Annotated in this window: 54 protein-coding genes, 2 tRNA genes and 1 pseudogene (1 of these 57 running past the window's edge); 27 read left to right on the top strand and 30 right to left on the bottom strand. The window is 68.3% G+C overall.

The genetic code is table 11. The features are described 5' to 3' along the window. The 5 genes in view from CRT60_RS16140 to CRT60_RS16120 are tightly spaced (at most 40 nt apart) and all read right to left on the bottom strand, a layout consistent with a single transcriptional unit that may run on beyond the window. On the bottom strand, positions 1–1,095 hold the 5' portion of the coding sequence (locus CRT60_RS16140; protein WP_098737893.1) for an FAD/NAD(P)-dependent oxidoreductase. The gene continues 294 nt to the left of window position 1, outside the view; 1,095 of the gene's 1,389 nt are visible here — the first part of the coding sequence; the start codon lies at positions 1,093–1,095; the stop codon falls past the left edge of the window. Next, positions 1,092–1,382: a (2Fe-2S)-binding protein gene (locus tag CRT60_RS16135; RefSeq protein ID WP_098737542.1), complete on the bottom strand. Its 291-nt coding sequence runs from the start codon at positions 1,380–1,382 to the stop codon at positions 1,092–1,094. The genes CRT60_RS16140 and CRT60_RS16135 overlap by 4 nt, the downstream gene beginning before the upstream one ends. Positions 1,383–1,422: 40 nt before the next feature. Continuing rightward, positions 1,423–2,217 carry an ABC transporter permease gene (locus tag CRT60_RS16130; protein WP_098737541.1) on the bottom strand — a complete coding sequence of 265 codons (795 nt, stop codon included), beginning with the start codon at positions 2,215–2,217 and terminating at the stop codon, positions 1,423–1,425. 7 nt (positions 2,218–2,224) lie between these two features. Continuing rightward, complete coding sequence (locus tag CRT60_RS16125) at positions 2,225–3,130, bottom strand: ABC transporter permease (protein WP_098737540.1); 906 nt, start codon at positions 3,128–3,130, stop codon at positions 2,225–2,227. After that, a complete protein-coding gene (locus CRT60_RS16120; RefSeq protein ID WP_098737539.1) occupies positions 3,127–4,221 on the bottom strand; it encodes an ABC transporter ATP-binding protein in 1,095 nt (364 codons plus the stop codon). Before CRT60_RS16120 ends, CRT60_RS16125 begins: the two co-directional genes overlap by 4 nt. Before the next feature lie 189 nt (positions 4,222–4,410). On the opposite strand from CRT60_RS16120, the gene CRT60_RS16115 reads away from it, so the two are divergent. From CRT60_RS16115 to CRT60_RS16085, 7 genes are all read left to right on the top strand, one after another. Next, complete coding sequence (locus tag CRT60_RS16115) at positions 4,411–5,298, top strand: IclR family transcriptional regulator (protein WP_204561945.1); 888 nt, start codon at positions 4,411–4,413, stop codon at positions 5,296–5,298. Next, entirely contained in the window at positions 5,295–5,474 is a 180-nt protein-coding gene (locus CRT60_RS16110) for a DUF2256 domain-containing protein (RefSeq protein WP_098737538.1), read from the top strand. The genes CRT60_RS16115 and CRT60_RS16110 overlap by 4 nt, the downstream gene beginning before the upstream one ends. A 317-nt stretch (positions 5,475–5,791) precedes the next feature. Next, complete coding sequence (locus CRT60_RS16105) at positions 5,792–6,787, top strand: BMP family protein (protein ID WP_098737537.1); 996 nt, start codon at positions 5,792–5,794, stop codon at positions 6,785–6,787. Between the two features lie 29 nt (positions 6,788–6,816). Continuing rightward, entirely contained in the window at positions 6,817–8,373 is a 1,557-nt protein-coding gene (locus CRT60_RS16100; protein WP_244592529.1) for an ABC transporter ATP-binding protein, read from the top strand. After that, the gene (locus CRT60_RS16095; RefSeq protein ID WP_098737535.1) at positions 8,363–9,412 is read left to right on the top strand and encodes an ABC transporter permease; all 1,050 of its coding nucleotides are present in this window, start codon (positions 8,363–8,365) and stop codon (positions 9,410–9,412) included. Before CRT60_RS16100 ends, CRT60_RS16095 begins: the two co-directional genes overlap by 11 nt. Positions 9,413–9,418: 6 nt before the next feature. Continuing rightward, positions 9,419–10,342, top strand: coding sequence for an ABC transporter permease (locus tag CRT60_RS16090; protein ID WP_098737534.1), 924 nt, complete (start codon positions 9,419–9,421; stop codon positions 10,340–10,342). Further along, a complete protein-coding gene (locus CRT60_RS16085; RefSeq protein WP_098737533.1) occupies positions 10,342–11,622 on the top strand; it encodes an amidohydrolase family protein in 1,281 nt (426 codons plus the stop codon). The genes CRT60_RS16090 and CRT60_RS16085 overlap by 1 nt, the downstream gene beginning before the upstream one ends. 204 nt (positions 11,623–11,826) lie before the next feature. On the opposite strand, the gene hisC is transcribed toward CRT60_RS16085, so the two are convergent. Further along, positions 11,827–12,918, bottom strand: coding sequence for a histidinol-phosphate transaminase (gene hisC, locus CRT60_RS16080; RefSeq protein ID WP_098737532.1), 1,092 nt, complete (start codon positions 12,916–12,918; stop codon positions 11,827–11,829). A gap of 151 nt (positions 12,919–13,069) precedes the next feature. Then, positions 13,070–13,966: a chorismate mutase gene (pheA, locus tag CRT60_RS16075; protein ID WP_098737531.1), complete on the bottom strand. Its 897-nt coding sequence runs from the start codon at positions 13,964–13,966 to the stop codon at positions 13,070–13,072. 177 nt (positions 13,967–14,143) lie between these two features. On the opposite strand from pheA, the gene metX reads away from it, so the two are divergent. The 4 genes from metX to CRT60_RS16055 all read left to right on the top strand — a co-directional run bounded on the left by metX (position 14,144) and on the right by CRT60_RS16055 (position 17,160). Continuing rightward, positions 14,144–15,373, top strand: a complete 1,230-nt coding sequence (gene metX / locus CRT60_RS16070) for a homoserine O-acetyltransferase MetX (protein ID WP_204561942.1) — start codon at positions 14,144–14,146, stop codon at positions 15,371–15,373. A 21-nt stretch (positions 15,374–15,394) separates the two neighbouring features. Continuing rightward, the gene (gene metW / locus CRT60_RS16065) at positions 15,395–16,006 is read left to right on the top strand and encodes a methionine biosynthesis protein MetW (RefSeq protein WP_098737530.1); all 612 of its coding nucleotides are present in this window, start codon (positions 15,395–15,397) and stop codon (positions 16,004–16,006) included. Between the two features lie 76 nt (positions 16,007–16,082). After that, positions 16,083–16,337 (top strand): DUF3072 domain-containing protein, encoded by a 255-nt coding sequence (locus tag CRT60_RS16060; protein ID WP_098737529.1) that lies wholly within the window; start codon positions 16,083–16,085, stop codon positions 16,335–16,337. Between the two features lie 253 nt (positions 16,338–16,590). Beyond that, positions 16,591–17,160, top strand: a complete 570-nt coding sequence (locus CRT60_RS16055; RefSeq protein ID WP_098737528.1) for a PRC-barrel domain-containing protein — start codon at positions 16,591–16,593, stop codon at positions 17,158–17,160. A gap of 4 nt (positions 17,161–17,164) precedes the next feature. Here CRT60_RS16055 and CRT60_RS16050 read toward each other — a convergent pair whose 3' ends face one another. The 3 genes from CRT60_RS16050 to CRT60_RS16040 all read right to left on the bottom strand — a co-directional run bounded on the left by CRT60_RS16050 (position 17,165) and on the right by CRT60_RS16040 (position 21,553). After that, complete coding sequence (locus CRT60_RS16050) at positions 17,165–18,580, bottom strand: MFS transporter (protein ID WP_167421724.1); 1,416 nt, start codon at positions 18,578–18,580, stop codon at positions 17,165–17,167. A 136-nt stretch (positions 18,581–18,716) separates the two neighbouring features. Next, complete coding sequence (gene cueR / locus CRT60_RS16045; RefSeq protein ID WP_342210678.1) at positions 18,717–19,118, bottom strand: Cu(I)-responsive transcriptional regulator; 402 nt, start codon at positions 19,116–19,118, stop codon at positions 18,717–18,719. Next, complete coding sequence (locus CRT60_RS16040; RefSeq protein WP_098737526.1) at positions 19,115–21,553, bottom strand: heavy metal translocating P-type ATPase; 2,439 nt, start codon at positions 21,551–21,553, stop codon at positions 19,115–19,117. Before CRT60_RS16040 ends, cueR begins: the two co-directional genes overlap by 4 nt. A 178-nt stretch (positions 21,554–21,731) precedes the next feature. Between CRT60_RS16040 and CRT60_RS16035 the strand changes: the two genes are divergently transcribed. Together CRT60_RS16035 and CRT60_RS16030 are read left to right on the top strand one after the other, a co-directional pair. After that, positions 21,732–22,292: a hypothetical protein gene (locus tag CRT60_RS16035; RefSeq protein ID WP_098737525.1), complete on the top strand. Its 561-nt coding sequence runs from the start codon at positions 21,732–21,734 to the stop codon at positions 22,290–22,292. A gap of 100 nt (positions 22,293–22,392) precedes the next feature. Next, positions 22,393–23,037, top strand: a complete 645-nt coding sequence (locus tag CRT60_RS16030; protein ID WP_098737524.1) for a trimeric intracellular cation channel family protein — start codon at positions 22,393–22,395, stop codon at positions 23,035–23,037. 175 nt (positions 23,038–23,212) lie between these two features. On the opposite strand, the gene CRT60_RS16025 is transcribed toward CRT60_RS16030, so the two are convergent. Continuing rightward, complete coding sequence (locus CRT60_RS16025; protein WP_098737523.1) at positions 23,213–24,475, bottom strand: ABC transporter substrate-binding protein; 1,263 nt, start codon at positions 24,473–24,475, stop codon at positions 23,213–23,215. Between the two features lie 154 nt (positions 24,476–24,629). On the opposite strand from CRT60_RS16025, the gene CRT60_RS37080 reads away from it, so the two are divergent. Genes CRT60_RS37080 through CRT60_RS16015 form a run of 3 tightly spaced genes read left to right on the top strand, consistent with a single transcriptional unit; the run spans position 24,630 to position 26,950 of the window. Further along, positions 24,630–25,271 (top strand): tetratricopeptide repeat protein, encoded by a 642-nt coding sequence (locus CRT60_RS37080; protein WP_244592528.1) that lies wholly within the window; start codon positions 24,630–24,632, stop codon positions 25,269–25,271. Next, the gene (locus CRT60_RS37075) at positions 25,217–26,101 is read left to right on the top strand and encodes a galactosyltransferase-related protein (protein WP_244592527.1); all 885 of its coding nucleotides are present in this window, start codon (positions 25,217–25,219) and stop codon (positions 26,099–26,101) included. Before CRT60_RS37080 ends, CRT60_RS37075 begins: the two co-directional genes overlap by 55 nt. 60 nt (positions 26,102–26,161) lie before the next feature. Continuing rightward, positions 26,162–26,950, top strand: coding sequence for a metallophosphoesterase family protein (locus CRT60_RS16015; RefSeq protein ID WP_098737889.1), 789 nt, complete (start codon positions 26,162–26,164; stop codon positions 26,948–26,950). Positions 26,951–27,019: 69 nt separating this feature from the next. Here the strand turns inward: CRT60_RS16015 and CRT60_RS16010 are convergent. The 3 genes from CRT60_RS16010 to CRT60_RS16000 all read right to left on the bottom strand — a co-directional run bounded on the left by CRT60_RS16010 (position 27,020) and on the right by CRT60_RS16000 (position 28,585). Continuing rightward, a tRNA-Pro gene (locus CRT60_RS16010) sits at positions 27,020–27,096 on the bottom strand. Positions 27,097–27,345: 249 nt separating this feature from the next. Then, positions 27,346–27,422: transfer RNA gene (locus CRT60_RS16005), tRNA-Pro, on the bottom strand. A gap of 146 nt (positions 27,423–27,568) precedes the next feature. Further along, a complete protein-coding gene (locus CRT60_RS16000; protein ID WP_098737522.1) occupies positions 27,569–28,585 on the bottom strand; it encodes a polyprenyl synthetase family protein in 1,017 nt (338 codons plus the stop codon). Positions 28,586–28,702: 117 nt separating this feature from the next. Between CRT60_RS16000 and CRT60_RS15995 the strand changes: the two genes are divergently transcribed. Genes CRT60_RS15995 through CRT60_RS15985 form a run of 3 tightly spaced genes read left to right on the top strand, consistent with a single transcriptional unit; the run spans position 28,703 to position 30,627 of the window. Beyond that, the gene (locus tag CRT60_RS15995; RefSeq protein ID WP_098737521.1) at positions 28,703–28,909 is read left to right on the top strand and encodes a putative signal transducing protein; all 207 of its coding nucleotides are present in this window, start codon (positions 28,703–28,705) and stop codon (positions 28,907–28,909) included. Continuing rightward, positions 28,906–29,676, top strand: a complete 771-nt coding sequence (locus CRT60_RS15990; RefSeq protein ID WP_098737520.1) for a tRNA1(Val) (adenine(37)-N6)-methyltransferase — start codon at positions 28,906–28,908, stop codon at positions 29,674–29,676. Before CRT60_RS15995 ends, CRT60_RS15990 begins: the two co-directional genes overlap by 4 nt. A gap of 60 nt (positions 29,677–29,736) precedes the next feature. Further along, positions 29,737–30,627, top strand: a complete 891-nt coding sequence (locus CRT60_RS15985) for a S49 family peptidase (protein ID WP_098737519.1) — start codon at positions 29,737–29,739, stop codon at positions 30,625–30,627. A 13-nt stretch (positions 30,628–30,640) separates the two neighbouring features. On the opposite strand, the gene oxlT is transcribed toward CRT60_RS15985, so the two are convergent. Next, positions 30,641–31,936, bottom strand: coding sequence for an oxalate/formate MFS antiporter (gene oxlT, locus CRT60_RS15980; protein WP_098737518.1), 1,296 nt, complete (start codon positions 31,934–31,936; stop codon positions 30,641–30,643). A 386-nt stretch (positions 31,937–32,322) separates the two neighbouring features. Between oxlT and CRT60_RS15975 the strand changes: the two genes are divergently transcribed. After that, on the top strand, positions 32,323–32,538 hold the full coding sequence (locus CRT60_RS15975) for a hypothetical protein (protein ID WP_098737517.1): 216 nt from the start codon (positions 32,323–32,325) through the stop codon (positions 32,536–32,538). Positions 32,539–32,564: 26 nt separating this feature from the next. Here the strand turns inward: CRT60_RS15975 and CRT60_RS15970 are convergent, their stop codons facing one another. From CRT60_RS15970 to CRT60_RS15935, 8 genes are all read right to left on the bottom strand, one after another. Further along, a complete protein-coding gene (locus CRT60_RS15970; RefSeq protein ID WP_098737516.1) occupies positions 32,565–32,975 on the bottom strand; it encodes a hypothetical protein in 411 nt (136 codons plus the stop codon). A gap of 194 nt (positions 32,976–33,169) precedes the next feature. Beyond that, on the bottom strand, positions 33,170–33,658 hold the full coding sequence (locus tag CRT60_RS15965) for a YajQ family cyclic di-GMP-binding protein (protein ID WP_098737515.1): 489 nt from the start codon (positions 33,656–33,658) through the stop codon (positions 33,170–33,172). 123 nt (positions 33,659–33,781) lie between these two features. Beyond that, entirely contained in the window at positions 33,782–34,504 is a 723-nt protein-coding gene (locus CRT60_RS15960; RefSeq protein WP_098737514.1) for a hypothetical protein, read from the bottom strand. Positions 34,505–34,633: 129 nt separating this feature from the next. Then, complete coding sequence (locus CRT60_RS15955) at positions 34,634–35,647, bottom strand: peptide ABC transporter ATP-binding protein (RefSeq protein ID WP_098737513.1); 1,014 nt, start codon at positions 35,645–35,647, stop codon at positions 34,634–34,636. Further along, a complete protein-coding gene (locus tag CRT60_RS15950; protein ID WP_098737512.1) occupies positions 35,647–36,636 on the bottom strand; it encodes an ABC transporter ATP-binding protein in 990 nt (329 codons plus the stop codon). Before CRT60_RS15950 ends, CRT60_RS15955 begins: the two co-directional genes overlap by 1 nt. Before the next feature lie 4 nt (positions 36,637–36,640). Then, positions 36,641–37,564, bottom strand: coding sequence for an ABC transporter permease subunit (locus CRT60_RS15945; protein WP_098737511.1), 924 nt, complete (start codon positions 37,562–37,564; stop codon positions 36,641–36,643). Positions 37,565–37,573: 9 nt separating this feature from the next. Beyond that, positions 37,574–38,584 carry an ABC transporter permease subunit gene (locus CRT60_RS15940; RefSeq protein WP_098737510.1) on the bottom strand — a complete coding sequence of 337 codons (1,011 nt, stop codon included), beginning with the start codon at positions 38,582–38,584 and terminating at the stop codon, positions 37,574–37,576. 222 nt (positions 38,585–38,806) lie between these two features. Beyond that, positions 38,807–40,405, bottom strand: coding sequence for an ABC transporter substrate-binding protein (locus CRT60_RS15935; RefSeq protein WP_098737509.1), 1,599 nt, complete (start codon positions 40,403–40,405; stop codon positions 38,807–38,809). Between the two features lie 398 nt (positions 40,406–40,803). Between CRT60_RS15935 and CRT60_RS15930 the strand changes: the two genes are divergently transcribed. Continuing rightward, on the top strand, positions 40,804–41,754 hold the full coding sequence (locus CRT60_RS15930) for a DMT family transporter (RefSeq protein ID WP_244592526.1): 951 nt from the start codon (positions 40,804–40,806) through the stop codon (positions 41,752–41,754). A gap of 84 nt (positions 41,755–41,838) precedes the next feature. Then, positions 41,839–42,702, top strand: a complete 864-nt coding sequence (locus tag CRT60_RS15925; protein ID WP_098737507.1) for a ChbG/HpnK family deacetylase — start codon at positions 41,839–41,841, stop codon at positions 42,700–42,702. A gap of 5 nt (positions 42,703–42,707) precedes the next feature. Here CRT60_RS15925 and CRT60_RS15920 read toward each other — a convergent pair whose 3' ends face one another. After that, a complete protein-coding gene (locus CRT60_RS15920) occupies positions 42,708–44,342 on the bottom strand; it encodes an AMP-binding protein (protein ID WP_098737506.1) in 1,635 nt (544 codons plus the stop codon). 355 nt (positions 44,343–44,697) lie between these two features. Beyond that, entirely contained in the window at positions 44,698–45,201 is a 504-nt protein-coding gene (locus tag CRT60_RS15915) for a hypothetical protein (RefSeq protein ID WP_042704187.1), read from the bottom strand. Between the two features lie 949 nt (positions 45,202–46,150). Between CRT60_RS15915 and CRT60_RS15910 the strand changes: the two genes are divergently transcribed. Beyond that, positions 46,151–46,954 (top strand): response regulator, encoded by an 804-nt coding sequence (locus CRT60_RS15910; protein WP_098737505.1) that lies wholly within the window; start codon positions 46,151–46,153, stop codon positions 46,952–46,954. 58 nt (positions 46,955–47,012) lie between these two features. Here the strand turns inward: CRT60_RS15910 and purU are convergent, their stop codons facing one another. Then, positions 47,013–47,879, bottom strand: a complete 867-nt coding sequence (gene purU, locus CRT60_RS15905) for a formyltetrahydrofolate deformylase (protein WP_098737504.1) — start codon at positions 47,877–47,879, stop codon at positions 47,013–47,015. Between the two features lie 224 nt (positions 47,880–48,103). Here purU and CRT60_RS15900 point away from each other — a divergent pair, with 224 nt between their 5' ends. After that, positions 48,104–48,490, top strand: a complete 387-nt coding sequence (locus CRT60_RS15900; RefSeq protein WP_098737503.1) for a hypothetical protein — start codon at positions 48,104–48,106, stop codon at positions 48,488–48,490. 161 nt (positions 48,491–48,651) lie between these two features. Here CRT60_RS15900 and CRT60_RS36465 read toward each other — a convergent pair whose 3' ends face one another. After that, on the bottom strand, positions 48,652–48,819 hold the full coding sequence (locus tag CRT60_RS36465) for a hypothetical protein (RefSeq protein ID WP_167421722.1): 168 nt from the start codon (positions 48,817–48,819) through the stop codon (positions 48,652–48,654). A gap of 257 nt (positions 48,820–49,076) precedes the next feature. Here CRT60_RS36465 and CRT60_RS15895 point away from each other — a divergent pair, with 257 nt between their 5' ends. From CRT60_RS15895 to CRT60_RS15885, 3 genes are all read left to right on the top strand, one after another. Next, the gene (locus CRT60_RS15895; protein ID WP_098737501.1) at positions 49,077–49,919 is read left to right on the top strand and encodes an N-acetylmuramoyl-L-alanine amidase family protein; all 843 of its coding nucleotides are present in this window, start codon (positions 49,077–49,079) and stop codon (positions 49,917–49,919) included. Between the two features lie 108 nt (positions 49,920–50,027). Beyond that, complete coding sequence (locus CRT60_RS15890) at positions 50,028–50,747, top strand: BON domain-containing protein (RefSeq protein ID WP_244592525.1); 720 nt, start codon at positions 50,028–50,030, stop codon at positions 50,745–50,747. A 12-nt stretch (positions 50,748–50,759) separates the two neighbouring features. After that, complete coding sequence (locus CRT60_RS15885; RefSeq protein WP_098737497.1) at positions 50,760–52,217, top strand: hypothetical protein; 1,458 nt, start codon at positions 50,760–50,762, stop codon at positions 52,215–52,217. Positions 52,218–52,379: 162 nt separating this feature from the next. Here the strand turns inward: CRT60_RS15885 and CRT60_RS15880 are convergent, their stop codons facing one another. From CRT60_RS15880 to CRT60_RS15870, 3 genes and pseudogenes are all read right to left on the bottom strand, one after another. After that, positions 52,380–53,378, bottom strand: a complete 999-nt coding sequence (locus CRT60_RS15880; protein WP_098737495.1) for an NAD(P)H-quinone oxidoreductase — start codon at positions 53,376–53,378, stop codon at positions 52,380–52,382. A 426-nt stretch (positions 53,379–53,804) separates the two neighbouring features. Beyond that, positions 53,805–54,722: an IclR family transcriptional regulator gene (locus CRT60_RS15875; protein ID WP_098737493.1), complete on the bottom strand. Its 918-nt coding sequence runs from the start codon at positions 54,720–54,722 to the stop codon at positions 53,805–53,807. 125 nt (positions 54,723–54,847) lie between these two features. Beyond that, positions 54,848–55,072, bottom strand: a pseudogene (locus tag CRT60_RS15870) (succinate--CoA ligase subunit alpha); the annotation flags it as partial.

Here is a 55,072-nt window from a genome sequence, read left to right as displayed (position 1 = left end):
CGCCGGGAAGGGGAAGGCGGCCGACAGGCTGCGGCGGAAGGCGGCGATGCGGGCGAGCCGGCCGTCCAGTTCCTTCACCCGCGCAGCCTCGACCGGCCGTCCGAGATCCTCCAGCAGGGCCAGCGCCGCGCGCTCTCCCGCCAGTTCCGCCGCGTCGGCGCCGGAAATGCCGCTGCCGTCGCCGGCCAGATAGACGCCGGCAACCGAGCTGCGCCCTGCCCCGTCCCGCTCCGGCAGCCAGGCCCGGTCGGCCTCGTCGAAGCGGAAGCGGCAGCCGGCGAGGTCGGCCAGCTGGGTCTCCGACCGCAGGCCAAGCCCGAAGGCGACGGCGTCGCACCCGGTGCGCCGTTCGTGCCCGCGGGCATCGCGCCACACCAGCGCATCGACCCGCTCCGCGCCCTCGGCGCGCACCGGACGGACGCCGTTGTGGATCGGCACGCCATGGGCGCGCAGCCAGCCGACGAACAGCAGCCCCTTCGCCAGCGTCGCCGGATCGCGCAGCATGCCGGCGGTGGCGCGGGCCTGGGCGGCGAAGGGCGTGGTGTCGAACACCCCCGCCACCTCGACCCCGGCCTTCAGATACTGGTAGGCGACCAGATAGAGCAGCGGGCCGGTGCCGAGAAAGGCCACCCGCCGGCCGACGGCGCAGCCCTGGAACTTCAGCGCCACCTGCGACCCGCCGAGCGTGAAGATTCCGGGCAACGTCCAGCCGGGGAAGGGCAGCACGCGGTCGGTGGCGCCGGTCGCCAGGATCAGATTGCTGAAGGGCAAGGTCTCGCTCGCCCCGTCGCTCAACAGGTCGAGCGCCCCGGCCTCGCAGTTCCACACCAGCGTGCGCGGACGGTAGTCGACCCGGTCGCGGATCGCCGCCATGGCGCGGTGGACCGCATCGGCCTTGCCGGCCTCGAACCCATAGAGCGCCGTCTTCGGCCGGGTGAAGCCACCATCAGGCGGCTGGCGGTAGATCTGGCCGCCCCAGCGCGCCGCCTCGTCCACCACCACCGGCCGCAGGCCGGCGGCGACCAGCCGCTCCGCCGCGCGGATGCCGGCCGGGCCGGCACCGACGATCACGGGGGGGAAAAGAGGTTCGCTCACGATGTCCACTCCCCGCCGCTCAGCAGGCGCATGCCGTCGGCGATGAAGGTGCCGCAGGCACGCAGCCGCTCGCCCTCCTCCGTCCGCACCCAGCAATCCTGGCAGGCGCCCATCATGCAGAAGCCGGCGCGCGGGGTGTCGGCGAATTCCGTCCGGCGCAGCCGGTCGCCGTTGGTGAGCATGGCCGTCAGGATGGTGTCGCCCTCAAGCGCCTCCACCGGGCGTCCGTCGAGGGTGAAGCGGACCACGCGCCGGCCCTGTTCGGCCACACGCTGCAGCAAAGCCATGATGACTGGTCTCCGAAGAGAGGACGGCCGGAGCGGACGCTCAGTGCTGGCCGACCAGGATGCGGTCCAACCCATAGACACGGTCGAGCAGAAGCACGGCGACCGCGGTGATACCGATGATCAGCGCCGAAACCGCCGCCATCATCGGGTCGATGGATTCGGTGGCGTACATGTACATCCGCACCGGCAGCGTCACCGTGGACGGCGAGGTGATGAAGATGGACATGGTCAGCTCGTCGAAGCTGTTGATGAAGGCGATCAGCCAGCCGCCGGTGACGCCAGGCAGGATCATCGGCAGGGTGACGCGGCGGAACACGGTGGCCTCGCTGGCGCCCAGCGAGAAGGCCGCCTGTTCCACGCTGCGGTCGAAGCCGGAGATGGCGGCGATCAGCAGGCGCATCACATAGGGCGTGACGATCACCATGTGCGCCGCCACCAGCCAGCCGAAGCTGCCCGCGGCGCCGACGACGGCGAACAGCCGCAGCATGGCGACGCCCAGCACCAGATGCGGGATGATCAGCGGCGACAGGAACAGCGCATTGAGGAAGCCGCGGCCGGGAAATTCATAGCGGGTGATGGCGAGCGAGGCGGGAACCGCCAGCGCCACCGCCAGCGTCGCCGACAGCACGGCGAGCCAAAGGCTGTTCCAGAAGGACTGGACGAAGTCCGGGTGGTGGAACACCGCCTCGAACCAGCGCAGCGAAAAGCCCCTGGTCGGCAGCGACAGGGTGTTTTCCGGCGTGAAGGCGACGAGGCAGACGATCGCCAGCGGCGCCAGCATGAAGATGACGACCAATGCGTGGAAGAACAGGGCGACGGGTCCGTTGCGGGTCATGGCGTCTTCACCCCAGCCGGCGGCGGTAGTGGCCTTCCACCATGCGGTGGTAGGTCAGCATGATGATCAGGTTGGCGGCGAGCAGGATGACGGCGACCGCGGCCCCCATCGGCCAGTTGAGGTCGCTCAGATACTGGTCGTAGACCACGGTTGCGACCATCTTCAGCCGCCGCCCGCCGAGCAATCCTGGGATGGCGAACGCGCTGGCGCTGAGGCCGAAGACGATCAGGCTTCCCGACAGGATGCCGGGCAGGATCTGCGGCGCCACCACCCGGACGATGGCCGTGGCACGCGAGGCGCCGAAGGAGAGTGCCGCCTGCTCCACCGCCGGGTCCAGCTTCTGCAAGGAGGTCCAGACCGGGATGACCATGAAGGGCAGCATGACGTGGACCAGCGCCACGACCACCGTGCCCTCGCTGTAGAGCAGCTTCATCCGGCCGATGCCGAGCGCGATCAGCGCCCCGTTCACCGGCCCTTCCGGCCCCAGCAGCATGCTCCAGCCGAAGGCACGGACGACGACCGACACCAGCAGCGGCGCCAGGATCACCAGCAGGAAGATCGACCGCCAGGGGTTGCTCATCCGGCTGAGGATGTAGGCTTCCGGTACGCCGATCACCACGCAGATGGCGGTCGCCAGCGCCGAGATGCGGAAGGTGCGCAGAAAGATTTCCAGGTAATACTCGTCGGTCACCACCGCCAGATAATGCTCCAGCGTGAAGCCGCCGGTGCGCCCGGTCGCATAGTCGAACTGGTTGAAGGACAGGAGCGCCGTCAGGAACAGCGGGGTCAGCACCAGCGCCGCGAACAGCAGCGCGGCCGGCCCCGACAGGAACAGCGGAGCGGTTGGGAACCGGCGTACCGGCGTCTCGTCGCCCGGTGCGGCCGGGGCGGCGTCGGGAAGGGACGCGCTCATCCCGTCACCTCGAGGGCCACGTCCGGCGCCTCCGCCATGGCGCCGCGGTGGACGCGCACGACCGACGGCGACCAGTCCAGCCCGACCGGGGCGCCCTGCTCCGCCGGGGTGGAGCCGTCGTTCGGCGTCACCACCATCAGCGTGCCGAGCGGCCCGTCGATGTGATAGAGCCACTGGCTGCCCAGGAAGAAGCGGTCGGCGACGCGGCCGGTCAGCAGCCCGCCCGACGGCGCGGTCAGGTGCAGCTTCTCCGGACGGATGCACAGGGTCACCGTCTCGCCCACCGACAGGCCGGCGGTTTCCAACGGCACGGCGATGCCGGCCAGCGACACCGTGGCGCCGGCGCCGGTCGCGGTGACGACCTTGCCCGGCAGCAGGTTGGTCTTGCCGACGAAGCGGGAGATGAACTCCGTCTCCGGATGCTCGTAGATGCGGTAGGGCTGGTCGATCTGGGTGATGCGCCCGGCCTCCATCACCACGACGCGGTCGCTGATCGAGAAGGCTTCCGCCTGATCGTGGGTGACCATTACGGTGGTGGTGCCGACCTTGCGCTGAATCTCGCGCAGTTCGAACTGCATCGCCTCGCGCAGCTTGGCGTCCAGGTTCGACAGCGGCTCGTCCAGCAGCAGGACCGGCGGGCGGATCACCAGGGCGCGCGCCAGCGCCACGCGCTGCCGCTGGCCGCCCGACAGCTCGCGCGGGTAGCGCTTGGCATAGGGCGAAAGGTGGACCAGCGACAGCGCCTCTTCCACCCGCGGCTTGCGCTCGCCCTTGGGCACGCGCTGCATCTCCAGGCCGAAGCTGACATTGTCGAATACGGTCATGTGCGGGAACAGCGCGTAGCTCTGGAACACGATGCCCAGCCCGCGGCTGTTCGCCTTGGCCCGCGTGATGTCGCGTCCGTCCAGCCGGATGGTGCCGGCCGACGGTTCGACGAAACCGGCGATCATCTGAAGGGTCGTGGTCTTGCCGCAGCCCGAAGGGCCGAGCAGGGAGACGAACTCGCCCTTCTCCACCGACAGCGACACGTCGCCGACCGCGGTCATCGGGCCGTAACGCTTGGTGATGTTTTTCAATTCGAGGAACGACACGGGGGGAATTCTCCCTCTTGCGACAATTGGCCTCGGTCTCCGGGCCTCACCTGTTGCCCCGATGGTTCCGTCTACCGACCATTCGCGTCAATCCGCTTTTTCCGTAGAAAGAAAAGATTTTGCAAAAGCTTCCGATATACGGAATAGATGGGGCAACCAACATCACCGATTTTCAGAACGGAGCCCAACATGAGCGCCGACCTCCGCCGCAGGGCAAAAGACAGTGCGGGTGTCGAGAGCGCCGGCCCCGAAAATGCTGGCACCGACGAGGCGGGCAGCAAGTCCAGCCTGCAGCGCGGGCTGGCGATCCTGCGCCTGCTGGCCTCCTCCAACGAGGCGGGGGCCCGGCTGACCGACATCTCCCGCGCGCTCGACCTCACCCCGCCGACCGTCCACCGCTTGTTGAAGATCCTGGTCGAAGAGGGGATGGCCGAGGCGGACAAGGCGACCAAGCGCTACCGGCTGGGCATCGACCTGTTCGGGCTGGCGGCGCAGGCCGGCAATCCGAACAACCTGCGCGACATCTGCCGGCCGATCCTGCTGCGCCTGTCGGCGACGCTGCGCGACACCATCTTCCTGCTGGTGCGCAGCGGCTTCGATGCGGTGTGCCTGGACCGCAGCGAGGGGCCCTTCCCCATCCGCTCCTTCACCGGCGACATCGGCGGCCGGGTGACGCTGGGTGTCGGCCAGGGCAGCCTCGCCATCATGGCCTTCCTGCATGCCGAGGAGCGGGAGGAGGTCATCCGCTTCAACCTGCCGCGCATGCAGGGCGTCGGCATCATCGACGAGGTCTATCTGCGCACGGAAATCGCGCGGGTGCGCGACCTCGGCTATGCCAGCCGGTCCACCGGCCTCTTGCCGGGCATGTCCGGCGTGGCGGTTCCGGTGCTGGACCGCGACGGCTATGCCGTGGCGGCGCTCAGCGTCGGCACGATCAGCGAGCGGCTGAACGAGGAACGGCTGCCGGTGGTGGTCGACATCCTGAAACGCGAATCCACCGCGATCAGCCGCCAGTTGAACCCCTTCGACCCGGTCCTGCGCCGTCCCGCCGCGATTCTGGGCGGCGGCCCGGCATGAAGGGCGTGAAGAAGGCCGACCTGCCGACCAAGACCTGCCCGGTCTGCAACCGCCCTTTCACCTGGCGGAAGAAATGGGAGCGGGTGTGGGACGAGGTGAAATACTGCTCCGACCGCTGCCGCGGCGACGCCCGCAAGCGCGAGGGCGGACGGCAGGACGATGCGCCGCGATCCTGACCGGATCGTCAAGAAGATTTGCCCTTTATTCAATCACATGCCAGCATTCTGACCAACCGGGCGCGTTTGCCTGCGAGATGGGCAGCGCTCCCGGCGGATGGCATTTCCGTTGCATTCGAAATTGCGGCCGCACGGGTCCATGGATTTACGGGCACATTCCCGAGTATTCATGAGCTTGGCGGCTCGGCCATACTGCCGCCGGTGACGGCGGCCAACGATACGCGACCAACGATACTCAGCGACGAAGGGGACTCATGATGTCGGTTCGGGGGATGGGGGATCGGGCGATGAACGTCTTTGGGAAGGCGGCCGGGGGTATGACTCGCCGTGCGGTGCTGTGCGGCGTGGCCGCAGTTGCCTTCGCGGCGGCTGCCGGCAGCTCCCTGCCGGCATTCGCGGACGGCAAGGTGAAGGTCGCCGGCATCTACACCGTGCCGATCGAGCAGCAGTGGGTCAGCCGCATCCATGTCGCGCTGAAGGCCGCCGCCGACCGTGGCGACATCGTGTATGTCTGGGCCGAGTCGGTCGCCAACACCGATTATGAGCGCGTGATGCGCCAGTATGCCGAGGCCGGCCAGCAGCTGGTCTTCGGCGAGGTGTTCGGGGTGGAGCGCGCCGCCCGCGCCGTCGCCAAGGACTATCCGAAGACCGCCTTCGTCATGGGTTCCAGCTTCAAGCCGCAGGAGCCGAACTTCTCGGTCTTCGACAACTACATCCAGGAGCCGGCCTATCTCTCCGGCATGGTGGCAGGCGGCATGACCAAGTCGAACGTCATCGGCATGGTCGGCGGCTATCCGATCCCCGAGGTGAACCGCCTGATGAACGCCTTCATGGAAGGCGCCAAGGAGGTCAACCCGCAGGTCAAGTTCTCGGTCAGCTTCATCGGCTCGTGGTTCGACCCGCCCAAGGCCAAGGAAGCCGCCTTCGCCATGATCGACCGCGGCGCCGACGTGATGTACGCCGAGCGCTTCGGCGTGTCCGACGCGGCCAAGGAGCGCAAGGTGCTCGCCATCGGCAACGTCATCGACACCCAGCCGCAATATCCCGACACCGTCGTCGCCAGCGCCCTCTGGCACATGGAGCCGTCGGTCGAGCGCGCCATCGCCGCGGTGAAGGCCGGCAGCTACAAGGCCGAGGATTACGGCCCCTACAGCATGATGGCGCACAAGGGCTCCAGCCTCGCGCCGCTCGGCACCTTCGAGGCGAAGGTCCCCGACGCCGTCAAGGCGAAGGTGACGGAGCGCGAGCAGCAGATCCGCGACGGCAAGTTCACCGTGAAGGTCAACGACGCCGAGCCGAAGTCGACGATGTAGAGCCCGGCGTATCCGCAATGTCATCACCCGTGACAGTTGGGCCGGAGGTCGTCCTCCGGCTCGCCGGCATCTCCAAGCGGTTCGGCCCGCTGCTCGCCAACGACGGCATCTCGCTGACGCTCCGCGCCGGCGAGGTGCTGGCGCTGCTGGGCGAGAATGGCGCCGGCAAGACCACCCTGATGAACATCCTCTTCGGCCATTACGTCGCCGACGAGGGCACCATCGAGGCGTTCGGCCGCCCGCTGCCGCCGGGCTCTCCCCGCGCGGCGCTGGAGGCCGGCATCGGCATGGTCCACCAGCATTTCACGCTGGCGGACAACCTGTCGGTGCTGGATAACATCGCCGTCGGCACCGAATCGCTGTGGCGCTGGCGCTCCGACCGGGGTGCGGCCCGCCGCCGGCTGCTCGACCTGTCCCAGCGCTTCGGGCTGGAGGTGCGGCCGGACACGCTGGTCGGCGAGCTGTCGGTCGGCGAGCGTCAGCGGGCGGAGATCCTGAAGGCGCTCTACCGCGACGCCCGCATCCTGATCCTGGACGAGCCGACCGCGGTGCTGACGCCTCAGGAATCGGCCGGGCTGTTCGAGACGCTGCGCAAGCTGACCGCCGACGGCCTCGCCGTCGTCTTCATCAGCCACAAGATGAACGAGGTCTTCGCCGCCAGCGACACCGTCGCCGTTCTGCGCGCCGGCAAGCTGGTCGCCACCCACGCCACCGCCTCCACCGACCGCGCCAAGCTGGCCGAGCTGATGGTCGGCCGCAGCGTCAAGCCGCCGGCCCCCGCCCCGCTCAGCCCCGGCGAACCGGTGCTGGAGTTGTCGGGCGTCACGGTGGCCTCCGGCCATGGCCGTCCGCTGCTGGACGGGGTCGATCTGACGGTGCGCCGCCATCAGGTGGTCGGCATCGCCGGCGTGTCGGGCAACGGCCAGACGGCGCTGGCCGAGCTGGTCAGCGGCCTGATCCGCCCCGACTCCGGCCGGCTGTCCTTGAAGGGCAGCGTGGTCGAGCATGGCGACCCCGCCGACATGGTCCGGCGCGGCGTTGCCCGCATCCCGGAGGACCGGCACAGCGCTGGCCTCGTCGGCGCCATGGCGGTGTGGGAAAACCTGATCGCCGAACGCTATCACGACAGCGCCTTCTCGCGTTTCGGCGTGCTGCGGCGCGGAGCGGCACGGGCCTATGCCCGCGAGGTGATCGAGGAGTTCGACGTCCGCTGCCCCGGACCGGATGCCCGCACGCAGCTGCTGTCGGGCGGCAACATGCAGAAGCTGATCCTGGGCCGCACGCTGGCCCATGGGCCGGACCTGATCCTGGCGAGCCAGCCGACGCGCGGGCTCGACATCGGGGCGGTGTCCTACGTCCACAGCCGGCTGCTCGACGCCCGCGCCGCCGGGGCTGGGGTCCTGCTGATCTCCGAGGATCTGGACGAGATCCTGGCGCTGGCCGACTGCGTCACCGTCGCCTATCACGGCCGCCTCACCCCGCTGCTGCCGCATGACCGGGTGTCGGTCAGCCAGCTCGGCCTGCTGATGGCCGGGCATTGGGACGTTTTGCGCGACATCCTGCCGGAGACTGTTGATGCGGCTTGAACCGCGCACCGATACCCCGCTCGCCCTGCGGCTGCTGGCGCCGGTTGGCGCCGTCGTGGCGGCGCTGGCGCTCTGCGCCCTGCTGGTCGCCTGGACCGGCGCCCCGGTGCTGCGCGCCTACGGCCTGCTGTTCGAAGGCGCCGTCGGCTCCCGCTTCGCCCTGACCGAGACGCTGACCCGCGCCACCCCGCTGATCCTGACCGGCCTTGCCGCCGCCGTCGCCTTCCGCGCCAAGCTGTGGAACATCGGGGCGGAAGGGCAGCTCTACATGGGCGCGCTGGCCGCCGTGGTGGTCGGCGGCGGCATGCTCGACCTGCCGGCCTGGGCGCTGATCCCGCTGGTGATGATCGCCGGCATGGCGGCGGGCGGCGTCACCCTGCTCGGTCCCGCCGTGCTGAAGGTCCGCTTCGGCGTCGACGAGGTGGTGACCACCCTGCTGCTGAACTTCGTCGTCCTGCTGCTGGTGTCGCTGCTGCTGGAAGGGGCCCTGAAGGATCCGATGGGCATGGGCTGGCCGCAGTCGGCCCCGGTCGCCGAGGCGGCGGAGCTGCCCAAGCTGGTGGCGCGCACCCGCCTGCATGCCGGGCTCGCCATCGCGCTCGGCCTGTCGGTGCTGCTGTGGCTGATCGACACCCGCACCATCTGGGGCTACGAGAACCGGGCGGTCGGCGCCAACCCGCGCGCCGCCGCCTTCGCCGGCATGCCGGTGACGCGGGTGATGCTGCGCACCGCCCTGCTGTCGGGCGGGCTGGCCGGGCTGGCGGGTGCGGCGGAGGTGTGCGGGCTGAAAGGCTACCTGACGCTCGACCTGTCGCCGGGCTTCGGCTACAGCGGCATCGTCGTCGCCATGCTGGCCCAGCTGCACCCCATCGGGGTGGTCGGGGCCGCACTGTTCATCGCCGGCATCTTCGTCGGCGCCGACGCCATGAGCCGGGCCATGCCGGTTCCCAACTACATCGCCGACGTCCTGGTCGCCACCAGCCTGCTCTGCATGCTGGTCGCCGGGCTGCTGGCACGCTACCGGCTGCGGCGGGGGTAAGGGGTCATGGATTTCCTGTCGATCATCCTCGACATCCTGCTGTCGGCCGCCTTCTGGACCGCGGTGCTGCGCATCGCCACCCCCTATGTGCTGGGCACGCTGGGCGAGCTGGTGTGCGAGCGGGCCGGCGTGCTGAATCTCGGCATCGAAGGCATCATGACGCTGGGCGCCATGGCCGGCTGGATGGCGGTCTACCAGGGCGCCGACCTGTGGACCGGCGTGCTGGCGGCAGCATGCTGCGGCGCGCTGCTCGGCCTGCTGCATGCGGCGCTGACCGTGCCGCTCGGCCTGTCGCAGCATGTGACGGGCATCGGCGTCACCCTGCTCGGCACCAGCCTGTCCTATTTCGTCTACCGCCTCGTCCTGCCGCAGGCCAGCACCCCGCCGACCGTCGAGCCGTTCCAGCCGCTGGCCCTGCCGGGCGCCCTGGCCCAGACTCCGCTGACCTACCTTGCGTTCCTGCTGGTCGCGGTCGTCGCCTATGTCCTCTACCGCACGCCGGTCGGGCTGGCGGTGCGGATGGTCGGCGAGAATCCCGCCGCCGCCGAGGCGCAGGGGCTGAACGTCACCGCCATCCGCATCGGCGCGGTGGTGGCGGGCAGCGCGCTGATGGCGCTGGCCGGGGCCTTCCTGACCCTGTCGGCGTTCAACGCCTTCTTCTTCAACATGGTCAACGGGCGCGGCTGGATCTGCATCGCGCTGGTGGTCTTCGCCTCCTGGCGGCCGGGCAAGGCTCTGCTCGGCGCCCTGCTGTTCGCGGTGTTCGACGCGCTGCAACTGCGCTTGCAGCAGGCGAGCGGCGGCGTCCTGCCCTACCAGCTGTTCCTGATGATGCCCTATCTGCTGAGCATCCTGGCGCTGGTGCTGGTGGCCCGCCGGGCCTCCTACCCGCGCGCCCTGATGATCCCGTACCGCAAAGGAGAACGCTGATGTTCGACCTGATCCTGCGCCGCGCCACCCTGCCGGATGGCCGCACTGGTATCGACATCGGCATCAAGGACGGTCGCATTGCCGCAGTCGAAGCCAATCTGGCCGGCGAGGCCGCTTCCGAGATCGACGCCACCGGCCGGCTGGTCAGCCCGCCCTTCGTCGATGCCCATTTCCACATGGACAGCACGCTCAGCTACGGCCTGCCGCGGGTGAACCAGAGCGGCACCCTGCTGGAAGGCATCGCCCTGTGGGGCGAGCTGAAGCCGCAGCTGACCCAGGACGCCATCGTCGAGCGGGCGCTCGCCTACTGCGACTGGGCGGTGGGGCGCGGGCTGCTGGCGATCCGCAGCCATGTCGACATCTGCGATCCGCGCCTGCTGGCGACCGAGGCGCTGCTGGACGTCAAGAAGCGCGTCGCGCCCTATCTCGACCTTCAACTGGTCGCCTTCCCGCAGGACGGCGTCCTCCGCTCAGCCGATGCGAAGGGACTGCTGCTGCAGGCGCTCGACATGGGTGTCGATGTCGTCGGCGGTATCCCGCACTTCGAACGGACCATGGCCGACGGCGCGGCTTCGGTCCGGCTGCTCTGCGAGATCGCGGCGGAGCGCGGGCTGCTGGTCGACATGCATTGCGACGAGAGCGACGACCCGCTGTCCCGCCATGTCGAGACGCTGGCCTATGAGACGCAGCGGCTGGGTCTGCACGGCCGGGTGACGGGCTCGCACCTGACCTCCATGCATTCGATGGACAACTACTACGTCTCCAAGCTGATCCCGCTGATGGCGGAGGCGCGGTTGGGGGTGATCGCCAACCCGCTGATCAACATCGTCCTTCAGGGCCGCCACGACACTTATCCCAAGCGCCGCGGCATGACCCGCGTGCCGGAGCTGATGGCGGCAGGGCTGACGGTCGCCTTCGGCCACGACTGCGTGATGGACCCCTGGTACCCGCTGGGCTCCGGCGACATGCTGGAGGTGGCGCATATGGGCCTGCATGTCGGCCAGATGACCGGCCAGGACGGCATCAAGGCCGCCTTCGACGCGGTGACGGTCAATCCGGCCAAGCTGCTGCATCTGGACGGCTACGGGCTGGAGCCCGGCTGCAACGCCGATCTGGTGGTTCTCCAGGCCGGCAACCCGGTGGAGGCGATCCGCACCCGCGCCGCCCGCCTGTTCGTGCTGCGCCGCGGCCGGATCGTCAGCCGCTGCGAACCGGTGCAGGCCAGGCTCGACCTGCCGGGCCGGCCGGAAACGGTCGATTTCCTGCTGAAGCGGGGGTAAGGCAAAACGATAGGCCCTCTCCCGCCCCGGGAGAGGGAGGGGACCCGCGCCGTCAGGTGTGGGGAGGGTAAGGGGTGATCCAAGAATCCCGAAGCGCATGAGCTGGAAGCGCATGGCTTCGTGCCAACCCCCTCACCCTTCCCATGCTCCGCATGGGCCCCTTCCCTCTCCCGGGGCGGGAGAGGGAAACTCAAGCCACGCTCGTTACGCCTTCAAAAAGTCCCGCAGCGCGTCGGCCACCGCGTGCATCTCCTGCTCGGTGCCGATGGTGACGCGCAGGCAGCTCGGCAGGCCGTAGGACGGCATCTGGCGGACCAGGATGCCGCGGGCTTTCAGGAACTGGCGGGCGGCCTCGGCGTCGTCCTTGCCGGCGGGCTGGCCCTTGAAATCGACCAGCACGAAGTTGGTCACGCTGGGGTGCACCGTCAGGCCCAGCTCCCGCACTGTGGCGGAGAACCACTCGCGCCACTGCTCATTGTGGCGGCGGGAGCGGTCGAGGAACTCGGCATCCTCAACCGCGGCGACGCCGGCGACATGGGCGGCGTTCGACACGTTGAAGGGACCGCGCACCCGGTTCAGCACGTCGACGATCCCGGCCGGGCCATAGCACCAGCCGATGCGCAAGGAGCCCAGCGCGAAGATCTTCGAGAAGGTGCGGGTCATCACCACGTTGGGGAAACGCTCCACCAGCTCCTCGCCGGCGGTGTAGTCGTCCTTGTTCATGTACTCGGCATAGGCCGCGTCGATGACCAGGATGACGTCCGGCGGCAGGCCGGCATGCAGCCGCGCCACCTCCGACGCCGGCAGATAGGTGCCGGTCGGGTTGTTGGGGTTGGCGAGGAAGACCAGACGGGTGCGCGGGGTGACGCGGGCCAGCAGGTTGTCGACGCTGGCGGTCAGCCCGTCCTCGGGCGCCGTCACCGGGGTGGCGCCGACCGACTTGGCGCCGATCGGGTACATCAGGAAGCCGTACTGCGAATACAGCACCTCGTCGCCCGGCCCGGCATAGGAGCGGATCAGCAGGCTGATGATCTCGTCCGACCCGGCGCCGCAGACGATGCGGTCGGCATCCAGGTTGAAGCGCTTGGCGATGGCGCCGCGCAGTGCCGCCGAACCGCCATCCGGATAGCGGTGCAGGGTCCCGGCCGCCGCCCCATAGGCCTCCATCGCCTTCGGGCTCGGCCCCAGCGCCCCTTCGTTGGAGGCGAGGCGGATATGACCCTGATGCTCGCCGCCGACATAGGCGGCGATGTCGAGAATCCCCGGACGCGGCTGCGGGCCGTTCGGCTGGGTCATGGTCTGCTTACCTTCCGACGATGGTGGATGGGCGGTTCATGGATGGGGTGGAACAGGATGGAACAGGTCCGACGGCACTGTTCCAACGTTCCACGGAGGGCCGGCAGGATAAGGCAGGAGCCGCCCCGGCGGCTCGCCTCATTCGCGCACATCAGCCCAGAGCGAGCGGCACGGCATAGCCGCCGACGACGTTGACCCGCACCGGGATGTCGCCCGAGCGTTCCAGCAGCTTGGCGAGGCGGGGGTCGCCCTGGCCGACGAAGTCGGCGATCTCGACCAGATGGACCGACGGGCCGCCGCCGCTCATCCCGGTGGCGTGGCCGGCCGGATGCCAGGTGCAGAAGCCAACCGGCGGCAGGCCGCAGGCCTCCAGCGAATCCTTCAGACGGCCGCGGCTGAGATCGCCGCCGATCTCGATGCTCAGCAGGGTGCGGTCGTCGCCGGTCGGCTCATGCGGGACGGCGGCAATGGCGAGCGCGTCGCGGTTCTCGCCGCGGGCATTGCCGCGCCCGCCGAAGGGCAGACGCGCCACCACCTGCGGCCGGCCGGCATCGGCCGACACCAGGAAGCGCCACCAGGGATCCGAATCGTCCTCGGCCGGATAGGGCACCACGGCGACGGTCGCCGTCCCCTCCGACACGGCGCGGAGCGCTGCTGCGGGAGTGTTGACGGCGGTCATCGGCACGAAGCCGCCGAAATGGTCGCGGGCGACGTCCCAGAAGCCGCGGCGGTCCTCCGGCGCATAGACGGCGACGGCGAAGGGACCCTGCATGCGGGTGAAGGCGGTGATCATCTCGCGCCAGATGCGGACGACGACCTGGGCGGGGAAGGTGCCGGCATGGCGGGCCATCAGGCGGCGCAGGATCGTCGCCTCGCGCGCCGGGCGGAGGAAGACGGGCTGGGCGCCGGTTTCGGCCGCGCCATTGCCCTTGGCCGCCCCGATGCGTTCCACCACGGCGGCGCGGCGCATCAGCAGGTCATGGATCGCGTCGTCGATCTGGTCGATTTCGCGGCGCAAATCGTCGAGCGGGGTCCGGGCGGAAGCCATGGGTCAAAAAACCATCGAATGCAGAGCCGGTTAGTAGTAGTCCGCATGCGCCCTGAAATCAAAGAAAACATTGACACTCCGAAGGCCGGCTTCGTAGCTATACGCTCCCGTTCCGCCACAGCTCCCTGACGGTTTCCATCAAGGCGCCGTAAGGCTTCCGACAAGGCACGAAACGAGATGTCCGCGGCCCTCGACAGCTCCGCCCCCAATGCCTCCGCCCCCAACGCCCCCGCCCCCGCCTCCAGTGAACAGGTCATGCCGGGCAAGCGCGTGCGTCTGGCGGTCGACCGGCCGATGCGGCTGGACAGCGGGGTGGAGATCGGCGGCTTCCAGATCGCCTACCAGACCTACGGCACGCTGAACGCCGACAAGTCCAACGCGATCTTCATCTGCCATGCCCTGACCGGCGACCATTTCGTGGTGGAGAGGCATCCGGTCACCGGCAAGCCCGGCTGGTGGGAGATGCTGGTCGGCCCCGGCAAGCCGGTGGACACCGACCGCTATTTCGTCATCTGCTCCAACGTGCTGGGCGGCTGCCTGGGCAGCACCGGGCCGAAGGACGTCGATCCGGCCACCGGCCAGCCCTATGGCCTGTCCTTCCCGGTGGTGACCATCGGCGACATGGTGCGGGCGCAGAAGCTGCTGGTCGAACATCTCGGCATCGAAAAGCTGTTCTGCGTCATCGGCGGCTCGATGGGCGGCATGCAGGTGCTGCAATGGGCGGTCGCCTATCCCGAATCGGTGTTCGCCGCGGTGCCCATCGCCACCGCCGCCCGCCATTCGGCGCAGAACATCGCCTTCCATGAGGTCGGGCGCCAGGCGATCATGGCCGACCCGGAATGGCGCGGCGGCAACTATCTGCTGGAAGGCACCAAGCCGGAGGCCGGTCTGGCCGTCGCCCGCATGGCGGCGCACATCACCTACCTGTCCGAAACGGCCCTGCACCGCAAGTTCGGCCGCAATCTGCAGGACCGCAAGGCGATCACCTACGGCTTCGACGCCGATTTCCAGGTGGAAAGCTACCTGCGCTATCAGGGGGCGGCCTTCGTCGAGCGGTTCGACGCCAACTCCTACCTCTACATCACCCGCGCGATGGATTACTTCGACCTCGCCGCCGATGCCGGGGGCACGCTGGCCAACGCCTTCCGGCCGGGGGGCAAGACCACGCCGGTGCGCTTCTGCCTTGCCAGCTTCTCCAGCGACTGGCTGTTCCCGACCTCGGAATCGCGGGCCATCGTGCATGCGCTGAACGCCGTCGCCGGGAATGTCAGCTTCGTCGAGATCGAGACCGACAAGGGCCACGACGCCTTCCTGCTGGACGAGCCGGAGTTCCATCAGGTCATCCACGGCTTCCTGGAGGGCTGCGCCGAGCATCGCGGCCTGTCCGTCCGCCGCCGCGCGCGCTGATTTGGGACTGGACGACCGACCATGGTGGACATTCGCGACGACCTGAAGCTGATCGCCGAGATGGTGGAGCCGAACAGCCGCGTGCTGGACGTCGGCTGCGGCGACGGCGCCCTGCTGGATCATCTGGCCCATACCAAGAATGTCGACGGGCGCGGTATCGAACTCAGCATGGACGGCGTGCGCCAGTGCGTGGCGCACGGCCTGTCGGTGATCCAGGGCGATGCCGAGACCGACCTGAAGGATTATCCGGCGGAAGCCTTCGATTACGTCATCCTGGGCCAGACGCTTCAGGCGATGAAGCAGCCGCGCGACGTGCTGGAGATGCTGTGCCGCATCGGCCGGCGCGCCATCGTGTCGGTGCCGAATTTCGGCTATTGGCGCGTCCGCATGCAGCTGATGCTGACCGGCCGCATGCCGGTGACGGAAAAGCTGGGCTACCAGTGGTGGGAAACCCCCAACATCCATTTCTGCACGCTGCGCGACTTCGTCGTGCTGACGGAGGAGATGGGCATCACCATCGAACAGACGCGGATCATCAACCGCGCCGGCCGGGTGACCAGCCACGCCCATTCCGGCTTCGCCAACCTGCTGGGCGAACAGGGCGTGTTCCTGCTGCGACGGAACGGCAACTGAGGTTTTCGGGTTGGGAGCGGGAACTTTCGGCCTCCAGATTTGTTCATGATGCGTTCCCCTTCGAGAGGCACGCATCATGACGACCAAGCACACCGCCGATACCCATGACCATGCCGGCCACGAGAATCCGAAGACCGGCGACGACCATTCCAATCGCGACAAGAACCCCGACGACTGGACCACCGGCGACGAGCCGATGACCGGCGCTCAGGCTTCGTACCTGAAGACGCTGAGCGAGGAAGCCGGCGAGTCCTTCGATGACGGCCTGACCAAGGCGGACGCGTCCAAGCGCATCGACGCGCTTCAGGACAAGACAGGCCGCGGGAAGTGAGTGGGGCATAAATGCCCTCTCCCGCCCCGGGAGAGGGAGGGGACCCACGAAGTGGGGAGGGTGAGGGGCGACCCGAGAATCCCGAACCGCGTGGCTCCTTGCACTCCCCCTCACCCTTCCCAAGCTGCGCTTGGGCCCCTTCCCTCTCCCGGGACGGGAGAGGGAGCATATGCGACGCCGCTGTCGGCAACCCAAAGGCACTCTGCGCTGTTAACCAGGGCGATACCTGAATCCGAACGGAAGGGTCGCCCTCATGCTCCGCCCCCTCATGCTTGTTCCGGCCGCGGCGCTGCTGCTGACCGGCACCTCCTTCGCCCAGACCGCGCCGGGCGTCGCCACCTCGCCGCCGCTGATGACTGCGCCGCGGCCGGACGACCAGCCGGCAACCGGACAGATCGCCTCCCCGCCGGGGATCAGCGGCGAAGCGCCGTCGCAGGAGGTGCAGAATCCCGCAGCACCGGTTACGGGCGCGCAGGGCTCGTCGCCGCCGGTGGCGGCACTGCCCTCCGCCGCGCTCAATCCCGAGCAGGCGCGGGCGATGGTGGGGACGGAGTTGCGCACCCGCGACGGGCAGATGGCCGGCCGCATCCTCGACTTCACCATGGACCGGAGCGGCGACCGGGTCGACCGCATCGTGATGGCGCCGAACGAGGTGCTGGGGCTGGGCGAGAAGCTGGTGGCGCTGCCGGCCGGTACGCTCGCCAACGGTCCCGACGGGCCGATGCTGGACATCGGGCAGGCCGACCTCGACAAGGCGCCGACCTTCGCCTATGGCGACGAGCCGACGCTGACCCGGCCGGAAAGCCAGCAGCCCAAACCGTAACCGCTCAGGCGGCCGGGCGGCGGCGGAAGATGCCGGTCAGGCAGGCGAAGAGGCAAAGCCCGGCGCCCAGCCAAAGCACGACGACGCTGCCGTCCGCCTTGCCGATGGCGGTGAAGACCAGTCCGACCGTGGCGGCGCCCAGCGTCTGGCCGAGCAGCCGGCCGGTCGCCTGGATGCCGCTGGCGCCGCCGCTGCGCTCCTTCGGCGCGCTGCTGACCAGCACCTTGTTGTTGGGGGTCTGGAACAGGCCGAAACCGAAGCCGGCCAGCGCCATCCGCCAGACCACGTCCAGCGTCGACGGGTCGGACGGCAGCAGCGCCATCAGGGCAAGGCCGGCGGCGAAGGCCAGCAGGCCCGCCGCCGCCAGCCGCGTCGGCTCGTAGCGGTCGGCCAGCCGGCCGGAGATCGGGGCGACCAGCGCCACCACCAGCGGCCAGGGCGTCATCAGCAGGCCGGATTCGGTCAGCGACCTGCTCAGCACATCCTCGAAGAAGAAGGGCATCGCGACGAAGACGATGTTCTGCGCGGCGAAGGAGCAGACCGAGGTCACCACCGTCAGGGCGAAGACCGGGCGGCGCAGCAGATCCACCGGCAGCAGGGGGGCCGCCTGCGCCAGCTCGCGCCGCACCAGCGTCGCCCCGAGCGTCAGGGCCGCCAGCAGTTCCGCCGCCACCAGCCAGTAGGGCTGGCTGCCGTCCACCCCCTTGAATCCGACGATCAGCAGGCCGAGCATGCCGGCGTTCAGCGCGGCGCTCAGCCAGTCGAAGCGGTGACCGGCCGGGTTCGACGCCGGCATCGCCCGCGCCGCCACCGCCAGCGCCGCCAGCCCCAGCGGCACATTGACGGCGAACAGCCAGGGCCAGGAGGCCACCGACAGGATCAGCGCCGCGAGGCTTGGGCCCGCCGCGGAGGACACCGCGACGATCATCGCGTTGTAGCCGACGCCGCGGCCGAGATGGGTGGACGGGTAGATGTGGCGCACCAGCGCCAGATTGACGCTCATGATCCCGGCGCCGCCGATGCCCTGCACCACGCGGGCGGCGGTCAGCACCGGCAGGTTCGGCGACAGTGCGCAGGCCAGCGACGCCACGGTGAAAAGCGCAAGCCCGAACCAGTAGACCTTGCGGTAGCCGATGATGTCGCCCAGCGACGCGAACGGGAACAGCGAGACGGTGACCGCCAGCTGATAGGCGTTGACCACCCAGATCGCGCTGGCGGCATCGACCGCGAACTCGCGCTGGATGGTCGGCAGGGCGATGTTGGCGACCACCCCGTCGAGCACCGCCATGATCAGCGCGACGGTCATCGCCGTCATCGCCCAATAGCGCTGCGGGATCGGCAGCCCGTCGGACGCCGTCGCGGGCGGCTGGCGGGTTGCGGATTGGACGGGGGCGAGAGGCTGGACGGGGAGATCTGGCATGGTGGGGATCAGCATAGAGTCCGATCCACTCTGCGCGGTCGCAGCAATTTCGCATGAAAGCATTGCGGACGCCGAGCACAGGGCTGGGTCTATGCCCGGCCGGCCCCCTCCCCCGCCCCGGGAGAGGGCGCTTACCTCACGACGCCAGATCCTTCAAGATCGGGCAGTCCGGCCGCTCGTCGCCGTGGCAGGCATCGGCAAGCTCGTGCAGCGTGTCGCGCATCGCCTGCAACTCGGCGATCTTCGCCTCCAGCTCGTCGATGTGCTGGAGCGCGATCCGCTTGACCTCCGAGCTGCAGCGCGAGCGGTCCTGCCACAGCCCGACCAGCTTCTGGATGCGCTCGATCCCGAACCCCAGCGTGCGCGCCCGCTTGACGAAACGCAGCACATTCACGTCGCGGTCGTTGTAGACGCGATAGCCCGACGCCGTCCGCCCGGCCTCCGGGATCAGGCCGATGGATTCGTAATAGCGGATCAGTTTGGCGTTGACGCCCGACGCCTTGGCGGCGTCGCCGATGGTCATGCCGTCTTTCATCATGCGCCCTCGTTCTTCGGCGGCGTCCAGCCGCGCAGGGTGAGCGCGTTCACCACCACGCTGACCGAACTCAACGCCATCGCCGCTCCCGCCAGCACCGGGCTGAGATGGCCCGACGCCGCCAGGGGGATGCCGATCACATTGTAGGCGAAGGCCCAGAACAGCCCCTGGCGGATCTTCGCATAGGTCCGGCGCGACACGTCGATGGCGCCGGCGACCAGACGCGGGTCGCCGCGCATCAGGGTGACGCCGGCGCTGTGCATCGCCACGTCGGTGCCGGTCGCCATGGCAATGCCGACATCGGCGGCAGCCAGCGCCGGCGCGTCGTTGATGCCGTCGCCGACCATGCCGACGGTTTTGCCCTCCCCCTTCAAGGTCGCGACCACGGCGGCCTTGTCGCCCGGCAGCACCTCGGCGAACACCCGCTCGATGCCGAGCGCCGCGGCGACGGAGCGGGCGGCGCCCTGGCCGTCGCCGGTCACCATCACCGGCTCCACCCCCTGGGCCTTCAGCGAGGCGATGGCGGTGACGGCACTCTGCTTCACCGTGTCGCCGAAAGCGACGAGGCCGAGCAGACGCGGCGCCTCGCCGACCTCGATCAGCCAGGACAGTGTGCGTCCGCTCGCCGACAGCTCGTCCGCCTGCGCGGCGAGAGCGCCCGGCTGCAAGCCGGCTTCCGCCACCGCGCGGGCGTTGCCGAGTTGCAGGCGCCGTCCCGCCACCGTGCCGGCGACCCCGCGGCCGGCCAGCGCGCGGAAATCGCTTGCCGATCCCGGTGCCATGCCGGCGGCGGCGGCACGGTCGCGCAGCGCCTGGGCGAGCGGATGCTCGCTGCCGGCCTGGAGGGCGGCGGCAAGGCGCAGCAGGGTTTCGCCGTCGGTGCCGTCTGCCGGGATCAGGTCGGTGACGCGCGGCTTGCCTTCGGTCAGCGTGCCGGTCTTGTCGAAGGCGACGGCGGTCAGGGCATGGGCGCGCTCCAGCGCCTCGGCGTCCTTGATGAGGATGCCGTGGCGGGCGGCGACGCCGGTGCCGACCATGATTGCGGTGGGCGTCGCCAGACCGAGCGCGCAGGGGCAGGCGATGACCAGCACCGAGACGGCGGTGACGATGGCGGCCTCCAGATCGCCGCCGACGATCCACCAGCCTGCGAGCGTCAGCGCCGCCACCGCCAGAACCGCCGGGACGAACACCGCGCTGACCCGGTCGACCAGCCGCTGGATCGGCGCCTTCGACGCCTGGGCGCCCTCCACCATGCGGACGATCTGCGCCAGCATGGTCTCGGTGCCGACCGCCGTCGTTTCCACCACCAGCAGGCCGTCGCCGTTGATCGAGCCGCCGGTGACGCGCGCACCCGGCTCCTTGTCGACTGGCAGGCTCTCGCCGGTCAGCATCGATTCGTCGACGCCGCCGGAACCCTCGACCACCCGGCCGTCGACCGGAACCCGCTCGCCGGGGCGGACCACCACGGGATCGCCGACACGGACGCGCTCCACCGGCACCTCGGTCTCGCCGCCGTCGCGGCGCAGCCGGGCGGTCGCCGGGCGCAAATCCATCAAGGCGCGGATCGCCGCCGCGGTCTGGCCCTTGGCCCGCGCCTCCAGCCATTTGCCGAACAGCACGAAGGTGATCAGCACCGACGAGGCTTCGAAATAGAGGTGCGGCTGGTGTCCGGGGTGGGCCGTCAGCATCAGATAGAGGCTGAGCCCCCACGCCGCCGAGGTGCCGAGCGCCACCAGCAGATCCATGTTGCCGGCGCCCGCCCGCAGCGCGTTCCAGCCGGCGCGGTAGAAACGCGCGCCGAGCCAGAACTGCACGACGCTGGCAAGCACCAGTTGGACCGCACCCGGCAGCATCCAGTCGGCCCCGAGCAGGTCGCCGGCCATGCCGGCCAGCAGCGGCAGCGACAGTGCCGCGGCGATCAGCACATGGTGCAGCTCGCGCCGGCTGCGGTCGGCCCGCAGCTCCTCTTCCGCCCGCTCGCCGCCTTGTGCGACCGGGGCGGCGCCATAGCCGACCCTCTCCACCGCGGCGACCAGATCGGCGGTGTCCAGGCTGCCGGCGAAGGCGACGACATGGGCTCGCTCGGTCGCCAGATTGACCGCCGCCGAGTCGACGCCGGGCAGCCGGGTCAGCGCCTTCTCCACCCGGCCGGAGCACGACGCGCAGGTCATGCCGGTGACCGACAGATCGAACTCGCGCCGTTCGGCCTGGAAACCGGCGGCCTCGACGGCTTCCGCCGCGGCCCTGGCGTCGGGCGTTCCGGCGAAGCTCAGCCGCGCCCGCTCCGTTGCCAGATTGACCGACACGGCGGTGACGCCCGGCACCCGGCCCAGCGCCTTCTCCACCCGGCGGACGCAGGAGGCGCAGGTCATGCCCGACACGCCGATGTCGAGATCGGCGGTCGTCGCAGGGCTGCTGTCGTGCTGGGTCGTGGTCATGCCGGTTCTCCTTCGATTCCGCTCGGCATGACGGGATATGGGGCTTCCAGCGATTGGAAGGTCAAGGGGCGGATCGACGCAGATCGGCAAGGTCCCGAACAAATGGCTCCTGAACAAATCGCCGGAGAGGGCGTTCGTCTCCTGACCGCCGCGCAACTTGCCCGAAGGGACCAGCCCCTTGACCCGCCTGACCATCGCCGAGGCGCAGAGCCGCGTTACCCACATGCTGACCCATGAGGTGGTCGAGGATCTGCGGGCCGTCGAGTATGAGACGCCGCCGCTGGCCGATGCCCCGTCAGCCACGCCGCTGAGCGAGCTGCGGCGGGCCGAAGTGACCTTCAGCCATGCGCCGGGCTCGCCCGACTGCCTCTATCGCATCGGCGCCTTCGGCGATTCGCTGCTGATGCGGCTTCAGCTGAATGTCCGGCGCTTCGTCGCGCTCTATCAGGTGCCGGTGAAGGACCCCATCGACAGCAACACCATCGCCCCGCATTTCGAACGCTGGGCCATCGGCGCCGGCCATGCCGGCTGGACCATCGGCTGGCGCGACGGCGTCGATCCCTGGAATCCGGATCTGCGGGTGGTGGAGACCTATTGCTACGCCATGCTGCCGGAAGACTTCCTCGACGAGCCGCTGACCCAGCTCTACTGGCGCACCGACCTGTTGCAGATGACCCGCGCCTTCATGCTGGAGGCGCGGCGGATGGGCATCCGGCTGTCGGCGCCCGACACGGTGTAGCGGAGGTTCCGGGAGCGGAGGTTTTGCTTGGCGCGGCCGTGGCGGCTGTGCTCAATCGGTGGGCAAACACCCTCCGCAGAGCCCGACCAAGAGCCCGTCCATGCCGCCGCTTCCCATTCCGATGCCGACCGACCTCTCCGCCCTGCTGACGGTGATGGATTTCATCGGCGTGTTCGTCTTCGGCCTCAGCGGCGGCACGCTGGCGGTGCGCAAGCGGCTGGACCTGTTCGGGGTGATGGTGCTGTCGCTGGCGGCGGCGCTGGCCGGCGGCGTGGTGCGCGACCTGCTGATCGGCGCGCTGCCGCCGGCCAGCCTGCATGACGACCGCTATCTGATGGTGGCGCTGGCCGCCGGAGTGACCGCCTTCCTGTTCCACAAGCCGATCAACCGGCTGGGCAAGCCGGTGATGGTTCTGGATGCCGCCGGGCTGGCGCTTTTCACCGTCGCCGGCTGCGGCAAGGCGCTGTCTTATGGGCTGAGCCCGCTGCCGGCCGCCCTGCTGGGGGCGCTGACCGCCTGCGGCGGCGGTGCGGTGCGCGATCTGCTGGTGGCCGAGGTGCCGCGGGTGCTGCGCGAGGAGATCTACGCGATGGCCTCGCTGCTGGGGGCCGCGGTGGTGATCGCCGGCCAGCGGATGGAGTTGCCGCCGGTGCCGGTCGCGGTGGTCGGCGCGCTCGCCGTGTTCACGCTACGCGTGGTCAGCGTGCTGCGCAACTGGAGCGCGCCGCGGGCGCCGGGGAGCTGAGGTAGGCCCTCTCCCGCCCCGGGAGAGGGAGGGGACCCGCGCCGAAGGCGTGGGGAGGCTGAGGGGTGATCCGAACATGGATCCGATTCTTGGAATCCCCCTCACCCTTCCCATGCTCTGCATGGGCCCCTTCCCTCTCCCGGGACGGGAGAGGGAGCGTTGGGAACGCTTCACATCAAGCGCGCTTGCCCCAGCCCGGCATCGGGAACACCGGCTCGGCTTCGGCCGAGGCCTTGGGCAGCACCACGGTCGGGCGCAGCTTGTGGTTCTGGATGCAGGCGGAGATCAGGTTGGTGTTCTGGCCCTTGTCGTCGAAGGTGATCGCCGGGCCGACCATCAGCTTGTCCGACAGGTTGGTCTGGCGCAGGGCCGCCAGCATCGCCGACGCTTCCGCCGTGCCAGCGCGCTTGAAGGCGTCGGCGGCGATCAGGATCGCCTCGAAGGTGAAGGCGACGTTGAAGGCATAGCCCTCGAACCGGTCGTTCGGGAACTGCTTTTTGAAAGCCGCCTCGACCCGCTTGGTCATCGCCGCCTTGGGGTCGTACCAGGGCAGGTTGGTGATGGCGAAGTCGGCGTACTTGCCCAGCACCTTGTAGAACTGCTCGTCATAGAGGCCGGGCGAGCCGGGGGAGACGATGCCCTTGGGCTCCCAGCGCTGCTTCACCATCTCGCGCACCATCATGATGGCGTCGTTGGCGCGGGTGGTGACGATGGCAAGCTCGGCCCCGGTGCCCTTGGCCTTCGCCACCTCGACCGCCAGATCCTGCGCCTTGGGATCGTAGGAGATCGACTCCACGATCTGGAACGGCATGTCCAGCTTGGGGAACAGCGCGTCGATGGCGGCCTTGTTCGCCATGCCGAAGGTGTCGTTGGCGTGCAGGAACACGGCCGTCTTCGGGGTGGTGCCGGTGGCGGCGAACAGGTCCTTCATCAGCGACATCCCGTTCGTCACCAGCATGGTGGAGGTCGGGAAGTTGCGGAAGACGGTCTTGTAGCCCTGCTCGGTCAGCTTGTCGGCGGCGGCGATGTTCATCACCAGCGGCACGCCGCGCTGTTCGCAGACCTGGGCGGCGGCGGCGGTCTGGCCGCTGTCGAAGGCGCCGACGATGACATGGGCGCCGTCGTTGATCAGCTTTTCCGTGCGCGAACGGGCGACGTCGGCGTTCGATTCGGTGTCGGCCGACAGAACCTCGACCTTGTAGCCGAGTTCGGACAGCACCGCAGGCGCGATGTCGGCGCCGCGCTGGCAGGCCTGACCGGCCTGGGCCAGCAGACCGGACCGCGGCAGCAGCACGCCGACCTTCAGCGTGGTGTCCTGCGCGAAGACCGGCGCACGGCCGAAGCCGGCCAGCACGCCGCCGGCGATGGCGGCCTGCCCCAGCGTGCGGCGGGAAAGGGCGAGTCCTCCGGTGGAACGGTTCTTATGGTCGTTGGTCATGATGCTGCGGGGGCCTTTTTTGGCTGGACGCACTGCGGATCGGATCCGCTCTGATCGACCGAAGAGTTCACCGCGTCCCCCCTCCGTGTCAAAGTGGAATCGCCGGAGCCCTTCGTTTCGCAATGGCCTTCGTTTCGCAAGGGATTGAAACCACATGCCCGCCAGCGGCCGGACCGTCACCCTCGACGAAGCGCTCGCCATCGCGCTCGACCACCTCAAATCCGGCCGGCTTGCCGAGGGCGAGGACCTGTATGCCCTCATCCTCGATGCCGACCCCGGCAACGCCGAGGCGCTGCACCGGATGGGCTTCATCGCCGGCCGCCGCGGCGACATGGACCGCGCGCTGGACCTGCTGACCCGCTCGGTGGAGAAGACGCCGGATGCAGACGCGCTGTTCAACCTCGGCACCGTCCATCACCGCGCGCTGAGGACGGAGGAGGCCATCGTCACCTACCGCCGGTCCCTGGCGCTGCGCCCCGATTTTCCCGACTGCGAATATCATCTGAGCGAAGCCCTGCAAGGTGCCGGACGGCTGGAGGAGGCGCTGGCGGCGCTGGACATGCTGCTGGGCCGCCACCCCCATTTCCCCGCCGGCTGGCGCCAGCACGGCGACATCGCGGCCGATCTGGGCCGTCCCGGTGCCGCGGTGCATTTCTACGAGATGGCGCTCGCGCTGAACCCCGCCGACGAGCAGTCGCAGGAGCGGGTGGCGGTGCAGGAGGCCGCCTTCCGCAGACGGCGATGGCGGCGCGGCTGCCGGACGGGCGGCACGACCTGCGCGACACCACCATCCTGATCCCCTTCCGCGCCGACAGCGACGACCGCAAGCGCAACCTGCGCTGGATCGTCGGCTTCCTGCTGAAGCATGTCGACGCCACCCTGCTGATCGGCGAGGACCGGGACGGGCCGAGCGACGTGCCCGATGCGCTCGGCCCCGATCTCGCCGCCCGCTGCCGCCATCTGCACCTGTGCGGCAACGACACGCCCTTCACCCACAAGGCCCATCTGATCAACCGCATGGTCGAGGCGGCGCAAACCCCCATCGTCGCCCTGCACGACACCGACATCGTGGTGGACCCGGTTCAATATGTGTTGGCGCGCGACCGGGTGCGGCAGGGGGGCGGGCTGGTGTTTCCTTACAATGGGCTGTTCTTCCGGATCGTCGGGCAGGAGGTTCAGCGCTTCGGCTACACGCTGTCGGCCGCCCCGCTGAACGTCGTCTGTCCGCGTTTTTCGCTGATTCACCGCAATTCTCCCGGCGGCAGCGCCTTTTTCGACCGGGAGCGGCTGCTGGCCAACGGCGGCTACAACGAGGCCTTCCTGTCCTGGGGATACGAGGATGACGAGATCGTCGAACGGTTCGTCCGGCTGGGCCTGAGCGTGGAGCGGGTGCCCGGTCCGCTCTATCACCTGGAACATGCGCGGCCGGCGAATTCGTCGGAACAGAATCCGTTCTTCGCGGCCAACCGGGCGGAGCTGGACCGCGTGTGTGCCGCCGACGGTGGTGCTCTGCGCGCCGACATCGCCGCCGGGCGGCTGCGCCGGCCGCTGCTGTCGTCGCGCGACCTTGCCCCCCCGAATGGCGTGAATGCGGTGCAACAGAAGAAGCCCCCTTCGCCCCCTTGAAGAGCCGGCGGCCCGGACACAGCTGAGTGGGTGCATTGTGACGAAATCGAGAACTGCCGCGTGTTGAGCTTGGCACGGAAACTGTGGGCTGATGCCACGTCGGGCGCGTCCTCGGCCGGGCGGACGGGACCGGCAACGGTGCCGCGCGGCATGCGCGTCTATGCGGTGGGCGACATCCATGGCCGGCTCGACCTCTTGGACCAGATGCTGGGCCAGATCGCCCGCGATGCCGACCAGGCGCCGAACCTGCTGAAATACCTCGTCTTCCTCGGCGATTACGTCGACCGCGGCCCGGATTCGCGGCTGGTGATCGAACGGCTGGCCTGCGGGCTGCCGCCGGCCTTCGGCGCCGTGTTCCTGCGCGGCAACCACGAGGACACGATGCTGGGCTTCCTGTCCGACCTGCGCGTCGCTCCCGGCTGGCTGACCTATGGCGGCGACGCGACCCTGGAGAGCTACGGCATCCCGGCCCCCGACCCCGATGCGCCGGCGGAGCATCTGCACCAGGCGCAGCTGATGCTGAACAGCCTGCTGCCCGCCCATCACCGCGCCTTCCTGACGGGCCTGCGCAACCACCTGACCATCGGCGACTACCACTTCGTCCATGCCGGCGTCCGCCCCGGCGTCCCGCTCGACCGGCAGGAGGACCAGGACCGGCTGTGGATCCGCGAGACCTTCCTGGCGTCGCGCGCCGACCATGGCAAGATTGTCGTGCATGGCCACACCATCGCGCCGGAACCGGAACTGCTGCCCAACCGCATCGGCATCGACACCGGCGCCTACGCCACCAACCGCCTGACCGCCCTGGTGCTGGAAGGGACGGAGCGGCGGTTCCTGTGCACGGTGTGACACAGCCCTGAAACGACGGCCCCGAAACGACGAAAGGCTCCCGGATTTCTCCGGAAGCCCTTGTCTTTATGGTCGGAGAGAGAGGATTCGAACCTCCGGCCCCTGCCTCCCGAAAGCAGTGCTCTACCAGGCTGAGCTACTCTCCGGTCCTGTCACCGCCGTCCGGTCACTCTTAAGTGCGCCGTCCGTCGGTGGAGCGGGTGTATAAACGGTTCCGGCCGGCGACGCAATGCAAAGTCACAGCCCGGCCGCTGCATTTTTGCCATGCCATTTTGTGGGGCCATTTTGTGGGGGCCATTCGATCCGGCTGTTCCGCCCTGCCGGACGGCAGCGCTGAAACGACGGCCCTGAAACGACGAAAGGCTCCCGGATTTCTCCGGAAGCCCTTGTCTTTATGGTCGGAGAGAGAGGATTCGAACCTCCGGCCCCTGCCTCCCGAAAGCAGTGCTCTACCAGGCTGAGCTACTCTCCGGTCCTGTCACCGTCGGCCAGTCACTTGTGTGTGCGCCGTCCGCCGGTGGAGGGGGTGTATAAACGGTCCGGACCGGGTGCGCAACGCAAAAAATGCGTCATCGTCAAAAACATCCGGACCTGCGGCCAGCCTCCTCCGCAGCCTCGTCAGAAATCGCGATCGATCACGAAATCAATGACTTCCAGCAGCGCCTGCTTGATCGGCCCGTCGGCGAACAGGCCCAGGCTGTCGCGGGCGATGGAGCCGTAATGGCGCGCGCGCTCCACCGTGTCCTTCAGGGCGTTGTGGCGGGCCATCAGCGCCTGGGCACGCTCCAGATCGTCGTCCTTCTGGTCGAGATCCTCCATCACCCGGCGCCAGAAGGCGCGTTCCTCGTCGTTGCCGCGGCGGAAGGCCAGCACGACCGGCAGGGTGATCTTGCCCTCGCGGAAATCGTCGCCGACCGTCTTGCCGAGCTTCGCCTGCAAGGCCGAGTAGTCCAGCACGTCGTCGACCAGCTGGAAGGCGATGCCGAGATTCATGCCGTAATCGTTGAGCGCCATCTCCTCCGCCTGCGGGCGGTTGGCGACGACGGCGCCGACGCGGCAGGCGGCGGCGAACAGCTCGGCGGTCTTGCCCTTGATGACCTCGAGATAGGCCTGCTCGCTGGTCTCGGTGTCGTTGGTGGTGCGCAGCTGCAGCACCTCGCCCTCGGCGATGATGGCGGAGGCACCGGACAGGATGCGCAGCACGTCGAGCGACTGCACCTCCACCATCATCTCGAAGGCGCGGGAGAACAGGAAATCGCCGACCAGCACGCTGGCCTTGTTGCCGAACACCGCGTTGGCCGAGGCCATGCCGCGGCGCAGGTCGCTCTCGTCGACCACATCGTCGTGCAGCAGGGTCGCGCTGTGGATGAACTCCACCACCGCGGCCAGCAGCCGGTGATGCTCGCCCTGGTAGCCGCACAGGTTGGCGGCCGCCAGCGTCAGCACCGGACGCAGGCGCTTGCCGCCGGCGGCGATCAGATAGCCCGCCAACTGGGGAATCATCTCGACCTGCGACTGCATGCGGTCGAGGATGATCTGGTTGACGGCGCTGAGGTCCTCGGCCACCAAAGCGGTCAGGTCGTCGAGCGGGGAAGACTTGCGCCGTTTCGGCTCGAAGTTGGTCACGACCGCCAAGGTCGACTCCACGGATGATTGACACCAGAATTTGCGCTAGGGAGCATAACGGCCTAGGCTCTTCGGTCAAGTCCGCAGGGGGCCGTTATTTCGAGACGCCCGTCCTTTCGAGAAACCATGACCGAACTGCTGCGCACCACCGATCCCGTCCGCCTGTCCTGGCTGGTCGCCCTGCTGGCCGATGCCGGGATCGACGCCATCGTGCTGGACAGCTACACCAGCATCCTCGAAGGGTCCATCGGTGCCATTCCCCGGCGGCTGATGGTCGATACGGACGACGCCGCACAGGCCGTCCGCATCCTGCGCGAGGCCGGCGAAGCGTGACCGGCACGATCATTCCGGTTCCGGAACAAAATCTCGAAGCACCTGCCGATTTCCTGCTGAACGGCCGGGTCAGGCTGCTCCAGCCCGAGGGCGGCTATCGCGCCGCCATCGATCCGGTCTTCCTCGCCGCGATCACCGCCGCCGGCGACGGCGAGCGGGTGCTGGATGTCGGCACCGGCACCGGGGCTGCGGCACTGTGCCTCGCCGTCCGGGTGCCGGGGGCGGCGGTGGTCGGGCTGGAACAGCGGGCCGACGCCTGCGCCTTCGCCCGCCGCAATGCCGCGCTCAGCGGTGTCGCGGAGCGGGTGACGGTGGTGGAAGGCGACCTGCTGGCCCCGCCGGACGCGCTCCGCGGTGCCGGATTCGACCGGGTGATGATGAATCCGCCCTATCTGAAGGCGGGGGCCGCCAGCGTCCCGCCCGACGGCTGGAAGGCCGCCGCGAATGTCGAAGGGACGGCGCAGCTCGCCGACTGGGTGCGCTTCGCCGGCCGCATGCTGAAGCCGCGCGGCACCCTGACCATGGTCCACCGCGCCGACCGGATCGAGGACATCCTGCACGCGCTGCGCGGCCGCTTCGGCAGCCTGGTCCTGGTGCCGCTGTGGCCCAAGCCGGGGGCGGAGGCCAAGCGGCTGCTGCTGGTCGCCCGCAAGGGCAGCAGGGCGCCGGCCCGGCTGACCGCCGGCCTGACGGTGCACAAGGCCGAGGGCGGCTACAGCCCGGAGGCGGAGCGGGTGCTGCGCGACGCGGAAGCGCTGCTCATCTAGCTTTTTTTTAGCGGGAACTGTGCCTTTCAATCGGGAGACTACGCTCCCATCTCTGCCGGCATGAGCCTGAAATCCCTCCTCGCCAAACTCCCCTTCGGCCCCTGGCGCAAGGCCGGGCCGCTGGTGTCCGTCGTCCGCCTGACCGGGGTCATCGGCCAGGGCGGCCCCTTGCGCTCCGGCCTGACGCTGGCCGGGGTCGCCCCGCTGCTGGAACGCGCCTTCGCGCCCAAGGACCAGAAGGCGGTGGCGCTGGTCGTCAACTCGCCGGGCGGGTCGCCGGTGCAGTCGGCGTTGATCGCCAAGCGGATCCGCGATCTGGCCGAGGAGAAGAAGGTGCCGGTCTTCGCCTTCTGCGAGGATGCCGCGGCCTCGGGCGGTTACTGGCTGGCCTGCGCAGCGGACGAGATCTGGGCCGACGAAAGCTCCATCGTCGGCTCCATCGGCGTGGTGTCGTCCGGCTTCGGGCTGCATGGGCTGATCGAGCGCCACGGCATCGAACGGCGCCTCTACACCGCCGGCGACAAGAAGGTGCTGCTCGACCCCTTCTCGCCGGAGCGGGAGGACGGCGTCGCCCACCTGAAGGCGCTCCAGGCCGACGTGCACGAGGCGTTCAAGGCGATGGTGCGCAGCCGGCGCGGCACCCGCCTGACCGGTCCGGAGGAGGAGCTGTTCTCCGGCGCCTTCTGGGCCGGGCGTCGGGCGCTGGCGCTCGGGCTGATCGACGGGCTGGGCGACATCCGCTCGGTCATGCGCGGCCGCTTCGGCGAGAAGGTCCGGCTGCGCGTGGTGCAGCAGGAGCGCGGCATGCTGCGGCGGCTTGGGCTGCGTGCCGGATACGGCAACGCCCCGGCCTTGGAAGCCGGGGCGCATGAGGCCTTCGCCGATGCCCTGGTCGCGGCCGCCCGCACCTCTCTCGACGATTGGGCGGCCTGGGCGAAGCTGGGGCGTTGAGGAGACCCCGCCGTCAGCGCTCGGCGGAGACCGGTGCCGCCTGAAGCCCGTAATCGTCGGCCTGGATGAAGGCCGCGCGCAGCGGCTTCAGGACGAACAATGCCAGCACCGCGGCCACCAGATTGAAGCTGGCGGCGATATAGAACACGGCGTGCCACCCGAAATGGCTGGCGATGATGCTGCTGAGCGGGACCAGAAGCGCCGCCGTGCCCTTGGCGGTGTAGAGCATGCCGGCGTTGGTCGCCGCGAACTTCGAGCCGAAGGTGTCGCCGGCGGTGGCCGGGAACAGGCTGTAGATTTCGCCGAAGACGCAGAAGAACATCGCGGTGAAGATCACGAACATCACCGGGTTGCGGCCGAGCTGCGTCACCAGGACGATGGCGAGCGCCGCGATGCCGAAGGCGATGAACATGGTGTTCTCGCGGCCGATGCGGTCCGACACCCAGCCGAAGAAGGGCCGGCCGGCGCCGTCGAGGATCCGGTCGATGGAGATCGCCAGCGTCAGCGCCGGCAGGACGAGGCCGAACATGTTGATCGGCGAATCGGCGACCTGGAAGTCATGGGCGATGGGCGCGATCTGGGCCGCCGCCATCAGGCCGCCGGAGGCCACCATCACGAACATGACGTAGAGCAGCCAGAAGACCGGGGTGCGGATGACGCGGGACGGCGGGTGGTCGATCTTGGTCTGGGCAAGCCCGCTCCTGCGCACCGGGCCGCTCGACTTCGGCGCCTTGCGCAGGAAGAAGGACAGCACGAAGATGACCACGCCCTGCCCGATGCCGAAGACCAGGAAGGCCTGCTCGTAGCCTTGGGAGGCGATCATGTTGGCGATGGGAATGACGGTGGCGCCGGCCCCGGCACCGAAGCCGGCGGCGGTGACGCCCGCGGCCAGGCCGCGCTGCTGCGGGAACCATTTCAGCGCATTGCCGACGCAGGTGCCATAGACGCAGCCGGCGCCGATGCCGGAGATCACCGCCGCGGTGTAGAGCATCGGCAGCGAGGTGGCCTGGCTGTCGATCACCCAGGAGCCGCCGACCAGCAGGCTGCCGACCAGCACCACCACCTGCGGGCCGTAGCGGTCGACGAACCAGCCTTCGACCGGGACCAGCCAGGTTTCGGTGAAGACGAAGATGGAAAAGGCGATCTGGATGGCCGCGCGTCCCCAGCCATGCTTGGCATCGATGGGATCGACGAACAGCGTCCAGCCATATTGCAGGTTGGCGATCATCGCCATGCACAGCAGGCCGACGCTGAGCTGGAACCATTTGTTGTGCAGAAGACCGCGGTCTTCGGTCGTCTCTGTGGTCATGCCCCAAAGTCCCGTTGAGCGTGGGGGCGCAGGATCGGCGGGGTGTGGCTGTCCGCTGTGGCGGGCCACCCGCATCGCACCGCATCAGGCGCCGTTCGGACATGACTGTGCGCCTCAACAATCCGTATTCCAAATACCGGATACCGAATGCGTTATTCTTTTCCACATCGTGGAATGCGTTGAAAAGTCTCGCTTTTTTACGCTAGCAGGCATGCGCCGATTGCTCACCTTACGAACAGAACTGTCAAGGCAGAGCCATGCGGCGCACACATATTTGAAATACGGTATCTGGTATACAGAATATCTTGTTGCGGTGCAAAGACAGGCGCATGATCCGGTCATGTTCAACGGCGCTGCCGAGCCGCGCCGCAGCCAGGGGAAATCGCATGATGTCCAGCATCCTGACCCGCCTGTTCGCCGGTTCCGCCACTCTGGCACCCGCCGGCTTCGCCCCTGCGGGAGGCGATCTCCCCGCTTCGTTCCCGCACATCGCCCTGCCGGATCTGTTTGCCGGTTTCCGCACCCGCCATGGCGGCGGCAAGCGCAAGCCGGAGTCGCCGGACGTCGCGCTGTCCTGGGCCGAGTTCGGCCGGGGGTTCTGAACGGAGATGTCTCGACGCGGCCGGACTCAGGCCGCGGAGTTCTGGGTCAGCAGGGTGGTCAGCCAGCGGAAATTGGCCCCGTTGCCGGTCTGGATGGCGCTTTCCACCACCTGCATCGCGGTGGCGGGGTCCTGCGGGTCGGGCACCGGGGATGCGGCGGGGTCCATTCCGGCCCCGCCTTGCCCCTCTTCCTGCGCGAACAGGGTGACGGCACCGACGCCGAGGCGCACGGAGGGCTGGGCGTTCGCCACCACTCCCGCGCCGCCGGCACCGGAGGCGTCGCCCTCCCCGACCCCGTTCAGGGTTTCCAGCATCGCCGCGAACTGGCCGGCCAGCGCCCCGGCCTGCCGGGACGCAGGAGTCCCTTTGCGCTCCAGGACGTCTTCCGCCCTGATGCGCATGGCTTGCGTGGCCTCGCTGTTGGCCATCATCGACATGGGACGATCCCCTGCGGTTTGTGGCGAACCGCAGGGATACACGCAAAAATCACGCCATCAACACAACCGGCGATTCACAAGGGCCGGCGCCGCTCCTGCGACGATTTGACCGGCAAAAATTTCCCAGCCGCCCGGCAGAAGATTCCCAGCCGCCCGGCAAGGCTTGCCGGGCCGGGGCTGGTCCGACGGCTGCCTCAGTCGCGGAAGTTCTGGTACTGCAAGGGCTGCTCGATGCCCATCCGCTTGACCACGGCGATGGCGTCCTGCAGGTCGTCGCGCTTCTTGCCCGTCACCCGCAGTTCGTCGCCCTGGATCGAGACCTGGACCTTCATCTTGCTGTCCTTGATCCCTTTGACGATGGTCTTCGCCAGATCCTGCGCGATTCCCTGCTTGATCGTCACGGTGTGGCGCAGGGCATCGCCCGCGGCGCGCTGCGGCTGCGCGGTGAAGTCCAGCGCCGCGGCGTCGAGCTTGCGGCGGGTCACATAGACGCGCAGCAGTTCCTGCATCTGCGCCAGCTTCGGCGCGTCGTCGGCCAGCAGAACGATCTCGTTCTCGGTCCGCTCCACCGTGCATTTGGAGCCCTTGAAGTCGAACCGGGTTTCGATCTCGCGGCGGACACCGGCGAGGGCGTTGTCGATCTCGTGGACGTCCGTCTCGGACACGATGTCGAACGACGGCATGGCGGCACTCTCCCTGATAGGACTTGGAAACGAATCGGGCCAACCGTAAAGAAGACGGCCGCCGCACTCAACAGCCGCTTTGCCGCCTGTGTTTCAGTGATGGGCGTTTCAGCGCTGTTCGTTTCACCGGGCGGGCGGATGGAACGGCAGGGCGATTTCCCGCAACTCCTTGCCCGGCAGCAGCAGGATCGCCACCGCCCGGTCCGGCTCGAACCGCCAGCTGCGCGGATCCTTCAGGTCGGGGCCGTCGCACTCCGCCGCCAGATCGGGGCCGAGCGCCGCCCGGCAGGCGGAGATGGCAGTCGCCGGCCAGGAGCCGGAGCCGAACATCTGCGCCGGGGTCGGCACCTGCCTGCGCGCAAGATCGACCGTCAGCGCCGCCGCGTATCGAAAGCCGTTGCCCTGCACCCCCTCGCCCAGGAACTGGACCGACAGCAGACCGGGAGCGACGATGTGGACATCCGCGGTCAGGACCAGTTCCGCCTCCATCCCCTCCGGCAGGTCGGCCGAGCTTTCGCGGAACGAGCCGGTTTCGCCCTCGACGAAACGGCGCACCGTCTCGTTGAAGAAGGCGGCTCCGGGCGTGGCCGGGCCGGCGATCTCCGGCCGCTCGGCCCGGATGTAGAGGCGGCTGCCCGGCGTCCCTTCGGTCTGCGGAACCATGCGCAGCCGTGCGCCATGCGCCGCATCGGCGGCACCGGGCGCCGGTGTCGAACAGACCGGCTTTTCCTCCGCAGTTTCTGCTCCGGCGCGGGCCTGGCCACAGTCGAGGCTGGCCGCGGCGGCCGGAGCGGCAAGGCCGAGCAGGACCGGCAGGCAGAAGGCGGCAAAGCGGCGGAAGGCCATGGTGCGGACTCCATCGCGAGGAGGCCGCATCAGTGGAGCAAAGATAGCCCGGCCGCCGCAAGGGGGGCCGGGCTCGTCTTCACCGCAATCCGTTACCGCAATCCGTCGGGGCAAATGTCCTGCCGCCGGTCAGTCCATCTGTTCGGCGTAGTGACAGGCCACCAGCCGCTCGTCGACGGTACGCAACGGCGGAACCTCCGCCGAGCAGCGCTCGGTGGCGAAGGGGCAGCGCTTGTGGAAGGAGCAACCGGGCGGCGGGTTCAACGGCGACGGCAGCTCGCCCTTCGGTACCACCCGGTCCATCCGCAGATCCGGGTTCACCCGCGGCGTCGCCGCCAGCAGGATGCGGGTGTAGGGGTGGCGCGGACGGCTGAACACCACGTCCTTGGCGCCATGCTCCACCGGCTTGCCCAGATACATCACCATCAGCGAATCGGCGATGTGCCGCACCACGCTGAGATCGTGGGAGATGAACAGGTAGGCGAGGTTCAGCTCTTCCTGCAAATCCATCATCAGGTTCAGCACCTGCGCCTGGATCGACACGTCGAGCGCCGACACCGGCTCGTCCGCGACAACGACGCGCGGATTGAGCATCAGGGCGCGGGCGATGGCGATGCGCTGGCGCTGGCCGCCGGAGAACATGTGCGGATAGCGGTCGACCTGATCGGGGCGCAGGCCTACCTTGCCCATCATGGCGACCGCGCGGTCGCGCCGCTCGTGCTTGTCCATGGCGGTGTTGATGACCAGCGGCTCGGTCAGGATGGAACCGACCGTCTTGCGCGGGTTCAGCGAGCCGTAGGGATTCTGGAAGACCATCTGCACCGTGCGGCGCAGCTCCTTCATCTCCGCGGCGCTGCGCCCGACGACCTCTCGGCCGTCATAGAGCAGCTCGCCCGAGCTGGGCGGCTCGATCATGGTGACGGAACGGGCCAGCGTCGACTTGCCGCAGCCCGATTCGCCGACCACCGCCAGCGTCTTGCCGGCCTGGAGGCGGAAGGACACGCCGTCCAGCGCCTTCACCGTCGCCATCGGCTTGAAGGCGCCGCGCTTGACCGCATAGTGCTTGCGCAGGTCGCGGGCTTCCAGCACGACCGAATTGCCGGCCGAGGCCTCGAAGATATGGGGTTCGGTCTGGATGCTCATCACAGCGCCTCCCCGGCGGCGGGATGGCCGTCCGGCAGCGGGTAGAAACAGCGCGCACGCCCGTCGTCCACATCGAACAGCGCCGGACGTTCGGCACGGCAGCGCGCGTCGGCGAAGCGGCAGCGCGGGCTGAACAGGCAGCCGGCCGGCCGGTCGGCGATGCCCGGCACCATGCCGGGAATCGTCGGCAGCCGGCGCTTGCCGAGCGCCCGCTCCGGCAGCGCATCCAGCAGGGCGCCGGTGTAGGGGTGGCGCGGCCGTTCGAACAGGGACTGGACGGGCCTCGTTTCCGCCACCTGGCCGGCATACATGACGACGACGCGCTGGGCCGTCTCCGCCACCACGCCCATGTCGTGGGTGATCAGGATCAGCGCCATGCCGCGCTCGCGCTGCAACTGGACCAGCAGGTCGAGGATCTGCTTCTGGATGGTGACGTCCAGCGCCGTCGTCGGCTCGTCCGCCACCAGCAGGCGCGGGTTGCAGGCGATGGCGATGGCGATCATCACGCGCTGGTTCATGCCGCCCGACAGCTGGTGCGGGAAGGCCGACAGGCGGGTTTCCGGCGCCGGGATGCCGACCTGCTCCAGAAGCGCGATGGCGCGGTTGCGCAGCGCCTTGCCGGACAGCCCCTCATGGACGCGCAGGGTCTCCATGATCTGGAAACCGACGGTGAAGCAGGGGTTCAGGCTGGTCATCGGCTCCTGGAAGACCATGGCGACGTCCTTGCCGGTGATCTTCCGGCGCTGGGCGGCGGGCATGGTCAGCAGGTCCCGGCCGCCGAACATCATCCGGTCGGCGACGACGCGGCCGTTGGAGCCGAGAAGCCCCATCACCGCCAGCGAGGTGACGGACTTGCCGGAGCCGGATTCGCCGACGATGCCGACGACCTCGCCTTCGTCCACGGTCAGGTCGATGCCATCCACCGCGCGGAAGGTGCCGGCGCGGGTGGTGAACTCGACCGACAGGTTCTTGATGTCGAGAAGAGGCATGAGGTCAACGCTTCAGCTTGGGGTCGAGCGCGTCGCGAAGACCGTCGCCCAACAGATTGAAGGCCAGCACCGTCACCAGGATGGCGATGCCGGGCCAGGTCACGACCCAGGGGGCGCGCTGGAGGAACTGGAGCGAGGAGGCCAGCATGGTGCCCCATTCCGGCGTCGGCGGCTGCGCGCCGAGGCCGAGGAAGCCCAGCGCCGCGGCATCGAGGATGGCGGTGGAGAAGCCCAACGTCGCCTGCACGATCAGCGGGGCGACGCAGTTGGGCAGAACCACGATCAGCATCAGGCGCAGCGGCCCGGCCCCGGCAACGCGCGAGGCGACGACATAGTCCTTGTTAACCTCGGCCAGCACGGCGGCGCGGGTCAGGCGGGCATAGTGCGGGATCACCACCACCGACACCGCCAGCATGGCGTTCACCAGCCCCGGCCCGAGGATGGCGGCCACCACCACCGCCAGCAGCAGCGACGGCAGCGCCAGCAGGATGTCCATGGCGCGCATGATCAGCACGTCGGCCATGCCGCCGAAGAAGCCGGCGACCAGCCCCAGCCCCAGCCCGACGGCCAGCGACAGGGTGACGACGATCAGGCCGATCATCATCGACAGCCGCGCGCCGTACATCAGGCGGGACATCATGTCGCGGCCGATGTCGTCGGTGCCCAGGATGTAGCTCCAGCTTCCGCCCTCCTGCCAGACCGGCGGGGTCAGGATGGCGTCGCGGTACTGGATGTCGGGATTGTGCGGGGCGATGACGCCGGCGAAGATGGCGATCAGCGCGATCAGCGCGATCACCACCAGACCGCCGAGCGCGCCCTTGTTCTGCTTGAAGTGATACCAGAACTCGGTCAGCGGGTGCGGCGGGCGCGACACGGCGACCGGTTCCGGGACGGCGGGCTCTGGATTGGTCGAGAGTTCAGCGGACATGGATTGGCCTCACCGCGCGTGACGGATGCGGGGGTTGAGGACGCCGTACAGCACGTCCACCAGCAGATTGACCAGGATCACCGAGGTGGCGATCAGCAGGACGCCGCCCTGCAGGGCCGGATAGTCGCGGCGGTTGATCGATTCGATCAGCCATTTGCCGACGCCCGGCCAGGAGAAGATGGTTTCGGTCAGGATGGCGCCGCCCAGCAGCGTGCCGACCTGCAGGCCGATGACGGTCACCACCGGGATCAGCGCGTTGCGCAGCGCGTGCATGCCGATGACCCGGCCGTCGGCCAGGCCCTTGGCGCGGGCGGTGCGGATGTAATCCTCGCCCAGCACCTCCAGCATGGCCGAGCGCGTCATGCGCGCCACCACGGCCAGCGGCACGGTGCCCAGCACGATGGTCGGCAGGATCAGGTGCGACAGCGCCGAACGGAACGCCTCGTACTCGCCGGCCATCAGCGTGTCGATCAGCATGAAGCCGGTCACCGGCTCCACGTAATAGACCAGATCCAGGCGCCCCGAGACCGGGGTCCAGCCCAATGCCACCGAGAAGAACAGGATCAGCAGCAGGCCCCACCAGAAGATCGGCATGGAATAGCCGGTCAGGCTGGCGCCCATCACGCCGTGGTCGAACAGCGACCCGCGCTTGACCGCCGCCAGGATGCCGGCCGGCAGCCCCACCAGCGTCGCGAACAGCATGGCGCACAGCGCCAGTTCGAGCGTCGCCGGGAACAGGGTGACGAATTCGCTCAGCACCGAATTGTGGGTGACCAGCGACAGGCCGAAATCGCCGGACAGCACGTTGCCGACATAATCGAGGAACTGTTGCCAGAGCGATTGATCGAGACCCAGTTCATGGCGGAGGGCGGCCAGCCGTTCGGGCGCGATACCCCGTTCGCCGACGCGCACCTCGATGGGGTCGCCGGGAACCAGCCGGATCAGGATGAAGGTCAGAAAGGTGATGCCGAGAAAAGTCGGAATCACCAAGCTTACCCGCGTCAGGATGAAGCGAAGCATCGACGGGTACTCGTTTTTTAAAACTACGGTGAAAACTGGAACGGAGCGCTGACTTGGCAACGCCCCGTTCCATCAGGGGCACCTGCCCCCACTCCGGCCCTCTCCCGCTTGCGCAGGGTTGGGAATGTCCTTCGTTTCAAAGGATTGGAGGCGCGGAACTCCACGCCTCCAATCCTGTACGCTCATTGCCGCACCCCCATTTTGCAGAGGGCGCGCCTCACATCACTTCAGGTCGACGCCTTCGAAGCGATGGACGCCGAACGGGTCCATCTTGTAGCCGACGACGTTCTTGGCGAGGCCCGTGTAAACCACCGAATGGGCGATGGTGTACCACGGCGCCTCTTCCTTGAAGATGACCTGCGCCTGCTCGTACAGCTTGGTGCGCGCGGCGATGTCGGTGGTGCGCTTGGCCTGGACGACGAGGTCGTCGAACTCCTTGTTGCACCACTTCGACAGGTTGTTGCCGCCCGGACGCGCAGCCTCGCAACCCAGCAGGGTGTAGAGGAAGTTGTCCGGGTCGCCGTTGTCGCCGGTCCAGCCGAGCATGCCCATCTGGTGCTCGCCCTGCTGCATCCGCTTGCGGTATTCACCCCACTCGTACTGCACGATCTTCGCCTTGATGCCGACCTTGGCCAGATCGGCCTGCATCATCTCGGCGACGCGCTTGGCGTTGGGGTTGTACGGGCGCTGCACCGGCATCGCCCACAGGTCGGTCTCGAAGCCGTTGGGATAGCCTGCGTCGGCGAGCAGCTTCTTGGCGCGCTCGACGTCGTAGGGATAATCCTCGATGGCGTCGTTGTACGACCACATGGTCGGCGGAATCGGGTTCTTGGCCGGGACGCCGGCAGCCTGATAGACCGCGGCGACGGTCGCCTTCTTGTCCAGCGCCATGCTGACGGCGCGGCGGACGCGCACGTCGTCGAACGGCTTCTTCGTCACGTTGAAGGAGACGTAACCGACGTTCAGGCCTTCCTGCTCCTGGACGACGATGGAGGTGTCCTTCTTCATGCCGTCGATGTCGGCCGGATTCGGATACGGCATGATCTGGCATTCGTTGGCCTTCAGCTTGGCCAGACGAACCGCCGCATCGGGCGTGATCGCGAAGACGAGGTTGTCGAGCGGCTGCTTGCCGCCCCAATACTGCTCGAACGCCTTGTAACGGATGACGGCGTCCTTCTGGTAGGCGACGAACTGGAAGGGACCGGTGCCGACCGGAACCTGGTCCAGCTTCTCCGGCGTGCCCTTCTTCAGCAGCATCGCGCCATATTCGGCCGACATGATCGGGGCGAACGGCATGGCGAGGTTGGCCAGGAACGGCGCCTCGACCGCGTTCAGCGTGAACTTGACCGTCAGGTCGTCGACCTTCTCGATCGACTTCAACAGCTTGGGCATCGCCATGTCGTTGAAGTAATCGTAGGCGCCGCCGGAGATCTTGTGGAAGGGATGATCCGGCTTCCACTGGCGTTCGAACGAGAAGATCACGTCGTCGGCGTTGGCGTCGCGGGTCGGCTTGAAATCGCCGACGCTGTGCCACTTGGCACCGGCACGCAGCTTGAAGGTGTAGACCAGCCCGTCGTCGGAGATGGTCCAGGATTCGGCAAGGCCGGGAACGACCTTGGTGCCGCCATGCTCGAACTGGACGAGGTTGTTGTAGACCGGAAGAGCAACGTCGAAGCTGGTGCCGGTCGTGTTCAACATGGGGTTGAAGTTTTCGGGGCTACCCTCGGAGCAATAAACAAGGGTCTTCGCCGCCTGGGCCGGCGCCGACAGCGCCAGCGCCGCGGCCATACCAAGCCCGGCACCCAGCAGGATGCGCTTCATTCGTCTTGCCTCCCGATTCCGATTGGAGCGTATGGAAATTGCCAGAACGCCTTTGGAAATAGCGTCGCCATTTGGCGCGAGCCCAAGGCGCCTGTCAACGCCTACATGCATACGTGGCTATACCGTGGCGCAGAGCACAATTCGTGGCGCCAATACGTCCGTATGGATACATTTTCGCCCCCAAAAACGAAACAGTTGCAAAGCCAACCATCCGGTTGACCGAACCGGCAGCTTCCTGCCCCACCGAATCAGGCCATGCGGGTGGGGCGCCGGGGAAATGCGCGCAGCCGCTGGAGGTGGCCAGCTGCCATGCGCACCCGCCGTGAAGTCGGGCGGCGAGCCCCATGCTAGGCTGGGTTGCACCTGCCATGAAACCATTTTTCGGATACCGGTCCGGCATGCCCTTTCCGCTTCTGCCGTCCTCCCTGCGGTCCGGGCCGCTGGCCGCCTACAGCCTCTACATCGTCGGGTCCGCGCTGCTCGCCTCCAACCCCGTGGTCGGGCGGGCGGCGGCGCATGTGGTGCCGCCGATCGGGCTGGCCTTCTGGCGCTGGCTGATCGCCTTCCTGATCGTGCTGCCCTTCGCCCTGCCGGGCCTGCTGGCCCACCGCGGCCAGTTGAAGGCGCAATGGCGGCGTTACCTGCTGCTGGGCGTGCTGGGCCAGGGGATTTCAGGGGCCATCGTCTATTACGGGCTGGAGCGGACCAGCGCCACCAACGCCAGCCTGATCTATGCCACCAGCCCGGCGATGATCCTGGCGCTGGCCGCGGTCTGGCTGGGCGACGCCATCCGGCCGCGGCAGATCCTCGGCATCCTGCTGGCGATGGCCGGGGTGCTGGTGATCCTGACCCGCGGCGACCTGGAGGCTTTGCGGCACCTGTCCTTCAATGGCGGCGACCTGCTGGTGCTGGCCGGGGCGGTGTCCTGGTCGGTCTACACCATCCTGCTGCGGCAATCGGGCACACCCCTGCCGGTGGTCACCGCCTTCGCCGCCAATGCGCTGGCCGGCGTGCTGGTGCTGGCGCCCTTCTATGCGTGGGAGACGGTGGCGGTGCGGCCGGTCCCCTTTTCCGTCTCCACCGTCCTGTCGATCGTCGCCGTGGCGCTGTTCGCCTCGGTGCTGGCTCTGCTCGCCTATCAGAAGACCATCGTGATGATGGGCGCGGCCCGCGCCTCCACCGCGCTGTACGTGTCGCCGCTGTGGGCGGCGCTGGCCTCCTGGGCAATGCTGTCCGAGCCGTTGCAAAGCTTCCACCTGATGGGCGTGCTCCTGGTGCTGCCCGGCGTGATGCTCGCCACCCTGCAAGCCCGCAGGCCGGCGGCGGAACCGGCAGGCAAAGCAGCCTGAGCGGCATGCCAACCGGTATCGCTTGATCGGCAAGGGCCGCCCTCCCATCTTGGCCGGACCTTCGCCACCCGCATCCGTCCGGCCATGACCGATACCGCATCCACCCCCTTGCTGCTCTGTGCCGACGATTACGGGCTGGCGCCCGGCGTCAACGCCGCCATCCGCGAGCTGATCGCCCAGGGCCGGCTGACCGCCACCTCGGTCATGAGCCTCTGCCCGCATTGGCGCAGCGGCGCGGATGCGTTGCGCGAACTGAAGGGCAAGGCCGACGTCGGGCTGCATTTCACCCTGACCGACCAGCCGCCGCTGGGGCCGATGCCGATTCTGGCGCCGGACGGACGGCTGCCGCCGCTGGGGCGGCTGATGGGCTGGGCCTATCGCGGGACGCTGAATGCGCCGGCGGCACGGGCAGAAATCCGTGACGAACAGTCACGCCAAATCGCCGCCTTCACCGACGCCTGGGGTGCCCCGCCCGACTATATCGACGGCCACCAACACATCCACCAGCTGCCGGTCGTCCGCGATGCGGTGGCGGAGGCGCTGGCCAGCTTGCCGGGCGCCTATGTCCGCCTGTGCGGCGAGCCGGTGGCGGCGGTGCTGCGCCGGGGCGTGGCGGTGCCGAAGACGCTGCTGATCGGCGGGCTGGGCGGCGGGCTGAGGCGCATGGTGCGGGAGCGCGGCATTCCGGCCAACGACCGCTTCGCCGGAGTCTACGACTTCGCCGGCAGCCGCCCCTTCGCCGACCTGATGCCGCGCTTCCTCGATGGGATCGGCGGCCGGACCCTGGTGATGGTCCACCCCGGCCTGCCCGACGAGGACTTGCGCCGCGTCGACACGCTGGTCGAGCCGCGGCGCGCCGAATACGACTATCTGCGGGGGCCGGAGTTCGCCGCCCTGCTGGAGGCACGCAACATCCGGCTGACCCGCTTCGCCGGCCTCCCCCGGTAAAGGCGTTACTCCGCCTCGTCCGGCTGCCAGGCGCGGCGGCGCAGCTTGAAGCGCTGGACCTTGCCGGTTTCCGTCCGCGGCAGGGCGTCGAGGAACTCCACGGCGCGGGGGTATTTGTAGGGCGCGATGTGGTCCTTGACGAAGGCTTGCAGCTCCTCCGCCAGGCGCTCGTCGGGACGGACATCGTCGCGCAGGACGACGAAGGCCTTGGGGATGGTTCCGCGCACCGGGTCGGGCGCGGCGATCACCGCGCACTCCTGCACCGCGTCATGGCTCAGCAGGATGTTCTCGACCTCCAGTCCGGAGATCTTGTAGCCGGCCGAGACGATCAGGTCGTCGGTGCGGGCGTGGTACCAGAAGAAGCCGTCCTCATCGACGTGGAAGGCGTCGCCGGTCAGGTTCCAGCCCTGCTGGACATAGCTTTCCTGGCGCGGATCGTCGAGATAGAGACAGCCGGTCGCCCCGCGCACCGCCAGCCGGCCGACTTGGCCTGGGGGAAGCCGGCGGAACTGGTCGTCCACCACCATCGCCTCATAGCCCGGCACCGGCTTTCCGGTGGAGCCCGGCCGCACATTGCCGGGCACGGCATGCAACACGGCGTTCAACAGCTCGGTGGTGCCCAGGCTGTCGAGGATCTCCAGGCCGGTGGCATCGCGCCAGCCCTCGAAGGTCTGCTGCGGCAGCGGCTCTCCGGCCGAGATGCAGAGGCGCAGGCCGGACAGCCCCTTCGCCAGCGCCGGGTCGGCGGCCATGCGGCCGATCATGCCGCGATAGACGGTCGGCACGGTGACCATCACCGTCGCCTTGTGGCGGGTGGCGGCCTCGATCAGCCGGTCGGCGGTCCCGCGCTCCAGCAGGATCACCGAGGCGCCGATGCGCAGCGGGAACAGCAGCAGCCCGCCCAGCCCGTAGGCGAAGGCCAGCGTCGGCGAGCCGCAGAAGACATCCTCGGCCGTCGTGCCCAGCACGGAGCGCGGCGACAGGTCGGAGATCGCCAGCAGATGGCGGTGCAGATGGGCGGCGGCCTTCGGCGTGCCGGTGGTGCCGGAGGTGAAGGCGATCAGCGCGACGTCGTCCTGCGCCGTGTCGGCGGCCTGGAAGCCCGGCGGCTTGGTGGCGATGCGGTGTTCCAGCTCGCCGTCGCGGAAACCGACGATGCGCAGCGACGGCAGCGCCGCCTCTTCCAGATCGTCGAGGAAATGCGTGTCGCACAGCGCCATGTCGATGGAGGCGCGCTTCAGCACGTCGGCAAGCTCGGGCGCGCGCAGCAGCGGCATGGTCGGCACCAGCACCCCGCCCGCCTTGATCACCGCCAGCCAGCAGGCGGCCAGCATCGGCGTGTTGGGACCGCGCAGCAGGACGCGGTTGCCGGTGACCATCCCGTAATCCTCGGTCAGGACGCGGGCGATGCGGTCGACGGTGTCGCGCATCCGGCCATAGCTCCAGACCTCGCCATCGCCGCCGATCAGGCAGGGACGCCCGTCCCAGCCGCGCTCGCGCCAGCCGTCGATCAGGGCGGACACGGCGTTGAGACGCTGCGGATACTGAAGTTCGGGACGGTCGAGAATCAGGTCGGGGCGCTGCGACGGCGCTGGCAGCCGGTCGCGGGTGAAGCTGTCCAAATGTCCGGATGGCGTCATGCGCTGAGTCGTCCCCCCCCGTTGCAGGACGGGAAGAACAGGGCCGGCGTGATCGGTGGGCGGACCCGGCCGCCACACGCGCGGTTCAGACACGGCCATGCCGTCGGCCGGCGCGAATGCGCATCCCTTCATGGGCAATGCTCCATCTCCCCCCGCAGAGGACGCATGAACACGCCTCCGTCTTATCTTTTATGATCCGACTATAGTGCCAGGGGGAGCAACTGAGCCATGCAACGAACGAATGGTGGGTGCACCATCAATCGCCATTCGTGCCGGGACAAGTGACTGAAAAGGCCAGTTTTTCGTTGGTAAGACGCATGATTTGGAACGAAAGTACGGGTCGGCCTGCCGATCGTCAGCCGTTCTGCAGGTAAAGATCGATCTCGCCCTGCTCCATCACGTGGGCGGTGCCGTGGATGATGCCGTTGGCGACCTGGATGATGCGGTGGATCATCGCGACGGAGGTCTGGCAGTCCATCCGCAGCTTGTCGGGATCGCCGCTGTCGATGTCGGTGCCGATCCGCTCCAGCGTGTGGGCGATCACCTGATGGGCCTGGGCGATGGTGTCCTCGAAGGGACGGAGGAACTTGGACGGCACATGGCCGTAGGCTTCGATCGCCAGTTCCTTGTCGGAGAAGCCGCTGTCGCGGAAATGCTCGGCATAGCTCTTCGGCTGCCAGATTCGGCATTCCTCCAGCATGTCCGGCATGTCCGGGATCATCTCGATCAGCATCACGATTTCGTTGAAGTGATTGAGATAGTCGGTCGCCAGCAGCGTCTTCTCGGAAATGTTCGTGCCGCGCACGCGCTCCCGCCACCGGGCGAAGTCGGCCAGTTCATCCGGCGGAATGCCGTCCATCAGGGACCGATCCAACTCTTGGTCTTCCATGCACAAACCCGGACCCGATGCGGCAGCCCACGCGATAACCCCGGCCGGCACAGGTCCGCCGGCCCTGAAACGGCAGGGTGCGCCCAAAGACGCCATACCCCAACCGTGTGCCGATGTCCTTAACGTTGGATTAAACGCGTTGCAAGTGCCGGCTTGTGAAAGTCCCCGATTGACGGAAGCGAAGCGGCGACATGGCCGTTATCTTGGCAGATAAAAGTTCGCCGCCGGCGCCACCCGCGTGATGTCGCGGCGGCGCCCGGCGGCGATTAGGATTGGCGGTTCAGGGAGGACTCACACCATGCCACTTCCAACACCGCCGCTGACGGTTGGTTCCCGAGCAGGACAGTCGGCGATTCGAATCGCTGCCTTGGCGGAAAAGAAAAACGCGCCGGCCTGGGGGGTGGCCGGCGCGCACGAGGATCGGGAACACTCGCCTCGCCCCCGCACGGCACCGGAAAGACCGGTGCTGGGGGGCGAAGACAGAGTAGGCTTGTAAGCCTTTCCGAACGGTTAAGTCTCCCCCTCCGGCATCCCCTATGCCATGCCGGTCATAGGCCGCCGGCAAGCCCCGGAGCCCCCGATCCGGCCTTGCTGCATAGTATTCATACTGAGTAATCCGTTGTCGGTATCTCGAATAAATCTTTCGGGTTCACTCCCGTTAGGCCGCGGACTGCGCCATATGAACTTCACCGCTGCCGCTCGGGATGAGTCAGTCTGCTGATCGAAGCAGCGGCGATGGCGTCGTGATCTTCGGCAGGGCCGCCCAGGCGGTCCGGTCGCCGGATTTCAGCGCCGGACATGCTGACCGGGAACAGGCGCCCGGGAGAGATCGAGTTGCACCGGCCGTATCCGGGGTCCCGGAAACGGCACATCGGGTGGATGCCAGGAACACGCGCCGCAGAAAGGCACGGGGAGAGAGATGGAGCAGTACACCGGTCACTTCATGCAGCATTTGCCCTACCTGCGCCGCTACGCCCGCGCGCTGACCGGGACGAACGGGCGGGGGGACGCCTTGGTGACCCGCACCCTGGAATGGTACCTGGAGGCGGACGAGGCGGAGAGCGGCCGCGGCGACGACACGTCGCGCGGTACGCTCTACCGCCATCTGCACAAACTGCAGGACGAGGACGGCTCGCCCCCGGCGGTCGCGCCCTACCATCCGGTGGAATCGGCGCTGATGACGCTGGCGGAGACCGACCGCCGGCTCTACCTGCTGGTCAACCTGGAGGATCTGCCGGTCGGCGAGGCCGCCGCCGTGCTGGGTCTTGCCCCGGAAGACGCGGTGGAACGGCTGAGCCACGCCCGCGAGCGTGTCCGAGCCCGGCTGACCGCCACCATCCTGATCGTCGAGGACGACGCCATCATCGCCTACGATCTGGCGGAGACGGTGCGCGGCATGGGCCACATCGTCTGCGGCAACGCGGCGACGATGGACGAGGCGCTGTCGCTGGCGGCGGAGCACCGGCCGACGCTGGCCTTGATGGACATCCGGCTGGCCGACGGCGACAACGGGCTGGAAGTGGCGCGCGAGCTGCGGGCCCGCCGGTTCCTGCCGGTGATCTTCGTCACCGCCTTCCCGGACGATCTGGCCAAGCACGGGCTGGAGCATCTGGGCCCGGTGATTCCGAAGCCCTTCACCCGCGACCAGATCGAACAGGCGATCACACGGGCCGTGTTCATGCCGCAGCCGGAAGATGCCCGCGAGACGGCGCAGCCCCATTGAGGGGCGGCGCCAGCCGGCACGGTTGTCCTGAAGTGGACTGGCCTGGAAAGCGGTGGGCTTAGCGGAAGACCACCGTCTTGTTGCCGTTCAGCAGCACACGATGCTCCACGTGGTAGCGGACGGCACGGGCCAGCACGATGTTCTCGATGTCACGCCCGATGGCCACCAGGTCGTCGGGCGTCATCGTATGGTCGACACGCTCCGCCTCCTGCTCGATGATCGGGCCTTCGTCGAGGTTGGAGGTGACATAGTGCGCGGTGGCGCCGATCAGCTTCACGCCTCTCGCATGGGCCTGATGGTAGGGCTTGGCGCCCTTGAAGCTGGGCAGGAAGCTGTGGTGGATGTTGATCACCCGGCCGGCCATCCGTTCGCACAGCGCGCCGGACAGCACCTGCATGTAGCGGGCGAGCACCACGAGGTCGATTTTCTCCTCGTCGACGATCTCCAGCAGGCGGGCTTCCTGCTGCGCCTTGTTGTCGGAGCCGACGGGCAGATGGTGGAACGGGATGTTGTGCCACGCCGCCAGTTGATAGAAATCGCGGTGGTTGGAGACGATGGCCGGAATCTCGATCGGCAGATAGCCGGTGCGGTAGCGGTACAGCAGGTCGTTCAGGCAGTGGCCGAACTTCGACACCATGATCAGGACGCGCGGGCGGCGCCGGGCGTCGTGGATCTTCCAGGTCATGCCGAAGCGCTCGGCCACCTGGGCGGCGAAGTCGGCCTCCAGCTGCGCCTTGCCGGGCCCGGCCGGGTTGCCGTTGAAGCTGACGCGCATGAAGAACAGGCCGGAGATGCGGTCGCCGAACTGCGCGCTGTCGATGATGTTGCAGCTCCGCTCCGCCAGGAAGCCGGACACCGCGAAAACGATGCCGACGGTGTCGGGGCAGGAAACGGTGAGGATATAGTCGGAGCCGGTCTCAGACATCGCGCGTCCACCATGACGTAACAGCAAGAAAAGGGGGAGGCTTCCCTAGCACGAACGCCGCGATGTTGCACCCGCTTCATGAGCGGGTGTGCACATGGCTGTGCCGTCAAGCGCGTGTGCCCCCGATGCCGGGCGGTCCACGCCGCTCTGGCATCGGCCGGCCGGCGGTGCGACAATCGGCGACGGCGGCCGGACCGGCCGGCGGAGGAAGACGGAGTCCCCCCATGGCATCCGGCGGCAAGATCATCGGTGAATACACCAAGGGCAAGGTCGACAAGCTGATGACGGCGGACGCCGCCGACAGCAGCCGCAGCCAGCGCATCCGCCATTTCCTGGAAAACATGGATGCCGCGATCCTGGAGGCCAACTGCGAGGTCATCGGGCGCGAATTGCCGAACCTCGACCGCGACTCCTTCCTGCGGATGGCGGTGCGGGTGGCCGAACTGCGCGCCGACTATATCCGTGCCGGCCTGAAGATGTCGGAGTCCCGGCACCCCGACGCCGCCGCCGTCACGGACCTCGCCCGGCTGCGCGCGGCCTACGAGCAGATGCTGGCGGTTTACGAGGCCGCGGAGCGGGTGATCGAACGCGGATACGCCAAGCTGGGGTGAGGTGCCGGGACATCCCCCTCTTCCCTTCCCTGGAAACAGGACCCGGAAACAAAAATCCCCCTCCCCGCGGTCCTGCGGAGAAGGGGGCGTGACCCATCGGTCACAAAATTCAGTGGCGACCCACCTGAAAGACACCGGTCGGCCAAAGCCGACGGCCGGGGTCAAACGTCGTGGAAATGTTCCAACTCACGACGCAGGCTGGTGGCCTCCTGTTGCAGGCCGACGATCCGGCGGACGTCAGGACTCTGCTGCTGTCCCTCGCGTTCGAGCTTGTCCTCGATATCGCGCTGCTCTTGCCGGATGATGTTGAACAGTGCTTTCCTCAACATCGACACCTCCCGAGCTGATCGCTAAAATTTTAGCGCTTTTTCAATTCGCCATCAAGCAACCAATGACCTCTGTCGAATCCTCGGCACGTCAAGTCTGCCCCGGTTACCGAATGCCCACAAATATTCAGAAACGGTAATCTGGCCGGCCTTGACAATACTTTTGCGCCGCCGCATTGGTTAATGATTCAGGCTAGATGAACGGCTGGCACGGCCTGGTGCCGATGCCTTCCCTCCTTTGCAGCACGGTATTTTTGGCCATGGATCGACGACAGCTGCTTGGGCTCGGGCTCAGCAAGCTTTGGTTAACCGCCTTCGGCGCCGCCGGTCTGGCGCTGGCCCAGCCGTTGGGTTCGGGCAGCGCCCAGGCGTCGGGCCGGCGGCCCGACCGCAAGCCGGCCGGCGGCACTTCGTCGCGGTCGCGGCTGGTGATGCTCGACCCCGGCCATGGCGGCAACGATCCCGGCGCCATCGGCACCCGCGGCACCTTCGAGAAGGAGGTGACGCTGGACATCGCCCGCGACGTGGCGCGCATCCTGGCGGAGCGGCATGGTGTCGCCGTCCGGCTGACCCGGCGCGACGACCGCTTCCTGGCGCTGGACGACCGGGTTGCGCTGACGCGCGAGGCCGGGGCCGACCTGTTCGTGTCGATCCACGCCGACAGCGCCCCCAATGCCGATGCCCGCGGCCTGTCCGCCTACATCCTGTCGGAAAAGGCATCGGACTCCTTCGCCTCCCGCCTCGCCCAGCAGGAAAACCAGGCCGACCGCTTCGGCAAGCCGGGGGCGGTCGGCGGCGGCCGGATCGTCAAGGACATCCTGATGGACCTGACGGCGCGCCACACCCGCCATGCCTCGCTGGCCGCCCGCCAGATTCTGGTGGAGGGGGCGGGCAAGGAGCTGCGCCTGCTCGAAAACCCGATGCGCGCAGCCAATTTCGCGGTGCTGAAGGCGCCGGACGTGCCGTCGGTGCTGGTGGAAACCGGTTTCCTCTCCAACCCCAGGGACGAGGAAATCCTGCGCGACGCGACCGCCCGGCGGGTGGTTTCCCGCGTCCTGGCCCGTGAAATCGCCGGCGTGCTTTCCAGCCCAGCTTTCGCCTGATTTCGCCGTGAGACTGGCGAAGGCATCGCGGCGACCTGTGCTTCGCGGACATCCCTTCGCACTCGCAGCGACTGCAACATCCGTGCATCACCTCGGGACAAAGTGACGATGACTGGTGAAAGCCTCGAATTTCCCCATTGCAAAGACTGTTCCGCCGTGACTTTTTCCGGCCGCGCGCCGATTCCGCCCGGCGCTGGCCATGCAGGCGAAAGGAGGCACACTGTGACGGGTTCGAGCCGCCTTTGGACAGTCTTCGCACTCGCCTGCACCGCCGGTGTTTCGCTGGCCGGCTGCGGGCCGCTGGTGCTGGGCGCCGCGGGCGGGACCGCCGTCGTGGCGACGCAGGAACGCGGCTTCGGCGGCTTCGTCAGCGACACCGAAATCCGCGCCCGCATCAATTCGCTGTGGCTGCAGCATTCCATCGACCTGACCAACCGCATCGGGCTGACCGTCGACCAGGGCCGCGTCCTGCTGACCGGCCGCGCCGCCGACGCGCAGATGCGGCTCGACGCGGTGCGCCTCGTCTGGCAGGCGCAGGGCGTCAAGGAAGTCATCAACGAAATCCAGATCGACAACGGGTCCAGCATCATGGACACCGCCCGCGACACCTGGATTTCGACCCAGATCCGCAGCCACATCACGTTCGATGCGGATATTCATAGCCAGAACTACAGCATCGATACCGTCGATGGCGTTGTCTATCTGATGGGGGTCGCCAGTTCGCAGGAAGAGCTGGATCGCGCGCTCCAGCACGCCCGTTCGGTGCCCAACGTCCAACGCGTCGTCAGCTACGTCCGTCTGCTCCCGAACCCAAACATCCAGGGTTGAACCCCGACCGCCATGGCCTCCGCCCTATCCCGTGTCCTCGCCGTTCTCCGCACCGCCGCCGTCGCCGCAGCCTTGAGCCTGCCGGTGGCGTTCGCGGCCGGTCCCGCATCGGCGCAGGACGCGGCGGTACAGGATATGGCCGGGCAGCAGGACGGGGCGAAGCAGACCGTGCTGGCGCAGGACCAGGACGGCGGCGGGGCGGACAACCCGGCCTCCGGCACCCCCGGCCCGGCCAACCGCCTGTTCGTCCAGGCCTTGCAGCTGATCCGGCAGGCCGACAACACCTATGACGTCGCCGAGGAGGGCCGCCTGCTGAAGGAGGCGGACAAGCTGTTCAACGACATCGTGACGAAATATCCCGACAGCCCGCTGGCGGTGCAGCTCGTCACCAACCAGTTCGTCGGCGATTTCGACTTCTACGAATTCCGCTCGCGCATCCGGGCGCTGGTCTGCAACGACCAGCTGAACAGCCTGTGCTTCCTCCACCGCATCGGCGAGATGCTGCCGCCGGTGGAGACGCCGATCAACGCGGCGCGCTGGGACTGGCTGTCGCTGGCCGTCGCCTACCAGCAATTGGGCGATGTCGGCCGCGCCAAGGAGATCATGGCGCCCTTCGTCAGCGCGGTCCGCCGCGGCGGCGTCGCCGACAGCTCCGGCCAGGACCTGTTCGTCGCCCGCGCCCTGTCGCTGATGGGACAGACGCCGCTGGCGCTCGACATCACCCGGCAGATCAACGACTGCTCGACCCGCATCTACAACCTCGCCGACATCGCCAAGGCGGCGGCGTGGCGTGGCGACGGCGGCCTGACCAACGCGCTGGCCGACGAGGCCAAGAGCTATGCTTCCAGCCACAATTGCGCCTGGGAGCTGGGGCTGGTCGCCCAGACCCTGCTGCGCGCCGGCAAGGAGGCGCAGGCCCGCACCCTGTTCCTCAACACGGTCGAGACGCAGTTCTCGAAATTCAAGGAAACCCGCGGCGACTGCTGCCCGCCGGAACTGGCGGTGGCGGCGGCCGACATCGGCGAGCCGAAGCTGGCGCTGGGCCTGCTCAGCACCGTGCAGGACGAGAATCCCTGGACCATCCCGGCGGTGCTGGGGCGGCTCGCCAAGCGCGGCGAGGCGGGCATGGCGGTCGCCTACGCCGAGCAGGTGGCGGACATCGACACCCGCGGCGAGGCTTTCGCCGAGCTGATCGAAGCGGCGATGAAGCGCGGCGAGCCGGCCGTCGCCAACGATCTGATGAACCGCCTGAACAAGCTGGTGGACGAGGCCGCCGGCCGCCGCCCCGGCCTGCTGGCGCAGCGGGCCAAGGCGGAGAAGGTCTTCTACAACGACGACCGCTGGCGCCGGACTTTCCAGCTGGCGATCAACGCGGCGGAGAAGGCCAGCAACTTCGTCCGCCGCGACATCGGCGCCCCGCTGCTGGCCGCGCTGGTCCGCATCGAGACCGGGCTGCCGATGCTGGATTGAGGCGGAATTAACGCCCTCTCCCGCCCCGGGAGAGGGAGGGACCCGCCGAAGGCGGGAGGGTGAGGGGCGATCCGGACATGAATCTCATATCTTTGGATTACCCCTTACCCTTCCCAAGCTTCGCTTGGGCCCCTTCCCTCTCCCGGGGCGGGAGAGGGAGATTTACCCCACCGCCAGCACCAGCTTGCCGACATGCTGGTTGCTCTCCATCAGCCGGTGGGCATCGGCGGCGTTGCCAAGCGGGAAGACCTCGTGGACGACCGGCTTGACCGTGCCGGCGGCGACCAGCGGCCAGACGCGCGCCTTCAGCTGCTCCGCCACCGCCTGCTTGTAGGCGATGGGCCGCGCCCGCAGGGTCGAGCCGGTCAGCACCAGCCGCTTGGTCATCACCGGGAAGAAGTTCACGTTGGCCGTCGCACCCCGGACGAAGCCGATGCAGACATAGCGGCCTTCGACCGCCAGCGCGTCGATGCTGCGGGCGACGTAATCGCCGCCGACGATGTCCAGCACCACATTGACGCCGGCCCCGCCGGTCGCCTCCTTCACCACCGCGACGAAATCCTCCTCGGCATAGTCGATGGCGCGTTCGGCGCCGAGCCGCACGCAGGCGGCGCATTTCTCGGCCCCGCGGGCGGTGGCGAAGACCCGTGCGCCGAAGGCCGCCCCCAGCTGGATCGCCGTGGTGCCGATGCCGGACGTGCCGCCATGGACCAGCAGCGCCTCGCCGGGCTGGAGCGCGCCGCGCTCGAACACGTTCGACCAGACGGTGAAGAATGTTTCCGGCAGCGCCGCCGCCTCGGCCATCGACAGACCCTCGGGGATCGGCAGGCACTGCGCCGCCGGCACCACGCAGTACTCGGCATAGCCGCCGCCGGCCAGCAGGGCGCAGACCGGATCGCCGATGCGCCAGCCCTCGACCCCCTCGCCCAGCGCATCGACGGTGCCGGCGACCTCCAGGCCGGGGATGTCGGTGACGCCCGGCGGCGGGTTGTATTTGCCGAGCCGCTGGAGCACGTCCGGCCGGTTGACGCCGGCGGCCTGGACGGCGATGCGGATCTCGCCGGGCGCCGGATCGGGAACCGGACGGCGCGCCGGGATCAGCACCTCCGGCTTGCCGGGCTGGCTCACCTCGATTGCCGTCATCTGTCTGGGTTCTGCCATTCGGATCACTCCCCTGCCCTGTTCTTGTGAAAGGTCTGGGGGGGCACTGTGTCGTCGCGGCGGACGGCCAGTCCACGCGGCGATGGATCCGATTTCGCCCTGCGGAAAAATCAGAAAAAATGGCCGTGCTGCACACAGCACGGCCAGTCTCCGAGAGAAGCGCGAACATGCAAAACAACACATCCGCCCGATGAGAAAGGAACGCCTTTCCCGAGACAGACAATCGCACCGCCCACGCCGATTTTCCCGAGAAAAAAGACGCTTTTCCATCCCGTGGAAACGGCCCTTTTATCAAGAAAAAGGGCCGCATCCCGTGAGGAATGCGGCCCGAAGTGCGCCAGGGAGGAATGCCAACGTGCACCACCTGCCGTCAGCTCTTGGCGTTCTCTTGCTTGAAGCGTCTCTTTGTCCCTTGTCAGGGATGGATCAGTTGGGAACCGGCACGCGGCCACCCAGCTCCTGCGTCACCGCCGCGGCGGCGCGCTTGACCATTTCGCCGAGCGCGCGCAGCCGCGCGTCCTCGATGCGCCGGCTGGAGCCGGACAGCGACAGGGCGCCCATCACACGGGAATTCTCGTCGAAGATCGGAGCGGCGACGCAGCGCAGGCCGGACACCCGCTCCTCCTGGTCCAGGGCATAGCCGCGGGTGCGGACCAGCGTCAGGTCACGGTACAGCGCCGGCAGCGACGACAGGGTGCTGCGGGTGAACTGGCGCATGCCGCGCTGGGTCACGATGGTCTGCACCTTGGTCTCGGGCATGCCGGCCAGCAGCGCCTTGCCGACGGCGGAGCAGTGCAGCAGCGTGCGGTCGGCCTGCGGCACCGCGACCTGGGCGGCGCGCGGACCGCCGACGCGGGCCAGATAGAGCGCCTCGCCATTCTCCTCGACCGCCAGATTGACGATCTCGCTGCTCTCCTCCATCAGGCGGCGCATGCGGGGACGGGCGACATCGACCAGATTGCGGGTCTTCAGGAAATTGGCGCCAGTCATGTAGGCCTGGACGCCGACCACCCAGCCGCGCGCGCTCTGGTCGAAGCGCACATAGCGCTCGTACTGCAGCGTCGTCAGCAGGCGGTGGGTGGTGGAGGGCGACAGGTTCGCGGCCTCCGACAATTCGGTCAGCGTCATCGGACCGTCGTTGGAGCCAAGGATCGTCAGGATGTTCAGCGCGCGACACAGCGACTGGACCACCTGGCCGCGCTCGGCCTTGGCCTCCTTGCCGTTGTCGTTCTTCACCCGCGGCGTCTCGATGATCGCGGTCTTGATGATGGCCGCGGCGCCCTCGCTGGGGTCGTCATGGATGATGCGGCGGGCCAGGATGCTGTTTTGGGCTTGCGCTTTCATGTCCCATCTCCCTCGGGGTCCGGCGCGTTGGTTGCGCCTGTCTGTTGCGGCTGATGGCGTGAGTGACAGAAGGCTTGGCTAAGGCCGCGGGACCGTCGCGGACGGCGGCCCCGCGGGGGGAACGGTTACCCTTTGAAAATCGCCTGCATGGTGGAGCCCAGGCTGGCGGGGCTGTCGGCGACGGCGATGCCGACCGACTTCATGAAATCGATCTTGAAGTCGGCGGTGTCGTTGCCGCCGGAGATCACAGCACCGGCATGGCCCATGCGGCGGCCCGGAGGAGCCGTGCGGCCGGCGATGAAGCCGACGACCGGCTTCTTGGTGCCCGAGGCCTTGATGAACTCGGCGCC

The organism is Azospirillum palustre, assembly GCF_002573965.1.
GTDB lineage: Bacteria > Pseudomonadota > Alphaproteobacteria > Azospirillales > Azospirillaceae > Azospirillum > Azospirillum palustre.
Note: the sequence above shows the minus strand (reverse complement) of the source record. Positions and strands in the feature narration are given on the sequence as shown.

Excerpts from the sequence above, each read along its gene's own strand:
- CRT60_RS15925 (WP_098737507.1), top strand. The coding sequence starts at position 41,839 with ATGACCGATACCGCATCCACCCCCTTGCTGCTCTGTGCCGACGATTAC.
- hisC (WP_098737532.1), bottom strand. The coding sequence starts at position 12,918 with ATGACCCAGCCGAACGGCCCGCAGCCGCGTCCGGGGATTCTCGACATC.
- purU (WP_098737504.1), bottom strand. The coding sequence starts at position 47,879 with ATGTCTGAGACCGGCTCCGACTATATCCTCACCGTTTCCTGCCCCGAC.
- CRT60_RS15950 (WP_098737512.1), bottom strand. The coding sequence starts at position 36,636 with ATGCCTCTTCTCGACATCAAGAACCTGTCGGTCGAGTTCACCACCCGC.
- metW (WP_098737530.1), top strand. The coding sequence starts at position 15,395 with ATGGTGGACATTCGCGACGACCTGAAGCTGATCGCCGAGATGGTGGAG.
- CRT60_RS16105 (WP_098737537.1), top strand. The coding sequence starts at position 5,792 with ATGACTCGCCGTGCGGTGCTGTGCGGCGTGGCCGCAGTTGCCTTCGCG.
- CRT60_RS16125 (WP_098737540.1), bottom strand. The coding sequence starts at position 3,130 with ATGAGCGCGTCCCTTCCCGACGCCGCCCCGGCCGCACCGGGCGACGAG.
- CRT60_RS15935 (WP_098737509.1), bottom strand. The coding sequence starts at position 40,405 with ATGAAGCGCATCCTGCTGGGTGCCGGGCTTGGTATGGCCGCGGCGCTG.
- CRT60_RS15995 (WP_098737521.1), top strand. The coding sequence starts at position 28,703 with ATGACCGAACTGCTGCGCACCACCGATCCCGTCCGCCTGTCCTGGCTG.
- CRT60_RS36465 (WP_167421722.1), bottom strand. The coding sequence starts at position 48,819 with ATGTTGAGGAAAGCACTGTTCAACATCATCCGGCAAGAGCAGCGCGAT.
- CRT60_RS16055 (WP_098737528.1), top strand. The coding sequence starts at position 16,591 with ATGCTCCGCCCCCTCATGCTTGTTCCGGCCGCGGCGCTGCTGCTGACC.
- CRT60_RS16030 (WP_098737524.1), top strand. The coding sequence starts at position 22,393 with ATGCCGCCGCTTCCCATTCCGATGCCGACCGACCTCTCCGCCCTGCTG.
- CRT60_RS15875 (WP_098737493.1), bottom strand. The coding sequence starts at position 54,722 with ATGAAAGCGCAAGCCCAAAACAGCATCCTGGCCCGCCGCATCATCCAT.
- CRT60_RS16090 (WP_098737534.1), top strand. The coding sequence starts at position 9,419 with ATGGATTTCCTGTCGATCATCCTCGACATCCTGCTGTCGGCCGCCTTC.
- CRT60_RS15940 (WP_098737510.1), bottom strand. The coding sequence starts at position 38,584 with ATGCTTCGCTTCATCCTGACGCGGGTAAGCTTGGTGATTCCGACTTTT.
- pheA (WP_098737531.1), bottom strand. The coding sequence starts at position 13,966 with ATGGCTTCCGCCCGGACCCCGCTCGACGATTTGCGCCGCGAAATCGAC.
- CRT60_RS16040 (WP_098737526.1), bottom strand. The coding sequence starts at position 21,553 with ATGACCACGACCCAGCACGACAGCAGCCCTGCGACGACCGCCGATCTC.
- CRT60_RS37075 (WP_244592527.1), top strand. The coding sequence starts at position 25,217 with ATGGCGGCGCGGCTGCCGGACGGGCGGCACGACCTGCGCGACACCACC.
- CRT60_RS15970 (WP_098737516.1), bottom strand. The coding sequence starts at position 32,975 with ATGTCGATGATGGCCAACAGCGAGGCCACGCAAGCCATGCGCATCAGG.
- CRT60_RS16085 (WP_098737533.1), top strand. The coding sequence starts at position 10,342 with ATGTTCGACCTGATCCTGCGCCGCGCCACCCTGCCGGATGGCCGCACT.
- CRT60_RS15945 (WP_098737511.1), bottom strand. The coding sequence starts at position 37,564 with ATGTCCGCTGAACTCTCGACCAATCCAGAGCCCGCCGTCCCGGAACCG.
- CRT60_RS15885 (WP_098737497.1), top strand. The coding sequence starts at position 50,760 with ATGGCCTCCGCCCTATCCCGTGTCCTCGCCGTTCTCCGCACCGCCGCC.
- CRT60_RS15890 (WP_244592525.1), top strand. The coding sequence starts at position 50,028 with ATGACTGGTGAAAGCCTCGAATTTCCCCATTGCAAAGACTGTTCCGCC.
- CRT60_RS16130 (WP_098737541.1), bottom strand. The coding sequence starts at position 2,217 with ATGACCCGCAACGGACCCGTCGCCCTGTTCTTCCACGCATTGGTCGTC.
- CRT60_RS16110 (WP_098737538.1), top strand. The coding sequence starts at position 5,295 with ATGAAGGGCGTGAAGAAGGCCGACCTGCCGACCAAGACCTGCCCGGTC.
- CRT60_RS15910 (WP_098737505.1), top strand. The coding sequence starts at position 46,151 with ATGGAGCAGTACACCGGTCACTTCATGCAGCATTTGCCCTACCTGCGC.
- CRT60_RS15965 (WP_098737515.1), bottom strand. The coding sequence starts at position 33,658 with ATGCCGTCGTTCGACATCGTGTCCGAGACGGACGTCCACGAGATCGAC.
- CRT60_RS16060 (WP_098737529.1), top strand. The coding sequence starts at position 16,083 with ATGACGACCAAGCACACCGCCGATACCCATGACCATGCCGGCCACGAG.
- CRT60_RS16025 (WP_098737523.1), bottom strand. The coding sequence starts at position 24,475 with ATGACCAACGACCATAAGAACCGTTCCACCGGAGGACTCGCCCTTTCC.
- CRT60_RS15975 (WP_098737517.1), top strand. The coding sequence starts at position 32,323 with ATGATGTCCAGCATCCTGACCCGCCTGTTCGCCGGTTCCGCCACTCTG.
- CRT60_RS37080 (WP_244592528.1), top strand. The coding sequence starts at position 24,630 with ATGCCCGCCAGCGGCCGGACCGTCACCCTCGACGAAGCGCTCGCCATC.
- CRT60_RS15955 (WP_098737513.1), bottom strand. The coding sequence starts at position 35,647 with ATGAGCATCCAGACCGAACCCCATATCTTCGAGGCCTCGGCCGGCAAT.
- CRT60_RS16135 (WP_098737542.1), bottom strand. The coding sequence starts at position 1,382 with ATGGCTTTGCTGCAGCGTGTGGCCGAACAGGGCCGGCGCGTGGTCCGC.
- CRT60_RS15895 (WP_098737501.1), top strand. The coding sequence starts at position 49,077 with ATGGATCGACGACAGCTGCTTGGGCTCGGGCTCAGCAAGCTTTGGTTA.
- CRT60_RS16115 (WP_204561945.1), top strand. The coding sequence starts at position 4,411 with ATGAGCGCCGACCTCCGCCGCAGGGCAAAAGACAGTGCGGGTGTCGAG.
- CRT60_RS15900 (WP_098737503.1), top strand. The coding sequence starts at position 48,104 with ATGGCATCCGGCGGCAAGATCATCGGTGAATACACCAAGGGCAAGGTC.
- oxlT (WP_098737518.1), bottom strand. The coding sequence starts at position 31,936 with ATGACCACAGAGACGACCGAAGACCGCGGTCTTCTGCACAACAAATGG.
- metX (WP_204561942.1), top strand. The coding sequence starts at position 14,144 with ATGTCCGCGGCCCTCGACAGCTCCGCCCCCAATGCCTCCGCCCCCAAC.
- CRT60_RS15880 (WP_098737495.1), bottom strand. The coding sequence starts at position 53,378 with ATGGCAGAACCCAGACAGATGACGGCAATCGAGGTGAGCCAGCCCGGC.
- cueR (WP_342210678.1), bottom strand. The coding sequence starts at position 19,118 with ATGATGAAAGACGGCATGACCATCGGCGACGCCGCCAAGGCGTCGGGC.
- CRT60_RS15960 (WP_098737514.1), bottom strand. The coding sequence starts at position 34,504 with ATGGCCTTCCGCCGCTTTGCCGCCTTCTGCCTGCCGGTCCTGCTCGGC.
- CRT60_RS16050 (WP_167421724.1), bottom strand. The coding sequence starts at position 18,580 with ATGCCAGATCTCCCCGTCCAGCCTCTCGCCCCCGTCCAATCCGCAACC.
- CRT60_RS15930 (WP_244592526.1), top strand. The coding sequence starts at position 40,804 with ATGCCCTTTCCGCTTCTGCCGTCCTCCCTGCGGTCCGGGCCGCTGGCC.
- CRT60_RS15915 (WP_042704187.1), bottom strand. The coding sequence starts at position 45,201 with ATGGACGGCATTCCGCCGGATGAACTGGCCGACTTCGCCCGGTGGCGG.
- CRT60_RS16095 (WP_098737535.1), top strand. The coding sequence starts at position 8,363 with ATGCGGCTTGAACCGCGCACCGATACCCCGCTCGCCCTGCGGCTGCTG.
- CRT60_RS15920 (WP_098737506.1), bottom strand. The coding sequence starts at position 44,342 with ATGACGCCATCCGGACATTTGGACAGCTTCACCCGCGACCGGCTGCCA.
- CRT60_RS15985 (WP_098737519.1), top strand. The coding sequence starts at position 29,737 with ATGAGCCTGAAATCCCTCCTCGCCAAACTCCCCTTCGGCCCCTGGCGC.